We start from the raw sequence: 57,671 nt of genomic DNA on the forward strand, positions 1-57,671 counted from the left end.
GCGGGTGGGCATGAACGCGGGCGGAGAGTGCGGCATCCCACACTGAGCGATCGTTAGGGGCGTCAGGGTGGCCGATACACTCCCGGTCAGTAACCTCCCGGGAGGAGCCACCAAGGTGCGCAAGGTACTCATCGCCAACCGCGGCGAGATCGCCGTCCGCGTCATCCGCGCCTGCCGCGACGCCGGCCTGGGCAGCGTCGCCGTCTACGCGGACTCGGACCGGGACGCCCTGCACGCCACTCTGGCCGACGAGGCGTACGCCCTCGGCGGTGACACCGCGGCCGACAGCTACCTGCGGATCGACAAGCTGATCGACGTCGCCGCCAAGGCCGGCGCCGACGCCGTGCACCCCGGCTACGGCTTCCTCTCGGAGAACGCCGACTTCGCCCAGGCGGTCATCGACGCCGGGCTGACCTGGATCGGCCCCACCCCGCAGGCGATCCGCGACCTCGGTGACAAGGTCACCGCCCGGCACATCGCCCAGCGCGCCGGCGCGCCCCTGGTCCCCGGCACGCCGGACCCGGTCGGCAACGCCGACGAGGTGATGGCCTTCGCCGTCGACCACGGCCTGCCGGTCGCCATCAAGGCGGCCTTCGGCGGCGGCGGGCGCGGCCTCAAGGTGGCCCGCACGATGGAGGAGATCCCGCACCTGTTCGAGTCGGCCACCCGGGAGGCGGTCGCCGCGTTCGGCCGGGGTGAGTGCTTCGTCGAGCGGTACCTGGACAAGCCCCGCCACGTCGAGGCCCAGGTCCTCGCCGACCAGCACGGCAACGTGATCGTGGTCGGCACCCGGGACTGCTCCCTCCAGCGCCGGCACCAGAAGCTGGTCGAGGAGGCCCCGGCGCCGTTCCTCACCGAGGCCCAGCGGACGCAGATCCACGAGTCCGCCAAGGCGATCTGCCGTGAGGCCGGCTACCACGGCGCCGGCACGGTCGAGTACCTGGTCGGCGCCGACGGCACGATCTCCTTCCTGGAGGTCAACACCCGGCTCCAGGTCGAGCACCCGGTGACCGAGGAGACCGCCGGCATCGACCTGGTCCGCGAGCAGTTCCGCATCGCCGACGGCGAGAAGCTGCGCTTCACGGAGGACCCGACGCCGCGCGGGCACTCCATCGAGTTCCGGATCAACGGCGAGGACCCGGGCCGCAACTTCCTGCCCGCCCCGGGCACGATCACCGCGCTGCGCCTGCCCACCGGCCCGGGCGTCCGGGTGGACACCGGCATCTCCGCCGGTGACGTGATCGGCGGCAACTTCGACTCGCTGCTCGCCAAGGTCATCATCACCGGCGAGACGCGCGCCGAGGCGATCGAGCGGGCCCGCCGCGCGCTGGACGAGATGGTGGTCGAGGGCATGGCCACCGCGCTGCCGTTCCACCGCCTGGTGGTCCGGGACGAGGCCTTCACCGCCGAGCCGTTCACCGTGCACACCCGGTGGATCGAGACCGAGTTCGACAACACCGTCCCGGCCTTCACCGCGCCGGCCGGCGCCGTCGAGGGCCCGGCCGAACGCGAGACCGTCGTGGTCGAGGTGGGCGGCAAGCGGCTGGAGGTCAGCCTCCCGGCCGGCTTCGGCGGGGGTACGACCACCGCGTCGCCCGCCGCGAAGAAGCCGGCCCGCCGGGGCGGTGGCGCCAAGGCCGGTGCCACGGTCAGCGGGGACGCGCTCACCTCGCCGATGCAGGGCACGATCGTGAAGATCGCGGTCGCCGACGGTGACACCGTGGCCGAGGGCGACCTGGTGGTGGTGCTGGAGGCGATGAAGATGGAGCAGCCGCTGCACGCCCACAAGGCGGGCACGATCAGCGGCCTCTCCGCCGAGGTCGGCGCGGTCATCACGGCCGGCGCGGCGATCTGCACCATCGCCTGAGGCGCCTCAGCGGAGGGTTTCGGCGGCCACCGCGCGGACGGCGGCCGTGAGCGCCGTCAGGGCGGCCGACTTCAGCCGCCAGTGCTGCCAGTACAGCGGGACGTCGACCGTGCGTCCGGGGGCGATGTCGACGCAGCGCCCGGACGCCAGGTCGGCGTCGGCGATCTGCTCGGGTACCAGCGCCCAGCCGAGGCCCAGCCGGATCGCCTCGCTGAACGCCGGCACCGACGGCAGGTAGTGCGCCGGCGGCTCCAGCTCGCGGCCGGTCACCGAGCGCAGGAACCGGTGCTGCAACCGGTCCTTGCGGTCGAACACCATCACCGACGCCTCCGCCAGCGCCCCCGGGGTCGCGCCGTCGGGGAACCACCGCCCGGCGAACGCCGGCGACGCCAGCGCCCGGTAGCGCATGGCGCCCAGCCGCTGCACCCGGCACCCCTGCACCGGCTCCCGCTGGGCGGTCACCGCCGCCGTCACCGATCCGTCGCGGAGCAGCTCGGCGGTGTGCTCCTGGTCGTCCTGCCGGATGTCGAAGGAGAGGTCGAGCGGCTCCGGCACCCGGGCCAGCGCGGCGGGGAACCAGGTGCCCAGGGAGTCGGCGTTCACCACCACCGCGACGCGCGTACGGCCCCGGCCGCCGACCAGCGGCCCCCGCGCCTCGGCCAGTGCCTCCTGCTCCAGGAGGGCGAGCTGGCCGGCGAGGCGCAGCAGCGGCTCCCCCGCCTCCGTGGGCCGGCACGGGCGGTGCCGTCGCACCAGAACCTGGCCGACCGTCTCCTCCAGGGCCTTGATCCGCTGGCTCACCGCGGACGGCGTCACATGCAGCAGCCGGGCGGCCGCGTCGAAGCTGCCCTCCGCGACCACGGCGGCGAGCGTCCGGAGCTGGACGGCGTCGAGCATAAGAGAATCTTACGGAACGTCAGATTCTTTAGCTGGACCGCATGAAGCCGGGGCACCTACGGTCGTGGGGTGGTCGCCTCCGCCCTCGCCGGGTTCTCCCTCTCCGTCGCCCTGATCGTCGCCATCGGCGCGCAGAACGCGTTCGTCCTGCGCCAGGGGCTGCGCCGGGAGCACGTCGTACCGGTCGTGCTCACCTGCGCGGTCTCCGACGCCCTGCTGATCGGCGCCGGCATCGCCGGAGTGGGCGCCCTGGTGGCGGACCGGCCCGGCCTGCTCACCGCCGTCCGGTGGGGCGGCGCCGCGTTCCTGCTGTGCTACGCGGTGCTCGCCGCCCGGCGGGCGCTACGGCCGGACGCGCTGCGGCCCGCGGACCGTCCCCCGTCGCGACTGCGGACCACCCTGCTGGCGTGCCTCGCCTTCACCTACCTCAACCCGCACGTCTACCTGGACACCGTGCTGCTGCTCGGCGGCGTCGCCCAGCAGCACCCGCACCGGTGGGTGTTCGGGGCGGGAGCCGCCACGGCCAGCCTGGCCTGGTTCACGGCGCTCGGGGCGGGCGCGTACCGGCTCGGGCCGCTGCTCGCGCGTACCGCGGTGTGGCGGGTCCTCGACGGCGTGATCGCCGTGGTGATGGCCGGGCTGGCGGCGGCGCTGGTCCTGGCCTGAGCGGGGTGCCGACCTCGGCCCCGCCGGGATGTCGGCACCCGCCCCGCGCGGTGCTTTCCGCCACCACCGGCGGCGCGACCTCCGGCGGGCGGTCATGATGGCCGGGTGCGGTTCCTTCACGGCGCGGTCCCCGCGCACGACCTGACCTACAACGACGTCTTCATGGCGCCGGCCCGCTCCGAGGTCGCGTCCCGCCTCGACGTCGACCTCGCGACCAGCGACGGGACGGGCACGACGATCCCGCTGGTGGTGTCGAACATGACCGCGGTGTCCGGCCGGCGCATGGCGGAGACGGTCGCCCGGCGCGGCGCCATCGCGGTGATCCCGCAGGACATCCCGATCGAGGTGGTCGCGAACGTCGTCGCCTGGGTCAAGCAGCGGCACCTGGTGCACGACACCGCGATCACGCTCGGCCCGACCGACACCGTCGGTGACGCGATCCACCTGCTGCCGAAGCGATCGCACGGCGCGGTGATCGTGGTCGACGAGGCGGGCCGGCCGGTCGGTGTGGTGACCGAGGCGGACACGGTGGGCGTGGACCGGTTCGCGCAGTTGCGGCACGTGATGTCGACCGAGCTGCACACCGTGCCGGCGGACGCGGACCCGCGTACCGGCTTCGACCGGCTCTCGGCGGGCCGCCGCCGGCTCGCTCCCGTGGTGGACGCGGAGGGACGGCTCATCGGGGTGCTGACCCGGCAGGGCGCGCTGCGCGCGACGCTGTACAAGCCGGCCGTCGACGACCGTGGCCGGCTCCGGATCGCCGCGGCGGTCGGCATCAACGGCGACGTCGCCGGCAAGGCCGCCGCACTGCTGGAGGCCGGGGTCGACACGCTCGTCGTTGACACCGCGCACGGCCACCAGGAGCGGATGATCTCCGCGCTGCGGAAGGTGCGCAAGGTCGACCCGGCCGTCCCGGTCGCGGCCGGCAACGTGGTCACCGCCGACGGCGTACGCGACCTCGTCGAGGCGGGCGCCGACATCGTCAAGGTCGGCGTCGGCCCGGGCGCGATGTGCACCACCCGGATGATGACCGGGGTGGGCCGGCCCCAGTTCTCGGCGGTGCTGGACTGCGCCGCGGCGGCACGCGAGCTGGGCCGGCACGTGTGGGCCGACGGTGGGGTCCGGCATCCGCGCGACGTGGCGCTGGCGCTGGCGGCGGGCGCGTCGAACGTGATGATCGGGTCGTGGTTCGCCGGCACGTACGAGTCGCCCGGCGACCTCTACGTCGAGGCGGACGGCCGGCGCTACAAGGAGAGCTTCGGCATGGCATCGGCCCGCGCGGTCAGCGCCCGGACGGCGGAGGACTCCGCGTACGACCGCGCGCGGAAGGCGATCTTCGAGGAGGGCATCTCCTCGGCACGGATGTACCTCGACCCGAACCGGCCCGGCGTCGAGGACCTGATCGACGAGATCATCTCCGGGGTACGCAGCGCCTTCACGTACGCCGGGGCGCACAACCTCGCGGAGTTCCACGAGCGGGCGCTGGTCGGCGTGCAGAGCGCGGCCGGCTACACCGAGGGGATGCCGCTGCCGACGAGCTGGTGACCGGCTGAGCCGCCCGACGTCGGTGATCGGCTGGACCGCCCGACGTCGGTGATCGGCTCAGCCGCCCGACGTCGTCGCCGGCGTCGGTTGGCGGGACGGCGGGGACGGCTCGGGGTGGTCCCGGGGCAGCCGGGCGCAGGCGAGCAGGCCGACCAGGAGGAAGCCGGCGGCGGAGAAGGCCGCGTACCGGGTGGCGTCGGAGAAGGCGGCCTTCGCCTCCTCCGCGATCGGCGCGGTACGCGGATCGGCGGCGAGGCCGCCGATCGCCGCGCCGGCGCTCTCCCGGACGGCGGCCACGATCTGCTCGCGCTGGGCCGGGTCGACACCGGGCTGGTCGGCGAGCCGGTCGCCGAGGATCCCGCCCAGGCCGGCGAAGAGCACGGTGCCCAGCACCGCGATGCCGAGCGCCGACCCCACCTGCCGCGCGGTGCTCTGCACGCCCGAGCCCTGGCCGCTCTGCCGGACCGGCACCTCCCGCAGCGACACCCCGGTGAGCTGGGCGGTGGCCAGGCCGACCCCGACGCCGTAGAGGAACAGGAAGCCCAGCGGCGCCCACCAGGACGTGTCCGGGGCGACGACCGTACCGAGGCCGGCGATGCCGGCGAGTTCGGCGGCGACGCCGACCTGCACGACGCGGGCGGCGCCCCACCGCTGGACGAGTGGTGCGCCGAGACCGCTGGCCAGAAAGCTGCCGACGGCGAGGGGCAGCAGGGCGAGGCCGGTGTCGAACGCGCTGTAGCCGAGGACGTTCTGGTACCACAGCGGAAGGGCGAAGAGCAGGCCGAACTCGCCCAGGCTGACGATCGCGGCGGCGACGACGGCGTTGCGGAACGAGCCGATCCGGAACAGCGACAGGTCGAGCAGGGCGGCCCGGCCGGACCGGCTGCGGCGGACCTGGTGGGCGACGAAGACGGCGAGGGTGACCAGGCCGACCAGCCCGGCCACCGGCACCGGCGAGATCGCGGCGGTCCAGTCCAGTCCGAACAGGCTGAACGGCTTCTCCCGCTCCCACCACCCGTAGGTGCGCCCCTCGATGAGCGCGAAGACGACGCCGGTCATGCCGACGACCGAGAGCAGGGCGCCGAGCCAGTCGAGCCCCCGCTCCGCGCGCTCGTCCCGGGACTCGCGTACCAGTGCGAGCGTGGCGGCCACGACCAGCGCGCCGACCGGCACGTTGATGCCGAACGCCCATCGCCAGGACAGCTCCGTGGTGAGCCAGCCGCCGAGGAGTGGGCCCAGGGCGGCGGCGCCGCCGATGGTGGACCCCCAGATCGCGAACGCGATCCCCTTCTCCCGCCCGGTGAACGTGGCGTTCAACAGGGACAGCGAGGTCGGCAGGATCATGGCGCCGCCGAGCCCCTGGAGCACCCGCGCGCCGATCAGCGCCTCGCCGGACCCGGCCACCGCGGCGAGCACGCTGGCCGCGACGAAGACCACCACGCCGGCGACGAACGCCCGCCGCCGGCCGGCGCGGTCGGCGAATCGGCCGGCGACCAGCAGCAGGGCGGCGAAGACCAGGGTGTACGCCTCCTGGACCCACTGCGCGTCGGTGGCGGTGATGCCGAGGTCCCGGATGATCGCGGGTACGGCGACGTTGACGATGGTGGCGTCGACGATGATCGTCGCGACTCCGAGGCTGATCGCGAGGAGCCCCCACCAGCGCGCGCGTCCCTGCACCGGCATGCCCGCCTCCGATCGCTAGATTGTCTAGCTACATGAGATGCTAGCTTTCACCGATGGAACGCCCTCCGTCAACCACCGGCGGCTCGCGCCGCGGGCCGTACAGCGAGGCGCCGTCGACGAGCGCCACCGCCCGGGCGTTGCGCGAGGTGATCCGGGCCGCCGGCGACACCCGCGGTGCCCTGGCCCGCCGTCTCGGCATCGGGGCGACGGACGCCGCCGCCATCGACCACCTGGTCTCCAGCCCGGACGTCCTCGGCCCGGCGGAACTGGGCAACCGGCTCGGGATCCGCTCGGCCTCGGCCACCACCCTGGTGGACCGGCTCGTGCGGGCCGGCCACGTCGAGCGCGCACCGCACCCGCAGGACCGGCGCCGGCTGGCGCTCCAGGTCACCGACCAGGCGTACGACGAGGTGCTGGAGGCACTACGCCCGATGCTGGCCGGGATCGAACAGGCGGTCGCCCGGCTCACGCCGGAGCAGGCGGCGGCGACCACCGCGTTCCTGCGGGAGGTGGCGGCGGTGATGCGGGAGTACGTCGTTACCGCCCCGGGCGACCCGGGTGGGCGGTCGACGGCGGGCTGAGTCAGCGGGGCCCGAAGAGGCGGTGGATGACGGCTCGCGCCGCCGCCTGCGGATCGTCGCCCACGTCGGCGGGCAGGGCGCCGGCGTTCCAGAGCGTGGCGAAGCCGTGGACGATCGACCAGGCAGCCAACGCGTCGCCCCGGGCGTCGCCGGACGTACCGTGCCCGGGCGGAAGGTCGGCGACCGCCGCGTGCAGAGCGCCTCCCGACCGTTCGCGCGCGGCCACCACCTCCGGCGCCTCACGGCGGTAGAGGTCGGGGCGGAACATCACCTCGAAGTGGGCCCGGTGGCGGACGGCGAAGTCCACATAGGCCACCCCGGCCTCCAGCAGGCCGCCGTCGGCGCCGTGCAGCGCCTCGGCGAGCAGGTCGAAGCCCTCCACCGCGAGCGCCGTGAGCAGGCCGGCCTTGTCGCCGAAGTGGTGCGCGGGCGCCGCGTGCGACACGCCCGCCCGGCGGGCGAGGTCCCGAAGGCTCAGTGCCGCCGGCCCGGACTCCTCGATCACCTCGGCCGCGGCGGCGAGCAGGGCCCGGCGCAGATCGCCGTGGTGGTAGCTCCGGGTGCCAGTCATGCGCCGATCCTATCTTTCCATTGACAAGATGGCGCCACCGGGGCAATCTTGACGTCGACAAGATAGGTCGAGGAGGTCTCGTTGATTCCGCTGATCGCCCTGGTCGCCGGAGCCGCCGTGGCCCGACTGGCCGGTTTGGCCGGCGTGGCCGCGCTCGACGGGTGGCAGCCGGCCCTGCGGGTGGGGCTGGCCCTCATGTTCGTCCTGACCGGCGCGGCCCACTTCGGCCCGCGACGCCGGGCCGACCTCGTGGCGATGGTGCCGCCCCGACTCCCGCATCCCGGGCTCCTGGCCACCCTGACCGGGGTGCTCGAACTGCTCGGAGCCGTGGCACTGCTCGTCCCGGCCACCGCCCGGTGGGCCGCCGCCGGTCTGGTGGTGCTGATGCTCGCCATGTTCCCGGCCAACGTGTCGGCGGCCCGGCGCGGCCTCACTCTGGCGGGCCGGCCGGTGACGCCGATCGGCGCCCGTTCGGCTCTCCAGGTGCTGTTCGTCGCCACCGCCGCGGCAATTTCGTTTGGCCCCTGACTGTCAGGCCGCTAATCTGGCGCTCATGGAGCTGATCCGCCTCGACGACGTCCCACTCGGGCGGCTGCTGGTGGTGGCCGGGCACCTGACGAGCCAGCGATGGAACCGCTGGCTCGCCGAGGAGCACGGCCTCACCCAGGCCGGCATGGTCACCCTGCTGACCCTGGCCGAGCACGGCGAGCTGCCGCACCGCGCGGTGGCCGAGCGGTGCTTCGTCAAGCCGGCCACCCTGACCGGCATCGTCGACACCCTGGAACGCGACGGCCTGGTCGAGCGGCAGCGGCACGCCACGGACCGGCGCAGCGTCAAGCTGACGCTCACCTCCGCCGGCCGGGCCCGCGCCGACGCGCTCCGGGCGATGATGCGCTCCGACCGTCCGCTCACCCCGGTCGACGCCGACCCGGAGAAGGCGGCGGTGGTCCGGGAGTTCCTGCTGGCGGTCATCGGCAGCGCGGACGCCGCCGTGCCGGAGGGCGGCCCGACGTGCTGATCCGGTTGCTGCGCACGCACCTGCGCCCATACCGCCGGCCGTTGGCCGCGGTGGTGGCCCTCCAGTTCGTCGGCACGATGGCCTCGCTCTACCTGCCGAGCCTCAACGCCGACATCATCGACCTCGGCGTGGCCCGGGGCGACACCGGATACATCGTGCGGACCGGCGGCTGGATGCTCGTGGTCAGCCTGGTGCAGATCGTCTGCGCCGTCGCCGCCGTCTACCTCGGTGCCCGCACCGCGGCGGCCTTCGGCCGGGACGTGCGCGCGGCGGTCTTCGCGCACGTGAACCGCTTCTCCGCCCGCGAGGTCGCCCGGTTCGGGGCCCCGTCGCTGATCACCCGCAACACCAACGACGTGCAGCAGGTGCAGGTGCTCGTGCTGATGAGCGCCATCGCGCTGGTGGCCGCACCGATCATGAGCGTCGGTGGCGTGGTGATGGCGCTGCGCGAGGACGTCGGGCTCTCCTGGCTGATGCTCGTCAGCGTGCCGGTGCTGGCCGCCGGCCTGGGCCTGGTTATCCGGCGGATGGTGCCCGGGTTCCGTCTCATGCAGACGCGCATCGACACGGTGAACCGGGTGCTGCGCGAGCAGATCACCGGCATCCGCGTCGTCCGGGCGTTCGTCCGGGAGCCGTACGAGACGGCACGTTTCGCCGCCGCCAACGCCGACCTGACCGCGACGGCCCTGCGGACCGGCCGACTGGGCGCCCTGATCTTTCCCGTCGTGATGCTGGTGCTCAACGTCTCCAGCGTCGCGGTGCTGTGGTTCGGCGCGCGGCGGGTGGGCGCCGGTGCGATCGAGGTCGGCGCGCTCACGGCCTTCCTGCAGTACCTGATGCAGATCCTGATGGCGGTCATGATGGCCACCTTCATGCTGATGATGGTGCCGCGGGCGACGGTCTGCGCCGAGCGCGTCGTCGAGGTGCTGGACACCGACTCCTCCGTGGTTCCCCCGGCGCAACCGGTCACCGACCTGCCGCCGCGGGCCGAGCTGGAGCTGCGGGACGTGCGCTTCCAGTACCCGGGCGCGGCCGAGCCGGTGCTGCGGAACGTCTCGTTCCGGGTGGCGCCGGGCACGACCACGGCGGTCGTTGGCGGCACCGGCGCCGGCAAGACCACCCTGCTCTCCCTGATCCCGCGGCTGGTCGACGTGACCTCCGGCGCCGTGCTGGTGGACGGCGTGGACGTCCGGGACCTGGCGCCCGACGAGCTGTGGCGGCGGATCGGCCTGGTGCCGCAGCGCCCCTACCTGTTCAGCGGCACGGTGGCGAGCAACCTCCGCCTCGGCAACCCGGACGCGACCGACGCCGAGCTGTGGGCGGCGCTGGAGGTGGCGCAGGCGCGCGACTTCGTCGAGGCGATGCCCGAGGGGCTGGACGCGCCGATCGCGCAGGGCGGCACCAACGTCTCCGGCGGCCAGCGGCAGCGGCTGGCGATCGCCCGGGCCCTGGTACGCCGGCCGGAGATCTACCTGTTCGACGACTCGTTCTCGGCGCTGGACCTGGGCACCGACGCGCGGCTACGGGCGGCGTTGCGGCCGGTCACCACCGACGCGGCGGTGGTGACCGTGGCACAGCGGGTCTCCACGATCGTCGATGCCGACCAGATCGTCGTCCTGGAGGGCGGGGCGGTGGTCGGGGTCGGGCGGCACGCGGAGCTGCTGGACGACTGCCCCACGTACGCCGAGATCGTCGCGTCCCAGCAGACCACGGGGGTGGCAGCGTGAGCGGCGAGCGGAACACGGGGCGCGGCGTCGAGAGTCCTCGTGGCGGCGGCCCGGCTGCGGTCGTACCGCAGGGACGGCCGGCCCCCGACGGGCCGGTGCCCCGGCGACTGCCGGCCGGCGGCCAGCGCGGCGGTCCGCCGTGGATGGGGGCCGGGATGCCCGCCGAGCGGTCGATGACCTTCGGGCCGTCGGCCCGGCGGCTGCTCGGACGGTTGCGCCCGCACCGCCCCCAGCTGGTCGGGGTGGTCGGGCTCGCGGTGCTCGGCGTCGGGCTCAGCGCGGTCGGGCCGAAGGTGCTCGGGCACGCCACCGACCTGATCTTCGCCGGGGTGCTGGGCCGGCAGCTGCCGCCCGGTACGACGACCGAGCAGGCCGCCGCGGCGGCCCGGGCGGCGGGCGACGACAGCTTCGCCGACGTGATCACCCGGATGGGCGTGGTGCCCGGCGCGGGGATCGACACGTCCGCGCTGGCCCGGGTGCTGCTGCTGGCCCTCGGCCTCTACGTCGCGGCGGCCGCACTGACCTGGTGGCAGGGGTGGCTGCTCACCGGTGTGGTGCAGCGGACCGTCCACCGGCTACGCGAGGACGTGGAGGCGAAGCTCAACCGGCTGCCGCTGCCGTACTTCGACCGGCAGCCGCGCGGGGAGCTGCTCAGCCGGGTCACCAACGACATCGACAACATCTCCATCAGCCTCCAGCAGACGCTGAGCCAGCTGCTCACCTCGCTGCTCACCGTCGTCGGCGTCCTCGCCATGATGTTCTGGATCTCGCCGCTGCTGGCCCTGGTCGCGCTGGTCGCGGTGCCGCTGTCGGTCGTGGTCACCCAGCGGATCGCGAAGCGCTCGCAGGGTCAGTTCATCGCCCAGTGGACACACACCGGCGAGCTGAACGGGCAGGTCGAGGAGGCGTTCACCGGCCACGAGCTGGTCAAGGTCTTCGGCCGGCAGCGCGAGGTGCAGGCGGCCTTCGCCGCGAAGAACGAGGAGCTGTTCCGGGCCAGCTTCGGCGCCCAGTTCATCTCCGGGATCATCATGCCGGCGATGATGTTCATCGGGAACCTCAGCTACGTGGCGATCGCCGTGGTCGGCGGTCTCCGGGTGGCCTCGGGGACGATGACCCTGGGCGACGTGCAGGCGTTCATCCAGTACTCCCGCCAGTTCACCCAGCCGCTCACCCAGGTCGCGTCGATGGCGAACCTGCTCCAGTCCGGGGTGGCCTCCGCCGAGCGGGTGTTCGCGGTGCTCGACGCCGAGGAGCAGACCCCGGACCCGGCCGTGCCGGCCCGGGTGGCCGACCCGCGCGGGCGCGTCGAGTTCCAGCACGTCTCCTTCCGGTACGCCCCGGAGAAGCCGCTGATCGAGGACCTGTCGCTGGTCGCCGAGCCCGGCCAGACCGTGGCCATCGTCGGGCCCACCGGTGCCGGCAAGACCACCCTGGTCAACCTGATCATGCGCTTCTACGAGCTGGACGCCGGCCGGATCACCCTCGACGGGGTGGACGTCACCCGGCTGACCCGCGACGACCTGCGCGGTCGGGTCGGCATGGTGCTCCAGGACACGTGGCTCTTCGGCGGCACGATCCGCGACAACATCGCGTACGGGCGACCGGGCGCCACCGAGGAGGAGATCCTGGCGGCGGCGCGGGCGACGTTCGTCGACCGCTTCGTCCGCAGCCTCCCGGACGGCTACGACACCGTCATCGACGAGGAGGGGAGCAACGCCAGCGCCGGGGAGAAGCAGCTCATCACCATCGCCCGCGCGTTCCTCGCCGAGCCGTCCCTGCTGATCCTCGACGAGGCGACCAGCTCGGTGGACACGAGGACCGAGGTGCTGCTCCAGCGGGCGATGGCGGCGTTGCGGTCGGACCGCACGAGCTTCGTCATCGCGCACCGGCTGTCCACGATCCGCGACGCCGACCTGATCCTGATGATGGAGGACGGCCGGATCGTCGAGCAGGGCACCCACGACGAGTTGCTCGCCGCCGGCGGGGCGTACGCGCGCCTCTACCGGGCCCAGTTCAGCCAGGCGACGGCGGGCGAGCCCGAGCCGGCGGTGGCGCAGTGAACGCCGGTCCGGTCCCCGCGCGGTGTGCGCGGGGACCGGCGGGTCGCTCAGCCGGCCGGCAGGAGGTCCGCCGAGCGGGCGGCGACCGCCCGTCCGACCAGCCCGAGCGCCTCGGCGGCCGGCATCGGATCCAGGGTCCGACCGCCCCGCAGGCGCAGCGAGACCCGTCCGTCGGCCGCCTCGCGGGGGCCGATCACCGCCACGTACGGGACGCGGGCGCGGGCGGCGTCCCGGATCCGGGCGCCCAGCGAGCCAGCCCGCTCCACCTCGACGCGCAGCCCGGCAGCGAGCGCGTCGGCGGCGAGGCGGCCGGCCGCCGCGTCCTGCCCGTCGTCGATCGGCAGCACGACCAGCTGCACCGGGGCGTACCAGGGCGGGAACGCGCCCTGGTGCACCTCGACCAGGTACGCGAACAGCCGCTCCATGCTCCCGACCAGGCTGCGGTGCACCATCACCGGCCGCCGCCGGGCCCCACCCGAGTCGGTGTACGACAGGTCGAAGCGCTCCGGCTTGTCGAAGTCGAGCTGGACGGTGGAGATGGTCGACTCCCGGCCGGCCGCGTCGACGATCTGGACGTCGATCTTCGGGCCGTAGAAGGCCGCCTCCCCCGGGCCCTCCGCGTACTCCACCCCGTCGAGCGCGGCGCGCAGCAGGTCCTCGGCCCGCGCCCACCGGGCGTCGTCACCGACGTACCTCTCCCCCGGCCCGCGCAGCGACAGCCGGAACCCCGCCGGTCGGACACCGAGCGCGGCGTGCGCCTCGCGGATCAACCGCAGGATCTCCGCCACCTCCTCGCCGACCCGCTCCAGCGCGCAGAAGTTGTGCGCATCGTTCAGGGAGATGGCGCGTACCCGGGCCAGCCCGCCGAGCACGCCGGAGCGCTCGGCCCGGTACATGTCTCCCAGCTCGGCGATCCGCAGCGGCAGGTCCCGCCAGGAGCGACCCCGCGCCCGGTACACCAGCGCGTGGTGCGGGCAGAGCGCCGGCCGCAACACGAACTCGTCGTCGGCGGACAGCCGCATCGGCGGGAACATGTCGTCCGCGAAGTAGCCCAGATGCCCGGAGAGTTCGAAGAGTTCCCGCTTGCCCAGCGGCGGGGTGACCACGTGCCGGTAGCCGGCCCGGCGTTCGAGGTCGCGGACGTACTCCTCGACGGCGTGCCGGGCGGCGGCACCGGCCGGCAGCCAGAGCGGCAGGCCGGCGCCGGCCAGCGGGTCGGAGACGAAGAGGCCCAGCTCACGGCCGAGCCTGCGGTGGTCGATCATGTCGCGCTCCTGGTTCGGGTACGACCCGGAGGCGACCGGCGCCCGGAACAGCACGAGGCCCCGGGGCGGATCGCCCCGGGGCCTCGTGGACAGACGTGTCAGTGCGGCGCGCCGGGGTGTCCCGGCGTCGTGGTGAGGACCGCACGATTCATGCGGCAAGGGTACGCGGACCAGCCGGCGGCGAGCATGTGCATTTCCGGCCGGGCTGCGGACGGCGGTGGCGCGGGCAGGGGCCGTGGCGCGGGCGCGGACACCGGCCGCCGTGCGGGCGCGGACCCCGGCTGTCGTGGGGTGCGGACGCCGGCCCGTCTGGCGGGCACGGGCGGCGGTGAGACGGGGGCGGGCCGCCGGCACGGGACCTGCCGGCGGCCCGCAGCGGCCTGCTCGTCGAGAACGGGGGACCCGACGGGGCCGCGCGCCGACAACGGTACGCCGACGGACGCCGATCCCGCGAGCGCCCTGCGTCTCCGGATTTCCCGCGCAGGCCGTCACCACCGCATCCACCGGGTCGTTGAACCCCTATGGGCCTGTCGTGTCGGCGATCACGACCGAGGAGGCCCCTCCCGGGTGACGCCGGACGTTGCGTCAGGCTCACCGACATCCGATCGGCCCGTCCGGCGAGGTGACAGCCGTGCCCGAACTGAGTGAGGTCGCGTCGCCGACGCTGGCGTACGTCGCGCTGCTCGGCCTGCTGATCGCCGACGCCTTCATCCCGGTGATCCCGACCCAGGCCGTTATGATCACTTCCGGCGCACTGACCGTCTACGGCGACCTCAGCCTGCCCGTCACCATCGCGGTCGGAGCGGCCGGCGTGTTCGCCGGCGACCTGGCCTGCTACCTGATCGGCCGGGGTACGCCGACCTCCCGGATCGCCGCCACGCTGCGGGCCAGCCGCGCGGCGCGCCGGTCGCGCGAGCCCGGTGCGGCCCGCCGCGTCGCCGGACGGGTCGCCCGAGGGCTCAGCCGGCCCGGACCAATGGTGATCATGGTATGCCGGTTCGTGCCGGGCGGCCGGATGGCGGCGTGCTTCGCGGCGGGCCGCCGTCGCTACCCCTACCGCCTTTTCGTGCTCTACGAGTCGCTGGCCGCCCTGGGCTGGGCGTCGTACGGGGCGCTGGTCGGCCACCTGGGCGGCGCCGCCCTGACCGGCTCGGCCTGGCGCCTGGCGATCATCGCCGGGGCGGCAGCGCTGGGGTTCGCGGCGGCGGGCTGGGCGATGACCCTCCTGACCAGCCGCACCACCCGCCCCGCCGACGTCCCCACCGACTGAGCGCGCCTCCGCCGGTCGGGTATAAGCTGGGCTTATATTTGCAGGGTGTGAGAGGTCAGGTTACATCCGGAGGTGGAGGCGTGGTTTCTCGATCTGTGCAGGGCAGACCCGCTGAGCGCAGACCTCGTCAGCGAGGCCATCGATCTCCTGGCCGAGCACGGCCCGGCGCTGGGACGCCCTCTGGTGGATCGCTTGAAAGGCAGCGCGTTCCACAACATGAAGGAGCTGCGGCCCGGCTCGCAGGGGTCGACGGAAGTCCGGTTGATCTTCGCGTTCGACCCACTCCGGGAGGCCGTGTTCCTGGTCGCTGGTGACAAGTCCGGCCAGTGGCAGAGGTGGTACGAGGTCGCTATCGCGTTGGCTGACATGCGGTTCGAGGAGCATCTGATGGCACTTAAGGAGTCATGGCAATGACCGAGCCGACGAACTGGCGGGACGTCAAGGGGAAGGCTCGGCAGGTCGACCCGACCTGGGACACGCCTGAGCGCGTCGAACGGCGTGGGCGACTCCGAGAGCAGATGCTGGCCTCGGTCAGCGGGGCGCAGTTGGCGGAGATTCGCAAGCAACTGGGAATGACCCAGAGCCAACTGGCCGAGGCGGCGGGTCTCTCGCAGGCCCGGATCAGCCAGATCGAGAACGGGGAGCACACGAGTCTGGAGAGCCTGCGGGCGTACGTCACCGGGCTGGGCGGGCACTTGGAGGTCGTCGCCCGGATCGGCAACATCCACCTCAACGTGGCGTGAGCGAGTTCGCCGGGGCACCTAAGGGCTGACCCCGGGATCGATGTCGGTGGGTCGCCCGGATCCGTTTCGGGCGGTTCCGGCCGCAGGCTGGGGCATGCCCGCAAGCCGGAACAGTGGACTGCTCGCGCTCGGTGGGATCGCCCTCGCGGCGCTGCTCGCCGTGGTCGGCCACCTCGGCGTGGACGGCCTCGACCCCTGGTCGCTGACGGTCAGCGACTACGCCGTCTCCGATCGGGGCGGCGCCATCGACCACGCCATGATCGTCCTCGCCGTGGCCACGGCCGTCCTGCTCCCCGCCCTCCGGCGGCTACGGCGGGCCCGGGCGGCGGAGATGCTGCTGGCGGCCTGGATCGGCGGTCTCCTGCTGGCCGCGGTCGTGCCGACGAACGAGCCGGGCCTGCCGATGGACACCGCCGCGTACGTGCACCGGTACGCGTCGGTCGCGGCGTTCCTGGCGCTGCCGGTCGGCGGTTGGCTCCTTGCCGACCGGCTGCCCGCCGGCACCGCCCGCTGGGTACGCCGGTTCGCCGTCGCCAGTCTCCTGCTCGCCGCCGCGATGGTCTGGTCGGCCTACCCCGGCGACCGGGCGCTGCTCGGCCTCGTGGAACGCCTGCTGATCCTCGCCGAGGTCGCCCTCCTGACCACCGTCGCCGCCACGCTGACGACGGTCACTCCAGCTCGTGGAGCATCAGCTGGCGGGCCGCTTCGGTGATGGAGCCGGAGAGGCTCGGGTAGATCGTGATGGTCTGCGCCAGCTCGTTGACCGTCAGGTTGTTCTCCACGGCCATCGTGATCGGCAGGATCAGCTCGCTCGCCTTCGGGGCCACCACCACGCCGCCGATCACCTGGCCGCTCGCGGGACGGCAGAAGAGCTTGACGAAGCCGTCGGAGACCTCGTCCATCTTCGCCCGGGCGTTACCGGCGAGCGGCAGCATCACCTGGCGGGCGGGGACCTTGCCGGCGTCGACCTCGTCCTGTGAGACGCCGACGGTGGCCAGCTCCGGGTCGGTGAAGACGTTCGCCGCGACGGTCCGCAGGCGCAGCGGCCGGACCGCCTCGCCAAGCGCGTGCCACATCGCGATGCGGCCCTGCATGGCGGCGACGCTGGCCAGCGGCAGCACCCCGGTGCAGTCGCCGGCGGCGTAGATGCCCGGCACGTTCGTGCGGGAGACCCGGTCGACCGTGACGTACCCGCCACGGGCCAGCTCGACGCCGTACTCGGCCAGGCCCAGGTTCGCCGTGTTGGGGATGGAGCCGACCGCGATCAGCGCGTGCGAGCCGTACACCTTGCGGCCGTCGGAGAGCTCGACCTCGACGCCGTCGTCGGTACGGCGGACCGCGTCCGCGCGCGAGTTGTTGAGGATGCTCATGCCCCGGCTGCGGAACACCCGCTCGATGGCCATCGCCGCGTCGGCGTCCTCGTGCGGCATCACCCGGTCGCGGCTGGAGACGAGGGTGACCTCGACGCCCATCGCCAGGTACGCGCTGGCGAACTCCGCACCGGTGACGCCGGAGCCGACCACGATCAGGTGCCGGGGCAGCTCGGTGAGGTCGTACACCTGCCGCCAGGTCAGGATGCGCTCGCCGTCCGGCACGGCGGTGGGGAGCTGGCGGGGCGTCGCGCCGGTGGCGACCAGCACGGTGGAGGCGTCGATCGAATACTCCGCGCCGCCGTCACCCGGCGTGACCACCACCCGGTGGGTGTGACCGAGCGTGTCCTCACCGAGCCGGGCGCTGCCGGCGACGAAGGTCACGCCGGCCTTCACGAGCTTGGCGTGGATGTCGGCGGACTGCGCGAGGGCGAGCCGCTTGACCCGCCCGTTGACGGCCGGCGCGTCGACGGTGACCGCCTCCAGCCCGTCGGAGTGCACCCCGAACTCCTCGGTGTCCCGGTACCCGGTCACCACCTGCGAGCTGGCGATGAAGGTCTTCGACGGGACGCAGTCGGACAGCACGCACGCGCCGCCGGCGCCCTCGGCCTCCACCACGGTGACGTCGGCGTCCAGCTGGGCGGCGACCAGGGCCGCCTCGTAGCCCGCCGGCCCCCCGCCGATGATCACGATCCGGCTCACAGCGCTCGCCCCTCGTCCATGCTCACAGTGACTTTCTTCTCCCGAACGCGTCCGACACGCACCGTCGTATTCTCCCCCACCGGCCGGCCCGGCTATCGTCATCGCCGTGCGTCATTACGCCGCCTACGGCTCAAACCTCGACCCTGCCCGGATGCGCGCCTACTGTCCGCATTCGCCCATGGTGGGCACCGGCTGGCTCGAGGGCTGGCGGCTCACCTTCGCGGGCGAGGGCGTGATCGGCTGGGAGGGGGCGGTCAGCACGGTCGTCGAGTCCCCCGGCGACCGGGTGTTCGTGGCGCTCTACGACATCCACCCGTACGACGCGGCGCAGCTCGACGAGATCGAGGGCGTCACCGCCGGCACGTACCGGAAGCTGCACGTGCGGGTCTCGACCCTGGACGGCGACGTCACGGCGTGGATCTACGTCTTCGACGGGTACGAGGGCGGCCTCCCGACCTCGTGGTACCTGTCGGAGATCGCGAACGCCGCCGAGAAGGCGGGCGCGCCGGACGACTACGTCACGGACCTGCGCACCCGCCCCACGGGCACCGCCTCGGCCTAGAGCAGGCGGGCGCGGAGCGCGTCGGCGTTGCGGCGGGTGTCGCACGGCCTCCAGTCTGCTCCCGGCCGCGTCGCCGTCGTCAGCCGGGCCCGGCGGAGGTCGTCAATCACACACCGGCGGCCGGTACGACCAGCTCGTACATGTCGGTCCAGCGCATCTCACGGAGCCCCACCGACTCGTAGAGGGTGACCGGCACGGTCGGGTTGGTCAGATCGACACCGAGGCCGGCCCACTCCCGGCCCTTCGCCGCGTAGACCGAGAAGGCCCGCCAGAGCAGCGCCGCACCCACGCCACGCCGCCGGTACGCGGGCAGCACCGACAGGCTCCGCACCCACCCCTCGTTCTGCTCCAACGCCTGGTCGGAGGATTGCAGCGCCCCGGCCGGCACCCCGTCGACCTCGGCGATGAACCACTCGTCCCAGGTGGTGCCGTACAGGCGGAGCTGCTCCCGCCACCGGTCGAAGCCGACCGGCTCGTAGTCCGGCGTGTCGCGGAAGGCGATGTCGAAGATCCGGTAGAACTCCCGTAGGTCCGTCTCGTCGTCGCCGCGCAGCGGGCGGACGGTGACCCCGGGCGGGGGCGGCGGCTCGGCGGGCAGGTCGGCCAGGCTGCGGCGCATCCCCACGTACCGCTTGGCGAGGGTGAAACCGGCCTCGGCGACCTCCGCGGCCCACCGGATCTCCGGAGCGAAGACGGACACGCGGGCGGTCAGCGCCGGCACGCCGCGCTCGGCGGCCCGCTCGCCCACCCGGTCGAGCATCCGGGCCAGCAGCGGGGCGCGCAGGTCGTCCCCGCGCTCCGGGTCGACGTAGACCTCCACGAACTCCCGGCCCACGCCGGTGGGGTTGTCCACCGTGGCCCAGGCGACGAGTCTCCCCTCCGGATCGCTGACCACCCAGGAGTCCCGGGCCGGATCGGTGAAGGGGGCGGTGAGGGCGGCCTTGACGTCCTCGGCGTCGAAGTCCGGGTAACCGACGGCGAAGACGTCGGCGGCGTGGACGACGGCGAGGATCGCGGGGACGTCGTCGAGGGTGGGTCGGCGGGCGGTCCAGCCGGCGGGGAGGGTCACGGCGCCGATCCTGGCAAACCGCCGGCCGGAGCGCCGCCGATTTTCGTCGCCCTGGTCATTGGCGGCGCCGGTGGGCGCGGAAGGCGGCCAGGAGATCGACCAGTTCGGCGCCGTCGGCCGGGCCGAGCGCCGCGAACGCCGGCGCGGTCAGCCGGTCGGTCACCGCCTCCGCCCACAGCCGCCGCCGGACCAGCGGGCCCACCGTGGGGTACGGCGGCGGCCAGCCGCACGCCACGGCGCCGGCCTCGCCCTCCGGCCCGGCGAGCACCGCCTCCAGCGGCGTCATGCCGGCGGCGCGTACGGCGAGCAGGTGCGCCCCGGCGAAGTGCTCCCGCAGCAGGCGCAGGCTCACCGCCACCTGACCCCCCGCGGTGCGCACCGGCACCGGCATCGCCCGCCACGCGGCGAACAGCGGCATGCCGGTGGCGTCCGCGGCGTCGACGGCCCGGCCGAGCAGCACGGCGAGCCGTGCGGCACCGGGCACGGAGTCGAGGTTCTCGTCACCCCACCGGCAGCACTCGCCCAGCGTCACGGTGGCCACCCGCATCGGCCGGACGGTGCGCAGGGTCGCGTCCCAGCCGTCGGCGACCGCCTCCGGTGCGATGAACCCGAGGGCGGCGGCCACCGTCTCCGCGCGCACGTCACCGAGCGAGCCGGCCCGTCCCGCGATGTAGAACGCCCACCCCGAGATGCCGAGCAGCCGGGCCTGGCGCAGGGTGACCGGACAGCGGGTGAAGGCGTCCCCGAGCTCCAGCACCGCCGGCTTGCACCCGGCCGCCACCTGCTCCGGCGTCACGCTCCCGCTCCCCGCACCACCCGTCCGTCCACAGGGGTCAGTCTGCCGTGCCGCCGCGGGTGCGGGCATCCTCCTCTTCGGCGTCGAGCGCCTCCACCGCCGCCTCGACCTCGCCGGTGCGGCGGCGGGCGGCGGTGAGCGTCCGCTCGGCCGCCCGCCGGGCCAGCGTGGCGCGGCTCAGGTCCTGCTCGACGACGGCCCGCCGCCGCTCCAGCTCGGCCAGTTCCGCTTCGATCGCGTCGAGGGCGGCGGCGCCGTCGTGCTCGGCCTCCGTCGCGCCGGTCAGCTCCGCCTCGGCCCGTTCCTGGTCGGTACGCGCCTTCGCCAGCTCCTTCTCCAGCGCGCGACGACGGCGGGCCCGCTCGGCCCGGGCGGCCCGTTCCGCCTGCTCGGCCCGGATCGCCGACCGGTCCGCCCCGCGAGGTCGCGGCGGCGGCTCGGCGATCTCCTCCTCGCCGCCCCCGGTGACCAGGCGCAGCTGCGGCCGGGGCACCTCACCGAACCCGGCGTACGTGGCGGCCCGCAGCAGGCGTCCGGAGCGCACCTGCTCGGCGACCTCGGTGTCGGAGAGCGCGGCGTTGAGGGTCGCCTCCACCTCGGCCAGCGGCAGCTTCCCGGCCGACGGGGCGCCCTCGACACCGGCCGCCAGCTTGCGCACCTCGCCGAGCAGCGCACCGACGACGGCCCGGCGCTGGGTCGACAGCTCGCGGAGCTTCGCCCCCCGCAGCTCGCGCTGAGCGGCCCGCAGCGACTCGGCGAGCTGACCCAGGTCGGCGACCAGCTCCGGCCGTTCCAACGCGAGCAGGTTGACCAGCCAGGCGGCCACCGTGGGGCGGCGAAGCCGGGCGATCTCCCGGGCGGTCCGGGCGTCGCCGGCGCGGCGGGCCTCGGCGACCGCCGCGTCCCGCGCGGCGACGAACCGGTCGGGGGGCGTGCGGTAGAGCTGGCGCACCAGCTCCCGGGGTGGATCGGGCATCGCCGCTCAGGCGTCGACCCGGGTGCCCGGTTCGAGCCGCCGGTAGTCCACGTCGGAGAGTCGGGTGAAGTTGTTGTTCAGCACGGTCAACCCGTTGTCGTTGAGCAGCCCGTCGTGCAGCGCGTACGCCCGCCGCGGCGCCACCGCCCGGAGGAAGTCCAGCGATTCGGAGAACTTGGTCCACGGGGCGTGGATCGGCAGGAAGAGCGTGTCCACCTCGACGTCGTCGGGGACGACGAGGGAGTCACCGGGGTGGTAGACCCGCTCGTCGATCAGGTACGCCAGGTTCTCCACCACCGGGATGTCGGGGTGGATCACGGCGTGCTGCCCGCCGTACGTGCGGACCGCGACGCCGGCCGCGGTGAACCGGGCACCCGCCTCGACCGGCGTGAGCACGTCGGCGATGCCGTCCAGTGTGGCGGCGAGCGAGGCCGGGCCGTACAGGGCGAACGGGCGGCGGTCGTGCTGCTCGGTCAGGGCCGCCACGTCGACGTGGTCGGGGTGCTCGTGGGTGATCAGTACGGCGTCCGCCCCGTCCAGCGCGGCCCGCTCGCTGAAGACCCCCGGGTCGACGACCAGGACTCCGCCGTCGTGCTCGACGCGTACACAGGAGTGGCCGTACTTGGTCAGCCGCATTCGTGACTCCTCGATTATCGAATCGTGACGTCCTCAGCGCAGTCTGCCGGAACGGACGCGGCACCGCGTCCCGTCTGACCGATCGCCCCGGTCACGGGGCCACAGACTGGCACGGGCCGGCCCGGAGGCCGGTCACCGAGGATCGGAGCGGGGATGGGCGGAATCGGACCACGCCGGCGGGGTGTGGTGCTCGCGGCGGCGCTGGTGGCGGTGCTCGCCGCCGGTGGATGCGGTGGTGGGAGCGGCGGGAACGACAGCACGGCGGCGGAGCAGCCGGCCACCGGCGTGGAGGGCGGCGCGGACCGGGGCGGGCCGGCGGCCGCCGACGCGCAGGCCGGGGCCGGGCGGCCGGGGAAGGCGGAGGGCGGCGCACCGGCGGACCTGCGGGTCGACCAGCGCGCCATCATCTACACCGGTTCGATGCGCGTACAGGTGCAGGACGTGGACCGGGCCGCCCGGGACGCGATCGCGCTGACCACGACGGCCGGTGGTTTCGTCGGCGGCGACCAGCGGCGCAGCGCCGACGGGGACGCCACCGCCGAGCTGACGCTGCGGGTGCCGGCCGCGAAGTTCACCACCGTGGTGGACGAGATCGCCAAGCTGGGCACGCGGCAACGGCAGGAGATCAGCACCGAGGACGTGACCGAGGAGACGGTCGACCTGGACGCCCGGATCGCCACCCAGCGAGCCCGGGTGGAGAACGGCCGGCGACTGCTCGCCCGGGCCACCTCGATCACGGACCTGGTGTCGCTGGAGAACGAGCTGGCCCGCCGCGAGGCCGACCTGGCCTCGCTCGAGGCGAAGAAGCGCCGGCTCGCCGATCTCACCGCGCTCTCCACGATCACGGTGTCGCTGGTCGGGCCGGAGGCCCGCCCGGTCGAGGAGGAGGAGCGGGTGGGCTTCCTGGTCGGGCTCGACGCCGGGTGGAAGGTCTTCCTGGCCTCGCTGACCGTGCTGCTGACCGTCCTCGGGGCGCTGCTTCCGTGGCTGGTGACGCTGGGCGTACCGGTGGGGCTGCTCGTGTGGCTGCTGCGCCGACGCCGGCCGCGGCCGGCCCTGGTCGCCGCGCCGCCGGCACCGGCGCCCGCGGCCCCGGCCGCCGCGACCGCGACACCGGCGGCCGGGAGCCCGGCCGGGGTCAGCTCGCCGCCGCCAGTGCCCGGAGCGCGGTCTGCACCATGACCCGGACACCGGCCGGGATGGCCCGCTCGTCCACGTCGAAGGATGCGCGGTGCAGGTCGACGTTCGGACCGGAGCGGCCGACGCCGAGGCGGGCGAGGGCACCGGGGACGTACTCCAGGTACCAGGAGAAGTCCTCGCCGCCCATGCTCTGCGGGGTCTCGGCGATGCCCTCCGGCCCGAGCGCGGCGGCGGTGGCGGCGGTGAGGATCTGGATGGCCCGCGAGTCGTTGCTGACCGGTGGCCGGCCGCGCAGGTACTCCAGGTCCACCGTCGCCCCGGTCGGCGCGATCACGTCCCGCACGACCTGAGCGACGACCTTCGGGGCCAGTTCCCACGTGTCCCGGTCCATCACGCGCAGCGTGCCGGCCGCGCAGGCCTCCGACGGGATGACGTTGTACCGGGTGCCGGCCGAGGCGTGGCCGAACACCAGCAGCAGTCCGCTGTTGGCCGGCACCCGGCGGGCGACCAGGGCGGGGACCTCGGTGATGAGCCGGCCCAGCGCGTCCACCAGGTCGACGGTGAGGTGCGGCCGGGCGGTGTGCCCGCCCGGACCGGTGAGGCGGACGGTCACGTTGTCGGCGGCCGCGGTGATCGGCCCGACCCGCAGGCCGACCTTGCCCACCGGCAGGTTCGGGTCGCAGTGCAGCGCGAAGATCTGCGCCACGTCGTCGAGGCCACCGGCCTCGATGACCTCGAGCGAGCCGCAGGGCAGGATCTCCTCGGCCGGCTGGAAGATCAGCCGCACCCGGCCGGGCAGCGCGCCGTGGTCGGCGAGCTGGGCGAGGAGCATGCCCACACCGAGCAGGATCGTGGTGTGCACGTCGTGGCCGCAGGCGTGGCAGACCCCGTCGACCGTGGACCGGTACGGCACGTCCTTGGGGTCGGTCAGCGGAAGCGCGTCGATGTCGGCGCGGAGCGCGATCACCGGACCGTCCGGGCGGCCGTCGATGTCGCAGATGACGCCGTTGCCCTTGGGCAGCAGCCGCGGACGCAGCCCGGCGAGGGACAGCTCGCGGGCGATCAGGGCGGCGGTCTCGAACTCCTCGCCGGAGAGTTCCGGGTGCGAGTGGATGTGACGGCGGGTCGCGATCAGACCGGGTACCCGGAGGGCGAGCAGGTGGTCCAGCTCGAAGGGCAGGGGCAGGGCCCCGGTCGGCGCCTCCGTCCAGGACGACGCCAGCTGGCTGCCGGTCGGCAGCGTCAACGCACTCGTCACGTCGAATTCTCGATCACTAGAAATGGATGGATCTTCGGGAACAGCAGACAGCCTAGACCTCCGGCGGTGACGCTGCGCAACCTCGTTCCGGTAGCGGTCGGAGCGCGCTGCGTCACGAACGCCCTGCTCGGGGCGCTCGTATATCAGCGGGACAGCAGGTAGATCGCGGTCGAACGCCGTCATCTGCCCCACACCTCCTACAACGCGTAACCGATTCGCGGGTCACGAAATCGTCATCGGCCCCGAGCCGTCTTTCCGAATTGTGGCATTAGTCGGATCTGTTAACTGACACTCCGACAATTACCCGACCACGCTCGGCGACGAGGCCCCGCAGACGTTCACACGGTCGGGCCGTAACCGACCGCACACGGTGTGCGTCCCCGATCACCCGGCCGGGTTACCCGGAAAAAGTCTCCGGCACACGCCGCGACCGGTGGGCCGCGCCGCCCCGGGGCGGGAGCGGGCGCCGGCGTCGTCGCGCGGGCCCCTCTCCGCGTCTGCGCCGCCGATCGGCGGCGGGGAACTGGCGACAACTGTACGCCGTCGATCACACCCCCGCCGACCTGCGCAAACGCCCGTACGACAAGTCGAGGCGCCACCCGGACCAGTCTCCGGGTGGCGCCTCGACGGAATCTCGACGAGCGCGCGAGGCGCGCCGTCAGAAGCGGTCGGACGGCCGGTACAGCCCCCACACCTCGCGCAGCGTGCCGCAGACCTCCCCCACCGTGGCGCGCGTTCGCAGCGCCTCCTTCATCGGGTAGAGCACGTTGTCACCGCCCTCGGCGGCGGCACGCAGCTCGGCCAGGGCCCGCTCGACGGCGGCGTTGTCCCGCTCCGCACGGAGCTTCGCCAGCCGCTCCGCCTGGGCCGCCTCGATCGCCGGGTCGACGCGGAGCGGCTCGTACGGCTCCTCCTCGTCGATCGCGAACCGGTTGAGGCCCACCACGACCCGCTCGCCGGAATCGATCTCCTGCGCGATCCGGTACGCGGACTGCTCGATCTCGCGCTTCTGGAAGCCGGCCTCGATGGCGTCGACCGCCGACCCGTGCTCGAAGACCCGCTGCATCAGCGCGTCGGCCGCGGCCTCGATCTCGGCGGTCATCGCCTCCACCACGTACGACCCGGCGAACGGGTCGACGGTGGCGGTCAGATCCGTCTCGTACGCGAGCACCTGCTGGGTCCGCAGCGCGAGCCGGGCGGCCTTCTCGGTCGGCAGCGCGATCGCCTCGTCGAAGCTGTTGGTGTGCAGCGACTGGGTGCCGCCGAGCACCGCGCCGAGCCCCTGCACGGCCACCCGGACCAGGTTGACCTCCGGCTGCTGGGCGGTGAGCTGCACCCCCGCGGTCTGGGTGTGGAACCGCAGCATCATCGACTTCGGGTCCTTCGCGCCGAACTCGTCCCGCATGAGCCGGGCCCAGATCCGCCGGGCGGCGCGGAACTTCGCCACCTCCTCCAGCAGCGTCGTGCGGGCGACGAAGAAGAACGACAGCCGGGGGGCGAAGTCGTCGACGGCGAGCCCGGCGGCCACCGCGGCGCGCACGTACTCGACGCCGTTGGCCAGAGTGAACGCGATCTCCTGCACGGGCGACGCGCCGGCCTCGGCCATGTGGTAGCCGGAGATGGAGATGGTGTTCCACTTCGGCACCTCCTTGCGGCAGTACGCGAAGGTGTCCGCGACCAGGCGCAGGGAGGGCTTCGGCGGGAAGATGTACGTGCCCCGGGCGATGTACTCCTTGAGGATGTCGTTCTGGATCGTGCCGTTCAGCGCCGAGCCGGGCACGCCGTTCTCCTCGGCGACCAGCTGGTAGAGCAGGAGCAGTACCGAGCCGGGGGCGTTGATCGTCATCGAGGTGGAGACCTTGTCCAGCGGGATGCCGTCGAAGAGCAGCCGCATGTCCTCGATGGAGTCGATGGCGACACCGACCTTGCCGACCTCACCGTGCGCGATCGGGTCGTCCGAGTCGTACCCCATCTGCGTCGGCAGGTCGAAGGCGACGGACAGGCCCATCGTGCCGGCCCGCAGCAGCTGGTGGTAGCGCGCGTTGGACTCGGTGGCGGTGCCGAAGCCCGCGTACTGGCGCATCGTCCAGGGACGCGACGTGTACATGGTGGGGTAGACCCCGCGGGTGTACGGATACTCGCCGGGGCCGCCCAGCCGGGAGTCCAGGTCCTCGGGGAGGTCCGCCGCCGTGTAGACGCCCTTGATCGGGAAACCCGACTCGCTTGACCGCCGTTCGCTCATCACCGGATGGTAGGACGAGCTGGCCGGAAGCCGGGTGAGGGATTCCGCACACTCCGTCCGGGACTGTCGCCGAGAGGTGAACGATCGGGCACGTACCGTCGAGTTCACCAAACGTCCGCCGCGTCGGCTTTCGCATCGGGCCCCCGACCCAGCAAGATAGGGGGGTTGTGTCCCAGCCCCCTCGATATCCCCGGTGGCTCTTCAGTGACTCAGATCCCGACGTGGAGCGGCGGACCAGTCAGTCCCCCGAGCGGCCGCGCGACATCCGGCACCACCATCGGCGGGCGCTATTCGTTGCGCTCGACGGTGGGCAACGGCGGCATGGGAACGGTCTGGCGTGCGACAGACACGCTGCTGCGCCGGGACGTCGCCGTCAAGGAGGTCGTCCTGCCCCCGGGGCTGGCCCCCAGCGACCGTGACGCCATGTACGAGCGCACCCTGCGGGAGGCGCGCGCCGCCGCCGCGATCCAGCACCCGGCCGTGGTCCAGGTGTACGACGTGGTCACCGAGGGCGGCCGGCCGTGGATCGTGATGGAGCTGCTCGACGCGCGCAGCCTCGCGGACATGGTGATCGAGGACGGGCCGGTCGCCCAGCGGGTCGTCGCGAAGATCGGCATCGCGCTGCTCGGCGCGCTGGAGGTGGCGCACGCGATCGGCGTGCTGCACCGCGACGTCAAGCCGGCCAACGTGCTGATCTGCTCCGACGGCCGCTGCGTGCTGACCGACTTCGGCGTGGCCCGGATGCCCACCGACGTGCAGCTCACCACGCCCGGCATGGTGCTCGGCTCACCGCACTTCATCTCGCCCGAGCGGGCCATGGGCCAGGATTTCGGGCCGCCCAGCGACCTGTTCTCCCTCGGTGTGACGCTCTACACGGCGGTCGAGGGGCGGCCGCCGTTCGACAAGGGCGACCCGATCGAGACGATGCACGCCGTCGTCGAGGACCCGCCCGCCCCGCCGCAGCGCAGCGGGCCGCTGGTCCCCGTGCTGATGGGCCTGCTGGAGAAGGACCCGGCCCGCCGGTTGGACGTGCACTCCGCCCGGGCCATGCTGCGCGAGCTGCTCGCCGGCCCGCTGACCAGCACCGCCGCCGCGGTCAACTCGGTGACCGACCCGTACTCGGTGGTGCCGGTCCAGCAGCGGCCATTGCCGCCCGCGCCGGCCGTCCAGCCGGAGCAGCCGAAGCCGAGCGGCCAGATCGGCGGGCGGGCGATGCTCGCGCCGGGCGAGTCGCTCACCGACCGGCTGGCGGCGCTGCGCCGGGGCGGGCACCCGGCGGCGTCCGCCGGCAATGCCGCCGCGATGGACGACACCAGCGCGGACGCGCTCGCCGGGCCGCTGCACACGCCGACCGGCGCGATGCCCGCCCCCAGCCGGACCTACGGCGCTGACACCACCCAGCGGGTCGGCGGCTCCGGCGGCCCGCCCGACGCCACCCAGCACATCGCCGCCGGCGGCTACGGCGGCCCGCCCGACGCCACCCAGCACATCGCCGCCGGCGGCTACGGCGGCCCGCCCGACGCCACCCAGCACATCGCCGCCGGCGGCTACGGCGGCCCGGCTCACGCCACCCAGCAGCTCGGCGGCGCCCAGTGGTCGGTACCCGGCACCGGCCAGGCGTGGGCGCCGCCGCCCGCCCCGGCCGGCGGTGGCTTCCTCGGCCGGGCGAGCGGCACCGGTGACCAGCTCGTCAGCCGGGTCAAGGGCTGGCCGCGCAAGATCCAGCTGGCCGCCGCCGGTGGGCTCGCCGTGGTGCTCCTGCTCGGCGTCATCGCCCTGTCCGGCGGCGACGACCCGCCGCCGGGCACTCCGCAGGCGGCACCTACCTCGGCGGCCCCGGCGGCCGGCGTGCCTGAGATGAAGGAGCACTCCGCCAAGGGCGTCCGGGTCATGGTGCCGCAGGGCTGGCAGCGCAAGAGCGCCGGTGACTGGGTGGACTACGTGGATCCGGAGGACGACGGTCGCAAGGTGCGGATCCTGGTGGAGAAGTTCTCCACCACCTCGGTCCGCTGGGCGGAGGTCGCGGAGGAGGGGCTGCGTACCCGCTCGAAGTCCTGCACCAAGCCGTACGCCCAGATCGCCATGAACGAGGTCGACTGGGCCGGCCGGCCGGCGGCGGAATTCGAGTACACCTGCGGCGAGGGCGACGCCAAGCGGCACGGCAAGTGGCGCGGCGTGGTGCACGACGGCAAGGCGTACTCGTTCTACCTCACCTCGACGGACGCGAAGTTCGAGGAGAGCCGGCCGATCTTCGAGGCGATGGCGAACTCGTTCCAGCTCACCGACGCCGGGTGAGCCGAGGGCGAGCCCACGTGATGATCCGTCGGCGTGCTATCAAGAGGCATGCCGGCGGACACCACTGACATCGACGACATTCGCGAGCAAGCCCGGCGCTGGCTCGACGACGACCCGGACCCGGCCAGCCGCGCGGAGCTGCAGGCGGTGCTGGACCGGCTGCCGGCCAGCGCCGCGGAGCTGACCGACCGCTTCGCCGGCCCGCTGACCTTCGGCACCGCGGGCCTGCGCGGCCCGCTGCGCGCCGGCCCCAACGGGATGAACCTCGCCGTGGTCACCCAGGCCGCCGCCGGGCTGGTCGCCTGGCTCGCGGCCCAGGGCGGGTCCGGCCCGCTGGTGATCGGGTACGACGCCCGGCACGGCTCCCGCGCCTTCGCCGAACGGACCGCCCAGGTCGCCACCGGCGCGGGCCGGCCGGCGCTGCTGCTCCCCCGGCCGCTGCCCACGCCGGTCCTCGCGTACGCGGTGCGCCGGCTCGGCGGGGTCGCCGGGGTGATGGTGACGGCCAGCCACAACCCGCCGCAGGACAACGGCTACAAGGTCTACCTCGGGGCGGAACTGGGCGGTGAGCTCGGCGCCGGGGCGCAGATCGTGCCACCGGCGGACGCCGGCATCGAGGCGGCCATCCGGGCGGTCGGCCCGCTGGCCGAGGTCCCGCTGGGCCCGCCGGGACAGGTGCTCGGCGACGACCTGGTGACGTCGTACGTCGAGCGGGCCGCCGAGGTCGTGGCACCGGACGGGCCCCGGGACCTGGCGGTGGCGTACACGCCGCTGCACGGGGTCGGTGCGGCGGTGCTCACGGCGGCGTTCGCGCGGGCCGGTTTCGCCGTGCCCGGCGTGGTGCCCGACCAGGCCGAGCCGGACCCGGCGTTCCCCACCGTCTCGTTCCCGAACCCGGAGGAGCCCGGTGCGGTCGACCGGCTAACCGCCCTGGCCGAGTCGACCGGTGCCGACATCGCCATCGCCAACGACCCGGACGCGGACCGCTGCGCGGTGGTGGTCCGGGAGACCGACCCGGCGGCGAGCGCCCGCGGCGAGGTGGCCGGCCCGGCGACGGGCGGCGGCGCGCCGGGCTGGCGGATGCTGCGCGGTGACGAGGTGGGCGTGCTCCTCGCCGACCACCTGATGCGGCGTGGCGTCACCGGCCTCTACGGCACCACCATCGTGTCGTCGTCGCTGCTGCGCGCGATGTGCACCGCCCGGAGCCTGCCGTACGACGAGACGCTGACCGGGTTCAAGTGGATCGTGCGCGCCGGTGGCGGGTCCGCGCCGCTGGTCTTCGGCTACGAGGAGGCGCTCGGCTACTGCGTGGCGCCGGACATGGTGCGCGACAAGGACGGCATCACCGCCGCGCTGACCGTGGCGGAGCTGGCCGCCGGCCTGAAGGCGCAGGGCCGGACGCTCAGCGACCGGCTGGACGAGCTGGCCGCCGAGTTCGGGGTGCACCACACCGACCAGCTGTCGGTACGCATCGACGACCTGCGGGTGATCGCCGACGCGATGGCCCGGATCCGGGCCGCCACCCCGGACACCCTGCTCGGCCAGCCGGTCACCGAGTCCCGGGACCTGCTGCCCGAGGCGGACGTCGTGATCCTGCGCAGTGCCGCCGCCCGCGTGGTGATCCGCCCCTCCGGGACGGAGCCGAAGCTCAAGGCGTACCTGGAGGTGGTGGAGCCGGTCGCGGACGGCGACGTCGCCGCGGCCCGGACCCGCGCGGCGGCCGCCGTCGCGACGCTGCGCACCGAGGTGGCCGCCGCGCTGAGGGTGTGAGGAAGGACCCCTTCTTTACGCCTGCCCGGTAGAGGAAGGGGCCCTTGTTAACAGACACGTCAGCGGCGGGGGCCGAGGGCGGCGTCGACGGCGTGGCCGAGGGCGGTGACGACCAGCGCCACGGACGGGCGGACCACCGAGTCCTCGAGACTCACGTCGCCGGAGAACCCGGCGCCGCTGGCGATCTCCGTCAACCGGCGGCGGGCGTCGGCGGCGGTCCCGCCGTCGACCCCGAGCGCCGGCTCCATCCGGAGCACCGCCACCAGCGTGGCCAACGCGGCGGTCCGCTCGTCGGGGGCCGCGGAACCGGTCAGCGCCTCCGCGAGCCGGCGACGGGTGTCCGCCTCGACACTCGGGTCGACCACCGGGTAGCGGTGCACGTGGATGAAGCCCAGCTCGGTCTCGTCGACGTCGCGGACGACGCCCTGGCGGCACAGGTCACCGAGGATCCGGTCGCGCAGGCCGTGCCTCAGCCGTTGCACCCAGGACGAGGGGGAATGCGGGGTGTCCGCGGCGATCTTGGCGAGCACCTGGTCGGCGACCGGCTCGCCGGTCGGCGTCGGGTCGACCACCGCGAGGTTCCCGTCGGCGTACGCGATCCGCCCGGCCAGGGCCAGCTCGATGAGCACGGCGGCGGCCATGCCCAGGTCGAGGCTGATCCGTGGCATGGTCGCCTTGCCGGTCTCGTCGTCGTACGCGAGGAGGAGCAACTCCTCGGCGAGCGCAACACCAGTCATGGCCAGGAACGCTAGCGCCTGTCCGCACCCCCGCGCGCCCGGACGCGCCCGACGCCGCAGTGCTCAGAAGCGGGGCATGCCGCCGAACTGGCGGTCGCCCGCGTCGCCGAGGCCGGGGACGATGAACTTCCGGTCGTTGAGGCCCTCGTCGATCGACGCCGTCACCAGGCGCAGCGGGAGACCCGACTGCTCCAGGCGCTCGATGCCGGCCGGCGCCGCGAGCACGCACAGCACGGTGATGTCGGTGCAGCCACGGTCGGCGAGCAGCCGGCAGCAGTGCTCCAGCGAGCCGCCGGTGGCGAGCATCGGGTCGAGCACCAGCACCGGCAGGCCGGACAGGTCCCGCGGCAGCGACTCCATGTACGCGCGTGGCTCGAAGGTCTCCTCGTCCCGGGCCAGGCCGACGAAGCCCATCGACGACTCGGGCAGCAGGCCGAGCGCCGCGTCGGCCATGCCGAGACCCGCCCGCAGCACCGGCACCAGCAGCGGCGGGTTGGCCAGCCGGGTGCCCTCGGTGGCGGTGACCGGGGTCTGCACCGGGTACCGCTCGACGGGGAAGGAGCGCGCGGCCTCGTACACCAGCATGGTGGTGAGTTCGTGCAGCGCGGCCCGGAACGACGACGAGTCGGTCCGGGAGTCGCGCATCGCGGTCAGCCGCGACTGGGCGAGCGGGTGGTCAATGACGAGTACGTCCACGGTCGCTCAACCTACCCGCCCGCCGCGACGCACACCGCCGGTGTGGCCGGACCGGCGACCCCGCTCACGCTCCCGGCGCGCGGGGCCCGATCGAGCGGGCGGCACCGCGACGCGCGGGGCACCCGCGAGCGCCCGCCGGCACGGCGGTGACCAAGATCACGCGGTGGTGACGTGCGTAGACTTCGGGTCATGACGGCGACAGCGACGTCGGCCCGGTCGGACCTCTCCGAGCTGGGACGATCCGAGACCGCTCTGCGGACCTTCCTGCACGGCCTGCCCGGCGTGGACCAGGTCGGCGCGGAGCAGCGGGCGGCACAGCTCGGCACCCGCTCCATCAAGACCACGGCCAAGGCCCAGGCGATCGACCTGGCGATCCGGATGGTCGACCTGACCACGCTCGAAGGGGCCGACACCCCCGGCAAGGTGCGGGCGCTGGCCGCGAAGGCCCTGCGCCCCGACCCGGCCGACCCGTCCTGCCCGCACGTCGGCGCGGTCTGCGTCTACCCCTCGATGGTCCCGCACGTGGCCGAGGTGCTCCGGGGGTCGGGGGTGCACCTGGCCAGCGTCGCGACCGCCTTCCCGTCCGGTCAGGCGCCCCTGGAGGTCAAGCTCGCCGACACCCGGGCGGCCGTCGAGGCCGGCGCGGACGAGATCGACATGGTGATCAACCGGGGCGCGTTCCTGGCCGGCCGCTACAAGGAGGTCTACGACGAGATCGTGGCCACCAAGGAGGCCTGCGGGGACGCCCACCTCAAGGTGATCCTGGAGACCGGTGAGCTGGCCACGTACGACAACGTGCGCCGCGCCTCCTGGCTGGCGATGCTGGCCGGCGGCGACTTCGTCAAGACCTCCACCGGCAAGGTTCCGGTGGCGGCCACCCCGCCGGTGACGCTGGTGATGCTGGAGGCGGTCCGCGACTTCCGCGCCGCCACCGGCCGGCAGGTCGGCGTCAAGCCCGCCGGCGGCATCCGGACCAGCAAGGACGCCATCAAGTACCTGGTGATGGTCAACGAGACGGTCGGCCCGGACTGGCTGGACCCCGACTGGTTCCGCTTCGGCGCCTCCACCCTCCTCAACGACCTGCTGATGCAGCGCACCAAGCTGAAGACCGGCGTGTACTCCGGTCCCGACTACTTCACCCTGGACTGAGCGCGATGTTCGAATACGCACCCGCCCCCGAGTCGCGCTCGGTGGTGGACATCAAGCCCTCGTACGGGCTCTTCATCGACGGCGAGTTCGTCGACCCCACCGACGGCGGCACGTTCAAGTCGGTCAACCCGGCCTCCGAGGAGGTCCTCGCCGAGGTCGCCGAGGGCGGCGCCGGCGACGTCGACCGCGCGGTCCGCGCGGCCCGGGCGGCGTACGAGAAGGTCTGGGGCCCGATGCCGGGCCGGGACCGGGCCAAGTACCTGTTCCGCATCGCCCGGATCATCCAGGAGCGCTCGCGCGAGCTGGCCGTCCTGGAGTCGCTGGACAACGGCAAGCCGATCAAGGAATCCCGCGACGTCGACGTCCCGCTGGTCGCCGCGCACTTCTTCTACTACGCCGGCTGGGCCGACAAGCTGCCGTACGCCGGCTTCGGCCCGGACCCGAAGCCGCTCGGCGTGGCCGCGCAGGTCATCCCGTGGAACTTCCCGCTGCTCATGCTCGCGTGGAAGATCGCCCCGGCGCTCGCGGCCGGCAACACGGTGGTGCTCAAGCCCGCCGAGACCACCCCGCTCACCGCGCTGCTCTTCGCCGAGATCTGCCAGCAGGCCGACCTGCCGGCCGGCGTGGTCAACATCGTCACCGGGGCCGGCGACACCGGCCGGGCGCTGGTCGAGCACCCCGGCGTGGACAAGGTGGCCTTCACCGGCTCCACCGAGGTGGGCAAGGCCATCGCCCGCGCGGTGGCCGGCACCCGCAAGAAGGTCACCCTGGAGCTGGGTGGCAAGGCCGCCAACATCGTCTTCGACGACGCCCCGGTCGACCAGGCCGTCGAGGGGATCGTCAACGGCATCTTCTTCAACCAGGGCCACGTCTGCTGCGCCGGCTCCCGGCTGCTGATCCAGGAGTCCGTCGCCGACCGGGTGCTGGAGTCGCTGAAGCGCCGGATGGCCCAGCTGCGGGTCGGCGACCCGCTGGACAAGAACACCGACATTGGTGCGATCAACTCGGCCGCGCAGCTCGCCCGCATCAAGGAGCTCTCCGACGCCGGCTCGGCCGAGGGCGCCGAGCGCTGGTCACCGCCGTGCGAGCTGCCCGACCGCGGCTTCTGGTTCGCGCCCACAATCTTCACCGGGGTCACCCAGGCCCACCGGATCGCCCGGGAGGAGATCTTCGGCCCGGTGCTGTCCGTGCTGACCTTCCGCACCCCGGCCGAGGCCGTCGAGAAGGCCAACAACACGCCGTACGGGCTGTCGGCCGGGATCTGGACCGACAAGGGCTCCCGGATCCTGTGGATGGCCGACCGGCTCCGCGCCGGCGTGGTCTGGGCCAACACGTTCAACAAGTTCGACCCCACCTCGCCGTTCGGCGGCTACAAGGAGTCGGGCTACGGTCGCGAGGGCGGCCGGCACGGGCTGGAGGGCTACCTCAATGTCTGAGCGGGTCGCGGTACGCAAGACGTACAAGCTCTTCATCGGCGGGAAGTTCCCGCGCAGCGAGTCGGGACGGTCGTACATCGTGCAGGACGCCAACGTCGCCCTCTCCTCCCGCAAGGACGCGCGGGACGCGGTGGTCGCCGCCCGCGCCGCCGTGAAGGGGTGGGCCGGGGCGACCGCGTACAACCGGGGCCAGATCCTCTACCGGGTCGCCGAGATGCTGGAGGGTCGCCGCGAGCAGTTCGCCGCCCTCGGCGTGCCGGGCGACGAGGTGGACGCCGCGATCGACCGCTGGGTCTGGTACGCCGGCTGGTCCGACAAGCTCCCACAGGTGTACGGGGGCGCGAACCCGGTCGCCGGCCCGTACTTCAACCTGTCAGCGCCCGAGCCGACCGGCGTGGTCGCCGTGGTGGCCCCGGAGTCCCCGGCGCTGCTCGGCCTGGTCAGCGTGATCGCCCCGGCGATCGTCACCGGCAACACGGTGGTGGCGGCGGCCTCGCCGTCGGCGCCGCTCGCGGCGGTGACCCTGGCCGAGGTGCTGGCCACCTCCGACCTGCCCGGCGGCGTGGTGAACATCCTCACCGGTCGCCTCGCCGAGACGGTGCCGACGCTGGCGAGCCACATGGACGTCAACGCCATCGACCTGACCGGGGTGGCCGACGCCGACCTGGCCGCCGACCTGGAGGTCAAGGCTGCGGAGAACCTCAAGCGGGTGCTCCGGCCGGCCCCGGCCGACCACGACTGGTCCGCCGACCCGGGCATCACCCGGATGACCACCCTCCTGGAGACGAAGACGGTCTGGCACCCCAAGGGAGTTTGATCCGTCCCGTCGAGGGCTGCTCTACTACACGGGGTAGGATTGTGGCGTGACTCGGCTTGGTGATCTCGAACGTGCGGTGATGGACGTGCTGTGGGACTCGGTCCCCGCCACGTCGAACGGTGTCACCGTGCGCGAGGTGGCCGACGCCCTGGCCGGGCGCGAGCTGGCGTACACGACCGTGATGACGGTGCTCGACCGGCTCGCGGGCAAGGGCATGGTGCAGCGCGAGCGCGAGGGGCGGGCCTGGCGGTACCGGGCCGCCGCGAGCCGCGAGGCGCACATCGCCCAGCTCATGCTCGACGCCCTCGACCTGGGCGGCAGCCGGGACGCCGCGCTGGTGCGCTTCGCCCGCTCGGTCACCGGCACCGAGGCCGACGTGCTGCGCGCGGCGCTCGGCGCCGAGGCCGGCGGGAGCGACACCGCCACCCCGGCGGCCGACGCCGGGCCGCTCACCCAGCGGGTCGAGAACCCCACGACCGAACCGGCCCGGCGGGTGCGCCTGGCCGACGAGGCGGCGGACCGGTAGGGCGGCGGCCATGGCCTACGCGGTGCACTTCGGCGTCTCGGTGCTGGCCTGCTGGCTCACCGCGCTGGTGCTGGCCGGCTCCAGGTGGACGTGGCGCAGCCCACGGGTCGCGATCCTCTGCTGGCAGGCGGTCGGGCTGGCCGTCGGCCTGTCCGCGATGGGCCTGCCGATCGCGCTGGGTCTGGCGGCGTACGACCGGCCGACCGGCAGCGCCCTGTGGGCGCTCGCCACGGACCTCGGCCACGGCACCCTGCCGGTCGGGGTTGGCGCGATCCATCTGGGGCTGGTCGGTGTCGGCTTCGGCATCGGGGCGGTGCTGCTGACCACGACCGTACGCAGCCTGCACGCCGCCGTCCGCGCCCAGCGCCGGCACCGTGACCTGCTCACGCTGGTGGCCCGCCGGGACCCGACCGTGCCCGGGGCGCTGGTGCTCGACCACCCCAGCGCGGCGGCGTACTGCCTGCCCGGGGTGAAGCCCCGCGTGGTGGTGAGCGCCGGCACGCTCGACCTGCTGGACCGGGCCGAGCTGGCGGCCGTACTCACCCATGAGCGGGCGCACGCCCAGGAGCGGCACGACCTCGTGCTGCTGCCGTTCACGGCGCTCTGCCGGGCGCTGCCCTGGGTCCGGTGGGTGCACGACGCGCACGAGCGGGTCGCGCTGCTGGTCGAGATGCGCGCCGACGACAAGGCGCGTGAGCTGCACGCCGAGGCGCCCCTGGCGGGTGCGCTGCGCCGCTTCGCCGCCGCCGGCACCCGGATCACGCCGGCCGGCACGCTCGGCATGGGCGACCGGGACCTGGACGTCCGTGTGCAGCGCCTGCTCGAGTCGGGCCCGCCGCCGCGGTTGATCGGGGCCGCCGCGCTCGGCGTGGCGACGACCCTGGCCGCCATACCCATCTCCCTCTTCCTGAGCTGAGCCGGGCGCGTTCGGCGTCCTGGGCCGGCCAACCGGACCCATGACTACTACGCAATGTCGTAGATTTTCCTACGACATTGCGTAGTAGCCGCTATAGGTAGCGAGGCTACGTGTAGGCTTTCTACGACGACAGCAGATCATCCGGAGGGCCGACCATGGACACGCTGCTCCTCGCCCGCCTCCAGTTCGCCACGACGACGTCCATCCACTTCCTCTTCGTGGTGGTGACGCTCGGGCTGGTCACGCTGCTGGTCGGCCTCCAGACCGCCTGGGTGCTCACCGACAAGCCGGCCTACGAGCGGCTGACCCGCTTCTGGGGTCAGCTCTACGTGATCAACTACGTGCTCGGCATCGCCACCGGCATCGTGATGGAGTTCCAGTTCGGACTGAACTGGAGCGGCCTGTCACGCTACGTCGGCAACGTCTTCGGCGCGCCCCTCGCCATCGAGACCCTGGTCGCCTTCTTCCTGGAGTCGACCTTCCTCGGCATGTGGATCTTCGGCTGGCACCGGCTCCGCCGGGGTGTCCACCTGGCACTGCTCTACGGAGTGGCGATCACCGCGTACGCGTCCGCGTTCTGGATCATGGTCGCCAACTCCTGGCTCCAGAACCCGGTCGGGTACGAGGTCCGGGACGGCATCGCGCACCTCACCGACTTCACCGCCCTGCTCACCAACCCGAGCCTCGGCATGGCGCTCGGGCACGTGATCGCGGCGGCCCTGCTCGTCGGCGGGATGCTGATGGCCGCGGTGAGCGCCGGGCACCTCCTGCGGCGTACGCCGGACTTCGCGCTCCACCGCACCGCCCTGCGGATCGGCCTGGTCACCGCCGCGCTGTCCATCACCATGGTGCAGGGCTTCGGGTTCGCCCAGTTCGGGCCGGTCGGCGAGGTGCAGCCCACCAAGTTCGGCGGCGGCCCGGGCGCGGACGCGCTGGTGGCCGAGTGGACCGCACGGTTCGGTCTCGGCGACTACACCCCGCCGGTACTGGCCAGCGTCGGGCTCGGCTTCATGATCCTCATCGGCTTCAGCCTCGGCACGCTCTGGCTGCTGCTGCCGCTGCTCTGGCGGGACTGGATCATCCGGCTCCGCTTCCCGCTCTGGCTGCTGCTGTTCGCCCTGCCACTGCCCTTCGTCGCGGCGATCCTCGGCTGGATCGCCCGCGAGGTCGGCCGGCAGCCCTGGGTGGCGTACGGGCTGCTCCCCACCGACCAGGCCGTCTCCGGTGTCGGCCCCGGGGTGATGCTCGCCTCCCTCATCGGCTTCACCCTGCTGCTCGGCACGCTCGCCGTCACCAACTGGGTGCTGATGGCCCGGCACGCCGCCCGCGGCGCCGCCGATCCCGCCCTCGGCCGCCGGCCGGAGCACCCGCCGGCCGACCCCCGCCCCGAACCCGCCTTCGCCTGAGGAGACGACCGTGGAACTCGCCTGGTACGCGCTGCTCGGCGCCTTCTTCGCCACCTACCTCGTGCTCGGCGGCTACGACTACGGGGTCGGGCTGCTGCTCGCCCGGCGCACCGACCCGGCACGCCGGCGCGCCGCCCTCAACGCCGTCGGCCCGTTCTTCCTCGGCAACGAGGTCTGGCTGGTCGCGGCCGTGGGCCTCCTGTTCGGCGCGTTCCCGCTGCTGGAGGGGGAACTGCTCGCCGGCCTCTACCCCGCCGTGGTCGGGGCGCTGGCCGGGGTGATCCTGGTGACCGTCGGGGTGCAGCTGCGCAGCCGTCCGGCGGGCGACCGCGCCCGCGCCACGTGGGACCGGGTGGTGGTCGTCGGCAGCCTGCTCGCCGCGCTCGGCTGGGGCGCCGTGCTCGCCGGGATGCTCCAGGGCGTACCCCTGCACGCCGACGGCCACGTCGCCGGGGTCTCCCACCTCTTCACCCCGTTCGTGGCCGCCGCCGGGCTCGCGGTGGTCGCCCTGGTCGCGGCGCACGGCGCGACCTTCCTCGCCCTCCGTCTGCCGGCCGCCGACGCCGAGCCCACGGCCCGGACCGCGCGCCGGCTGGTCCCGGTGGCCCTCGCCGCGGTCGGCACGGCCGCCGTCCTCGGCCTGCTCTCCGACCGGGTACGCGCCGCCGTGCAGCGCCCGGCCGTCGGCGTGCTGCTGCTGGGGCTGCTGGTCGCGGCGCTACTGGCGGCACGGGTGGCGCTCGCCCGGCGGCGGCCCGGCCTGGCGTTCGCCGCCACCGCCATCGCCCTCGCGGTGCCGGTGGCGCTGGTCGGCGCGACCCTCTGGCCGTACGCGCTGGTCTCCACGGTCGACGCCGGCGCGTCCCTGACCGTGGCCGACGCGGCGGCGAGCGGTCCCACTCTGCGCCTGCTGGGTTGGCTGACGGTGCCGCTCCTGCCGGCCCTACTAGGCTTTCAGGCGATGTGCTGGTGGGTGTTCCGGGGACGGACCGACGGCAGGGCACCGGTGTACTGGTGAACCGCCGTCCCTTCGACCCGCGTCTGCTGCGCCGGGTCCCCGCGGCCCGGCGCGACCTCGCCGTGCTCGCGTTGCTCGGCGTGCTCGCCGCGGGTCTGGTGGTGGCGCAGGCGACCGCGCTCGCGGCGCTGCTCGCCACCGCCTTCGAGGGACGGCTGGACCGGCCCGCGCTGGCCGGGTTCGTCGCGGCGGTCGCCGCCCGGTCTCTGCTGGTCTGGGCGCAGGGCACGGTGTCGGCGCGGGCCGCCGCGACGGTCAAGGCGGCGCTGCGGGTCGACCTGCTCGACGCGGTCGGGCGGCACGGCCCGTCCTGGGTCGCCGGGCAGCGGGCCGGGCAGCTCGCCACCCTCGCCGGCCGGGGGCTGGACGCCCTGGACGCCTACTTCACCGGGTACCTGCCCCAGCTCGTCCTGAGCGTGACGGTGCCGGTGGCGGTGCTCGCCCGGATCTTCCTCGCCGACTGGAGTTCCGCCCTCATCATCGCGGTCACGCTGCCGCTCATCCCGATCTTCGGCGCCCTGCTCGGCTGGCAGGCGCAGGCGGCGACCGAGCGGCAGTGGCGGCGGCTCTCCCTGCTCGGCGGCCACTTCCTGGACATGGTGGCCGGGCTGCCCACGCTGCGGGCCTTCGGGCGGGCGCGGGCGCAGACCGAGGTGGTCCGCCGGATGGCCGACGGGCACCGGACGGCGACCATGAAGACCCTGCGCATCGCGTTCCTCTCCGCACTGGTCCTGGAACTGGTCGCCACCCTCTCGGTGGCACTGGTCGCGGTGCCGGTCGGCATCCGGCTGCTCGGTGGCGGGCTCACCATCCAGACCGCGCTGCTGGTACTGCTGCTCACCCCCGAGGCGTACCTGCCGCTGCGCGCCGCCGGCAGCCGCTTCCACGCCAGCATGGAGGGCCTCACCGCGCTGGACGAGGCGCTCACGCTCACCGAGGGCGCGCCGGCCGTCGGGCCCGGGGCGGGCGCGGCCGTGCCGGACGGGCGCGGCGAGATCCGGTTCGAGGGGGTGACCGTCGCGTACGACCGCACCGTCGCCCTGCGCGACGTCACGCTGACCATCCGCCCGGGCGAGCGGATCGCCGTCGTCGGGCCGAGCGGCGCCGGCAAGAGCACCCTGCTGGGCCTCCTGCTCGGCTTCGTGACGCCGACCGCCGGCCGGGTCACCGTGGGCGGGGTGGACCTGGCCGGCGCCGACCTGGACGCCTGGCGCCGGCAACTCGCCTGGGTGCCGCAGCGGGCCCATCTCTTCGCCGCCTCACTGGCCGACAACGTCCGCCTCGGCTCCCCCGACGTTCCGGACGCCGCGCTGGCCGACGCGGTCCGCGACGCCGCGCTGGACGACGTCGTCGCCGCGCTGCCCGACGGGCTGGCCACCATGCTCGGCGAGCGCGGGCACGGCCTCTCCAGCGGCCAGCGGCAGCGGGTGGCACTGGCCCGCGCGTTCCTGCGGGACGCGCCCGTGGTGCTGCTCGACGAGCCCACCGCACGACTCGACTCGGCCAGCGAGGCGGCCGTCCTCGACGCCACCCGCGCCCTGGTCGCCGGGCGGACGGCGCTGCTGGTCGCCCACCGCCCGGCTCTGCTCGCCGACGCCGACCGCATCCTGCGGGTCGCCGACGGGCAGGTCACCGAGCTCACCCCGGCGCCCGCCGGGAAGGCGACACCGTGAGCGCGCCGGAGCGCACCGTGCTGCGCCTGGCCCGCCCGTACCTGAACCGGCTGCTCGGCGCGGGCCTGCTGGCCGCCGCCACCGAGTTCGCCGCCCTGGCCCTGATGGCCACGGCGACCTGGCTGCTGATGTCCGCCGCCGAACGGCCACCGCTGGACCGCCTGACCGTCGCGATCGTCGCCGTCCGGGCGCTGGCGATCGGGCGCGGCGTGCTCCGCTACACCGAACGCCTGGCCGGGCACGACGCGGTGCTGCGGCTGGTCACCGACGTCCGCGCCCGGGTGTTCGCCGCCCTGGCCGCCCGCCGGGACAGCGCCGGGCAGCGCTCCGGCGACGCGCTGAGCCGACTGGTCTCCGATGTCGAGGCCGTGCAGGACCTGCTGCTGCGGGTCCTCGTACCGGCCGCCGCCGCGGGCCTGGTGGGCGTGGTCGCCGTCGGCGCGGCGGCCCTCGTCTCCCCGGCCGCCGCCGGGGCGCTCGCGGTCGGCCTGCTGCTCGCCGGTGTCGCGTTGCCGGCCCTGGCCACCGCGCTCACCCGGCACGCCGCCGCCGAACTGGCGCCACTGCGCGGCGCCCTGGCCGCCGACGCGGTCGACCTGACCCACGGCGCCGCCGACCTCGCCGCCTTCGGCGCCACCGGGCAGGCCCTCGGGGTGGCCGCGGACCGCGCCCGGCGGCTGGCCCGGCTCGAGCGGCGGCTGGCCGCGACCGGGTTCGCCGTCGACGCGGCGGGCGTGCTGGTGGCCGGGCTGACCGCCGGGGCGGTCGTGCTGGTCGCCCTGGCGGCCGGCGTGGACGGCGTACTGGTCGGCGTGCTGGCCGTCGGCACCCTCGCCGCCGTCGAGATCGCGCTTGCCCTGGTCGGCGCGGCGCGCCAGTGGACCGGCCTGCGGGCCGGCCTGACCCGCGTCGCCGCCCTGCTCGACGAGAGCGACGAGGCGGCCTCGCCGGCGCCGACGGAGACCGCACCGACCCCGGCCCCAGTCGCCCCCGACGTCCGGTTCGAGGACGTGACCGTCCGGTACCGCGCCGAGGCCGCGCCCGCCCTGCACGACTTCCACCTGCACCTGCCGCCCGGGCGGCGGATCGCCGTCGTCGGGCCCAGCGGCGCGGGCAAGAGCACGCTCGCCGCCGTCCTGACCGGCTCGGTGCGGCCCACCTCGGGTCGGGTCGTCCTGGACGGGCGAGACCTGTCGGCGTACCCGGCGCTGCCCCGGCTCGTCGGGGGGCTGCTCGCCGAGGCGTACGTCTTCCACGCCACCGTTCGGGAGAACCTGCTGCTCGGGCGGCCCGGCGCGAGCGAGGACGACCTGGTCGCGGCCACCGCCGCGGCCGGCCTCCTGGACTGGGTACGCGCACAGCCGGACGGTTGGGACACCGTGGTGGGTGAGGAGGGCGGCCAGCTCTCCGGCGGTCAGCGGCAGCGCGTGGCCCTGGCGCGGGCGCTGCTCGCCGCGCCTCCGGTGCTGGTGCTCGACGAGCCGACCGAGGGGCTCGACCCGACGGCGGCGGACGCGGTGCTCGACTCCGTCCTGGCCGCCACCCCACCGGGGCACTCCGTGCTGATGATCAGTCACCGCCTGCGCGGGCTGGACGGGTTCGACGAGATCCTGGTGCTCGACTCCGGCCGGGTGACCCGGCGGGGCCGACACGCCGACCTGGTCACGACGCCGGGCTGGTACCGGGACCAGTGGCTCCTCCAGGAGGCCGCCGAGCGGGGCTACCTCGCTCTCGGTCCCCTCCCCTGACCGTCCCCGGTCCCGTCGGATCGGGGTCGGCCCAGGGATGTCCCGGACGGCACGGGGCGGTCGGTCGTGGCAGGGTGGTGGCATGCGGGGCGGCGACGACGTGCTTGTGGAGGAGCGGCTGCGGGCGCTGGAGGAGCGGCTGCGCGGGCCGAGCAGGCTGAAGGCCGACCTGCTGACCGAGGCGCGGCACGGCCTGCTGGACGCCGTCGAGGCGTACCGGGAGGGCGGGCTGCCGGCGGCGGAGGCCCGGCGCCGGGCGGTGGCCGAGTTCGGCTCGCCGGCGCAGCTCGCCCCGGCGTACCAGGCCGAGCTGGCGGTCGGCGCGCTGCGCGGGCTGGCCTGGCGGGTGCTCGCGGTGGCCGCCGCCGGCATCGCGGCCGGTGACCTCACCTGGCGCGGTGCGAGCTGGAGCGACGGCCCCCGGCCCCCGGCGGGCTACGTGCTGCTGTCGGCCTCGATGGATTGGCTCTGGTTGGCCGCCGCGGTGCTCGGTGGGCTGGGCGTCCTGGTGGCCGGGGCCCGCCGGCGCAGTCCGGTCGTCGACCGGCTGGTCGGGGCCGGCCTGACCGGACTGCTCGCCCTGGGCGCGCTCGCCGGCGCGGCCCTGTTCGGCTGGTCGGTCGGGCTCTGGGACGGCGCGCTCACCTGGCCGCCGATGATCATCGGCGCGGTGCTGGTGGGCGCCGGGTTCCTCTGGCTGGGCCGCGCCGCCCGGGGCTGGGTGCACGCGGCCCGCTGACCCGGCGCCGGAAGACTGACGGCACTACCCGGCGCGCCATCCGGTACCGGCGCCAGCGGCCGACGGCCCGCCGTGGTGGCCGCCCCTCCGGACGGTGCGGGAGGGGCGCCGGTCAGGCGGGCGTGGTGGTGGGCGGCGTGTCCGCGTCGAGGAACCGACCGACGGTGGAGCTGAACTCCCGCCACCCGGACCGCTCGCCGGCCAGCGCCCCGCGACCCGCGTCGGTCAACTGGTACGTCCGCCGCTCCCGACCGTTGACGGTGCTCCAGGTGCTCGCGACGTGGCCGGCCCGTTCGAGGCGGCGCAGCGCGGGATAGATGGTGCCGGTCGGCAGATCGAGGTGGCCGTCGCTGCGGCTGCGGAGCGCCTCGATGATGGCGTAGCCGTGCAGTGGTCCCTGTTCGAGCACCGCGAGCAGCAGTGCGTCGAGGTGTCCGTGCAGCGCCTGGGCCTTCATACGTAGCAACGCTACTTGTCGTTCGGTCGGACCGCCACCGGGGTGCGGACACCGGGACTCCCGGGTCGCCCACTAGGGTATGTGCGCGTAGTCACTCGCCGGAGCAGCCCGGCGCGTGGGCAGCCCGAAGCACACGGAGGTCAGCGTGGCCCGCCAGTCGTCTCCCCGGCCCGACGCCGACGAGCCCGATCTCGACGGTCCGGCCGAGTCCGGCACCGCAACCGAGTCCGCCGAGGCCGCCCGAGCGCTCTGGGAGGAGCTGCGGATCGACCCGGTCGAGATCGCCCTGCCCGCCGGCACCGGCTACACCCTTCGGGCGTACCGGCCGGCGCGGGAGCTGACCCCGACCGACGTCGAGGAGCGCGACCAGGACGACCCGTTCCTCGCCCGCCGCCAGGTGGTGACCGAGGAGGACGAGGACGACGAGAGCGTCGTCATCCTCGACGAGGAGGTTGCCCAGGAGTTCGCCGAGAGCGACGAGGAGGAGGCCCGGGAAACCCGCCGCGGCGCGAAGGGCGAGACCGAGGACGAGGACGAGGCCGAGGCGGCCGAGGACGAGGCGGGCGACGAGGAGGTGCCGGTCTTCCTCAGCCACAAGGGCCGGCTGCTGCTCTTCAAGACGCCGGAGTCGCTGGTCAGTTTCGTCCGGTCCGGCGCGCCCAACGACCTGTCTCAACTGGACAGCTGGAATGAACTGTCCGAACGGGTGGAACCGGCCGACATCGCCCCGCTCGACGAGGACATCTACGAGCTGGACCTGGTCGTGGAGAACCTGCGCGGCGGGCACGACGCGTGGGATCCCACGCTCCTCATCGAAGCCGGCGAGATCGCCCGTGACATCTCGTACGCGCTGCGCCTACCGGCCGTACTGGACATGCTCTCCGCGGGGTCCAGCCTCGACGATCTGGACGAGGCGCTGCGGGCCTCTGTCAACGGGGGGATCGGCGGATTCCTCGGCCGGCGCCGGTTGAAGAAAATCGGGGCACAAACCGCAAGTTTGGGTTGGCGCACCATTGTCGGCAAGATCTCTGCTGTCGTGGACTGGCGCGACTGACCCGTACCAGGGAGCATCAGTCTCTGGCAGAGAAGACCTTGTGTCCCGGGAGGAGGACGACGCCGTGGCGCTCGTGCGCGTGTACTGCGGTCTGGCCTCGGCGGATCCGGCCGACCGACCGGCTTCAGCCGGTTCGACGCTGACGTCCGCTGTGGTCGACGACGCAGGCCGTCTGCTGCATGTCTGCGAGATCAGCGACGACCCCGCTGGCTACGCCCAGCTGGTCACGCTGCTCGTGGAGCGGTCGGGCGGGCCGAGCGGTGCGGCGATCGCCGCCGACAGCGACGACCACACGGTCACGTCGCTGCTCAGCGCGGCGGGTCGGCCCCTCGCGATCGCCGACGACGACTCGGTGGACGACTTCGCCGAGCGGTTCGCCGACGACGACTCCCTGGAGGAGATGCAGTCACCCCCGGCGGAGCGGCGGGCCGTCGGCCTGGCCCGCGCCCTCCAGGCCGGTGCGCTCTCCGCCGTCACGCTGCCCGCTCCCCGGGACCTGGCCGGCTACAAGCAGGTGCTCGCCGCGCACGCCGCGCTGGCCAACGGCCGGCACTCCGCCGCGGTGGCCCTGCGGGAGGTGCTGCGCGAGCTGTACCCGGCCGCGCTGCGCGCGTACCCCGACCCGGCCGAGCCGGTCGCACTCGCGGTCCTGGACGCCATCCCCGAGCCCGGGCTGCTGAGCGGCGTGGGCCGTGGCCGGGACGACACGGCCGACCGCGTCACGGCGGACCTCGCCGCCGACGGTGTCGCCGACACCGACCATATCGAGGCGGCGGTGACCGCCCTGCGGGTCGCCATCTCCGAGTCGCCCCGTCGGGCGACGGTCAACCGGGCCCTCACCGCCGCGGTGTCCGAGACGGTCCGGCAGGCCGTCGCCTCCGTGCGGGCCTGTGACGCCGGGTGCGACGCGCTGATCGGCGCGCTCAACGACCGGGTGAGCGCTCCGGCGCCCGGCCGTCGCAGCGCCGCCCGCCGTGGCGAGTCGGTCGGCGACCTGACCGCCGCCACCAGCGGCGCCACCCTGCGCACGGTGCGCCCGGCCGAGCCCGCCCGCCCGGCGCCCGGTGCCCGCCGGGCCCGTCCGGAGCCGGTCTCCGGCGCGACCCCGCCCCCGGCTCCCCGCCCGCTCGGTCCGCCTCCCGTCGCGCCGCCGCCGGTGGCTCCGCCGCCGGTGGCCCCGGCCCCGGTCGCCCCCGCCGCGTTCGCTGGCCCGCCCGTCTCCGGACCTCCGGCCCGCCCGGAGGCGACGCCCAGCCGCATCGACGGCCCGACGAACCGGCCGATCTCGGCGCCGCCGCCCCCGCCGCCCGGCATCACGCCGATCGCCCCGGCGCAGCGTGGCTCGGTTCCGCCCGCCGAGGCCGGCGAACCGTTCCGGCCGACGCTCACCACGGCGGCGATCCAGAGCGCCCGCGCCGAGCGGCAGCGCACGGTGATCCCGCCTCGGCCCAAGACCACAACCGAGCCCCCCGCTCCGGCCGGCGGCTTCAGCGCCACCGACCTCAGCGTGCCGGTGCCCACCCCGCGTCCCGGCCAGGAACCGGCCGCCCCGGGCTCCCGGGCCAACTGGCCACTGGTCAACAACCCGCAGGAGGCGGACGGCAGCTCGGCGCGGAACCCGGTCGCCGACTCGTACGGCGGGCGCGGCGTCGACGCCCCGACCGACCCGGGCAAGGAACGTCGTGTCACGCCGCCCTGGCTCGCCGACGACCTTCCCCAGGAGCCGCCGATGCTGCGCCTGGTCGAGCCGCCGCCGCTGGCCGACCGGGCCCTGCGCAACGGGCTGGGCCCGGCGACCGACCCGGGCCTGGAGACGCCGCCGCTGCGGCTCGTCGACCGCGAGGAGCCCCGCAACGGTCGCCCCGCACCGCGTACGGAGCGGCCGGCGGCCGAGCACCGGCCGGCGCCCCCGGTGGAGCACCGGCCCCCGCCGGTCTCCGACGACGGCGACGGCGACCTGCTGATCTTCGCCCAGACGAAGTCGGCGTGGTTCGTGGGCCACGACGAGTCCACCGAGTTCAACTGGTCCTCACTGGACGACAGCGGCTGGCAGGCGGCGGAGCAGGCCGCCAAGCCCGCGGTCGGCGCCGAGACGTCGGCGGGTCTGCCGAAGAGGGTGCCGCAGGCGAACCTCGTCCCCGGCTCGCCGTTGCGCGACGAGCGTCCACTGCGGATCGTGCGGGACGCCGCCAGCCTCGCCGAGAACACCACCGGCTACTTCCGCGGTTGGCGTCGCGGGCAGGAGATCGGCGGCTTCGCGGTGGGCGGGCGCCCGGGGCGGGAGTCCGCCGGCGGCTGGGACTTCAGCCGCGACACCGGCGACCGCGACGACGACCGGGAGTACGAGTACCGGTCCGCCGGCTACCGGTCCTGAGCGGACGCGTACCGGCCTGACGACGGACGAGGCCCCCGGGCTCTGCCCGGGGGCCTCTTCGTGCGCCCAGGAGCCTCACACGGGGCGCGAGTGTCCTCTCCCACCGTCCGCCGGGGACGTGGCCGTCCACGGGGGACGGCTGGGTTCTCCGCCGTGCGGTCAGCTACCCGAGGCCGGTCGGACGCGCCGCCGTACGCGGACAGCACGACGCGCCCGGTGGCGGCCGAGGCCATCACCGGGCGCGAACGGGCGAACGTCAGGCCCGGGCGACGGCCCGCGAGCGACGCATGGTGAGCACGTACTCGACCAGCGAGATCAGCACGTGCTTGGTCGACTCCCGGTTCCGGGCGTCGCACGCCACCACCGGCACGTCGCTGGAGATGGCCAGCGCGTCCCGGACGTCCTGCGGGTCGTGGTACTGCATGCCGTCGAAGCAGTTGATCGCGATCAGGTACGGCAGCCGCCGGTGCTCGAAGAAGTCGATCGCCGCGAAGCAGTCGGCGAGCCGGCGGGTGTCGACCAGCACGACCGCGCCGATGGCACCACGGACCAGTTCGTCCCACATGAACCAGAACCGGGTCTGACCAGGCGTACCGAACAGGTACAGGATCAGGTCCCGATCGATCGTGATACGGCCGAAGTCCATGGCCACCGTGGTCGTCGTCTTCCCCGGCACCTGCCGGTTGTCGTCGACGCCCACGCTCGCGGAGGTCATGATCGCCTCGGTCGTCAGCGGCGTGATCTCCGAGACCGAGCCAACCAGCGTCGTCTTCCCGACGCCGAATCCACCGGCGATAACGATCTTCGCCGACGTCACGCGCCCGCTCGGGGTCGGCGGGCGCGACATGTCAGAGCCTGCGAAGTCCACTCAGCACCCTCTCCAGCAGTTCAGTGCCCACCGCGTCGTCCGAGTCGTCCAGGATGGTCGGCTCGTGGACCGCGACCAGGCCGTCCGTCGCCATGTCGGCGATGAGCACCCGGGCCACACCGAGCGGTAGCTGCATCCGCGCCGCGATTTCGGCTAGCGACTGCACGCGTCCGTCACACAGCGCGGCGATGTACTGGTGCTCGCGGCCCTGGCCGCCGTTGCCGTTGGCAGCGGCCCGGCCGCGCACCGTCGTCTCGACGAGCGCTTCCATCGCGATGTCGAGTCGGGGGCGGGTACGACCACGGGTCACGGCGTATGGACGGACCAACGCGCCGGTCGGTTCGTCACGATCGGCCATGTCGCCGCTCACCTCCTTCGTACCCCGGACCGGCTGGCGCCGGTCGAACCCCTCGTTGTCGTTGCCCCGCCGACCGCACGGTCAGCGGAACGTCAGCCCAGCATGCCCGCGGCCGCACGCGGCTGCGGGGTCAACGCGTCGCCCACCCGGTCGACCAGCAGGGCCATCTCGTAACCCACCTGCCCGACGTCGCAGCTGCGGGCGGCGAGCACGGCGAACGACGAGCCGTCCGAGATGGACATCAGGAACAGGAAGCCGTTGTCCATCTCGACCACCGTCTGAAGCACGGCACCGCCCTCGAAGCAGCGGGCCGCACCCTGGGTGAGGCTGACCAGGCCGGACGCGATGGCGGCCAGCTGGTCGGCCCGGTCACGCGGAAGGTCCCGCGAGGCCGCGAGGAGCAGGCCGTCCGCCGACACGGCGACCGCGTGCGCGACTCCGGGCACCCGGTCGGCGAAGTTGGCGAGCAGCCAACCGAGATCCTGCGTAGTTGTCATCGTTCTTGCTCCTTCTGCCCGCTCCCGGCCACCGGGCCAGAGCCAGACTGCGAGGACTGCCCACCCGGAGTCTCCTCCGGGGTGGTCGGGTTGCCGTCGGAGGGGTTGCGACGCCCACGCTGGACACCGCGGTGGTAGGCCGACAGCAGGCCACGGACCGATTCGGGAGTACGCCGCTGCACCGACGTCGCGGGCTTCTCCACCGCACCGGGTACGAGCTGCGCCATCGGCGTGCGCTTCGGGAGCCCGGTGGAGGTGGTCGCCTCCACCGGCACCTCGCTGGCCGCCGAGGCCGCCCGCCAACCGTCGTCCGCGGCGGTCTGCCAGCCGCCGCTGGACGGCGTGCGCCGCTGGGCGAGCCCCTCGGCGGGAGTGCCGTTCCCGTTCGCCGTCGAGCCGTTCTGGCGCGGAGCGCCGCCGGACGTCGGGGTCTCTGCCATCGGTGCGTTACCTGTCGTTGCGGGTCGTGTCTGCTGCGCCGGTGCCTCGACCCGGGCGAACTGCTGGGTCGTGGCGCCGCCGTTCGTCCCGGCCGCCTTGGCGGCCCCGGCGGCTTTGGCGGCCTCCTCCGGCCCCGGCCGGCGGGTACGGAACCAGGCCGACTCCAGCTCCCGGAAGATCGGCAGCTCCATCGTCTCGTCCGCGTACCGCTGCCGGTTCTGGGCCGGCTGCGGCGTGGTCGGCCGCGCCACGGCGGGCGGCGTGGCCGGAGCCGGCCGGGCGACCGGCGCCGATGGCGTGGCGGCCTGCGGCGGCACCGGAGCCGACTGCTGCGGCGCCGGGTTCGCCATCGGCTCGGTGGCCGGGCGCGCCACCCGGGGCAGCTCGGTGGTCATGTCCAGCGCCGCGGCGAGCCGCTCCGGCACCGCCGGGGTGGTGGGCGCCGCACCCGGCACCGGCGGCCAGGCCGGCGGTGCTGACGGGGCCGGGGCCGGCGTCGACGAGACCGGACGCTGGGGCAGCGGCATGGGGTACGGCTGACCGGACGCCGGGGCCGCCGAGATCGGCTGCCCGGAGACCGGCGACGCCGATACCGGAGAGGCGGAGATCGGCATGCCCGAGGTCGGCGGGCTGGAGACCGGCGGCCCGGAGTACGGGACCGGCGGAGCCGACACCGGCGGAACCGGCGGCGCCGAGTACGGGCGGGTCTCCGGGCTGCTGGGCAGCTGCCGCGGGATCGCCGGCTGCTGTCCGGTGGTGGCCGGGTCCGCCTGGGTACGGCGCTGCGGCAGCGGGTCGATCGGCTGGCCGTTGGAGGTGCGCGGGGCGAACGCGTCACCGCTGTTGGCCCCGTTGACGACGGGGGTGGCGCCGGTGAGGTCCGACCAGGCCGGCATCCCCCGGGCCGCGGGCGCGCCGGCGCCGTTGCGGTGCGCCGGGTCGAACGGGCGGCCACCGAGCGTCACCTGGTTGCCGGACTCGCCGGGGCGCGGGCCCGGGACCGGGACCGGCGCGGCCGGGCCGTTGCCGAGCGCGGGCAGGGCCCCGAAGGCCGGAGCCGGGCCGGTGGCGGCCGGCGGCAGCGCGGGGGACGGCTGCATCCGGCCCGCCAGCGCCCGGGGCACCAGCACCGCGGTCGGCAGGGTCACGTCCGCGACGGTTCCCCGCTCGGCACCCGGCCGCAGCTCGACCCTGACGCCGTGCCGGGACGCCAGCCGGGCGACCACGACAAGACCCATCATCCGGGAGACGGCCACGTCCACCTGCGGCGGCGTGGCGAGCTTGTCGTTCAGCTCGCGGAGCTGGTCCGGGCTGATGCCGATGCCGCGGTCCTCGACGTAGAGCGACGCGCGGTCGCCGACCCGGCGAGCCTCGACGACGACCTGCGAGTCCGGCGGCGAGAACGCCGTGGCGTTGTCGAACAGCTCGGCGACGAGGTGCACCAGGTCGTTGACGGCGTGCGCCGCGACCTCGATGTCCCGGTCGATGATCCCGAACTCGATCCGCGTGTAGTGCTCGACCTCGGACTGGGCGGCCCGGAGCACGTCGATCAGGGCGGCCGGCTCCCGCTGCACACGGGTGGAGTCCGCACCGGCGAGCACCAGCAGGTTCTCGTCGTTGCGGCGCATCCGGGTGGCCAGGTGGTCGAGCTGGAACAGCTCGGCCAGCCGGTCCGGGTCCTCCTCGCCGCGCTCCAGCCGGTCGAGGTGGCCGATCAGCCGGTCGACCAGGATCTGCGACCGGCGGGCCAGGTTGACGAACATGGTCGCGACGGACGCCCGCAGGGCGGCCTGCTCGGCGGCGGTGCGGACGGCTTCGAGGTGGACCGCGTTGAACGCCTCGGTCACCTGGCCGAACTCGTCCTTGCTGCGCACCGGCAGCGGCTCGGCGATCTGGTTGGCCAGCTGCACCGGGGTGAGCTGTCCGGTCACCTGCGGGTCACGCAGCCGGGCGACGGCCTGGGGCAGCCCGTACTGGGCGATGGAGAGGGCGCCCTGGCGCAGGTCGCGCAGCGACCGGGCCATCGAGCGGGCGACGAGGTACGCGAAGAGGATGGCCAGCAGCAGCATGACGAGCAGCAGGCCGGTCTCCAGGAACACCTGGCGCTGCACGTCCGACCGGATGTCGTCGGCGAGCCGGACCGCGTCCGCGTCGACCTTCGCCTCGACCTTCCGGACCAACCCGGTGTGCGCCGTCATCGCGTTGTTCCACTGGTCCGGCGTGAAGCCGGCGGCACCCAGGTCGCGAGCGTCGGACAGACCACGCAGCGTGCTGTTGTAGCCCTCCGCCTCGCGGAAGTCCGGACCGGCCACGGTCTGGGTGAAGAACTCCCGGTCGGGCTGCTCCGCGATGGTGTTGAAGGTCTCCAGCCACTGCAACTGGCCCGTGTAGGTCGAGATGTAGGTGTTACGCAGGGCCGACGTGAGCTGCCCCTGGATGATGGCGACGTGGACCACGTCCCGTTGCTGGGCCAGGTACTCCTTGTTCCTGGCCAGGGCGGTCGCGGTCCGCATCTCGTCGCTCAGCTCGATGTCCCCGGCCAGCTGGGTGGCCGAGTCCCGCAGGTTGAGCATGTCGGTGAGCAGCGCGTCGTACTGCTGCTGGGCCTGGGAGAGGCTGAGCCGGCCGTTGAGGACCTGGCTCCGCGTGCCGGGCAGGTCGATGAGCGTCCGGTCGATGAAGCGGAGCTCGTTCTGGAGGTCCCTCGGCAGGTCGTCCACCTCGGCCCGCTGCCGGGAGTACGCCCCCTTGGCCTCGTCGACCCGGGTGGCGGCATTCTCGTACGCCTTCCGCCGGGCCTCGACCTGCTGGCTACCCTTCGCACCCGCCAGCCGGATCGCGCTGGTCCGCTCGTCCTGCAGCCGGTTGACCAGCTCGCCCGAGTGACCGACCAGGGCGGTGAGGTCACCCGCCCGGTTGGCGTTGTTGAGCGTCTGCAGGTGGTCGACCAGACCACTGGTACCCACGACGACCGTGGCGATGGTCGGCACGATCATGATGAGACCGAGCTTGGACCAGATCGGCATGTCGCGGAGCCGACCGGCCGGCCGGCGCAGACGCGACAGGAAAGAGCCTGCCGTCTTTGGCCGTTTGCTCACGTCACCGCCCTCGCGATTGCAGCGTCCGCGTTACCCTCGGGCAACGCCCAGCGGCCGACCCGGCGGGTCGGACCATCCGAGATTCCATCACGCCGCCTCGGAAACTGAAAGCCCAGGTTGGCCGTCGCGGAGGGTGTGATGAGATGTTCTTGGGTTCTAATCGCAGTCCGTCTGGCCGGAGTTACTGAAAGTAATGGAACACCCCTACCGAGTTGTCCTGCTTGCCGGCCCTTCGGGCTCCGGAAAGTCGTACATAGCCCGACGAACCGGGCTGCCGGTCCTCTGTCTGGACGATTTCTACAAGGACGGCGATGACCCTACGTTGCCGCGACAGGACGGCCAGATCGACTGGGAATCGCCCGCTTCCTGGGACGCCGGAGCGGCCGTTGAGGCGATCGTCCGCCTGGCCCGGGAGGGTCGGGCGGACGTACCGGTTTATGCCATCGGGGAGGATCGCAAGGTGGCCACACGGCCATTCGATCTAGCCGGTTCGCCACTTTTCGTCGCCGAAGGGATTTTCGCCGCCGAGATCGTCGCGGAGTGCCGCCGCCGCGGGGTGCTCGCCGGCGCGTACGCCCTCCGCCGGCCGCGGGGCGCGACCTTCGTCCGCCGGCTGGCCCGCGACCTCGCCGAGCAGCGCAAGGCGCCCAAGGTCCTGGTCCGGCGTGGGGTGGCCCTGCTGCGCGCCGAGCCGACGGTGCTGCGCCGGCAGACCGGCCTCGGTGCGGAGGCCGCCCGCGCGGGCGAGGTGCTGCGCCAGGTGGCCGGCCTGCTCGCCGGCCACCCTCACCGCTCCTGAGCCGCCGGGCGCGCACCCGGTCGGGAAGCGGTCAGCCGATCAACTTCGCGTACGCCGGCTTGATCACCTCGTCGATGATCCGCAGGCGCTGGTCGAACGGGATGAAGGCGCTCTTCATCGCGTTGATCGTGAACCACTGGAGCTCGCGCCAGCCGTAGCCGAAGGCGTCGACCAGCAGCGACATCTCGCGCGACATGGAGGTGCCGCTCATCAGCCGGTTGTCCGTGTTGACGGTGACCCGGAAGCGCAGGTCCCGCAGGAGCCCGATCGGGTGGTCGACGATCGACGCGGCGGCGCCGGTCTGGACGTTCGACGACGGGCACAGCTCCAGCGGGATCCGCTTGTCCCGCACGTACGCGGCGAGCCGGCCGAGCACCGGCTCCGGGCCGGGCGTGATGTCGTCCACGATCCGTACGCCGTGGCCGAGCCGGTCGGCACCGCACCACTGGATGGCCTGCCAGATCGACGGCAGGCCGAACGCCTCGCCGGCGTGGATGGTGAAGTGGAAGTTCTCCCGCTGGAGGTACTCGAACGCGTCCAGGTGCCGGGTGGGCGGGAAACCCGCCTCGGCGCCCGCGATGTCGAAGCCCACCACACCGGTGTCCCGGTGCCGTACGGCCAGCTCGGCGATCTCCTGCGACCGCGCGGCGTGCCGCATGGCGGTGAGCAGGGTGCCGACCCGGATCGGCGTGCCCGCCTCGGCGGCGAGGGCGCTCCCCTCCTCGAAGCCGGCGACGACGGCCTCCACCACCTCGTCCAGCGTGAGATTCCGCTCCAGGTGCTGCTCAGGGGCGAAGCGGACCTCCGCGTAGACTACGCCGTCGGCGGCCAGGTCGAGCGCGCACTCCCGGGCCACCCGCCGCAGCGACGAGGCGGTCTGCATGACCGCGACGGTGTGCGCGAACGTCTCCAGGTACCGCTCCAGCGAACCGGAGTCGGCCGCATCGACGAACCAGCGCCCGAGCGCCTCCGGGTCCGTGGTGGGCAGCTCGTGCCCCACCTCGGCGGCCAGCTCGACGATCGTCGCCGGCCGCAGGCCACCGTCGAGGTGGTCGTGCAGCAGCGCCTTCGGGACCTTGACGATGTCCTCGTACCGGATACTCGCGACCATGCTCAGACCCTAGTGGGCGCCGGTCGCCACGCGTGCCGGACCACCGCGTCGCGTCGGCCGGATCACGGCGGCCGGCTTCGGTAGTTGACGCGTCAACGAGAGCGATAGGATCGACGGCATGGGTGACCGGACGGGCGTCTGAGATGGACCCCCGCATCGTCGCGCGCCTGCGCTGCCCCGTCTGCGGAGAGCCGCTGGCCGAGGTCACCGCCGGCACGGCCCACGCGCTGCGCTGCCCGCGCCGGCACAGCTTCGACGTGGCCCGCCAGGGATACGTGAACCTGCTCGCCGGCCGCGCCCCGCACGCCGGGGACACCGCCGAGATGGTGGCGGCCCGGGCCGACTTCCTCGCCGCCGGCCATTACGACCTCATCTCAGCCGCCCTGACCGACGCCGCCACCGAGGCCGTCGCCCGCCACCGTGCCGCCCACCCGGACGCCCTTTGCTCTGTTTCAACCCACGCACCAGAAACCGCGCCGGACCGTTGCGTGGAGGTGAGCAGAGCAAAGGGGCCGGACGAGGCATCCGGGCCGGCGCGACCGCCCGAGCCGGGAGAAGTGCCCTCGACGGTGCCCGACCCCGGCGCGTACCCCCTGGTGGTCGACGCCGGTGGCGGGACCGGCCGGCACCTCGCGGCGGTGCTGGCGGCGCTGCCGGACGCCGTCGGCCTCGCGCTGGATGTGTCGAAGCCGGCGCTGCGCCGCGCCGCGCGCGCCCACGAACGGGCGGCGGCGGCCCTGGCCGACACCTGGCAACGGCTGCCGCTGGCCGACGCGTCCACCGCAGTGCTGCTGAACGTGTTCGCGCCGCGCAACGGCGCCGAGTTCCACCGGGTCCTCGACCCGGCCGGCGCACTTCTGGTGGTCACCCCGGCCGTCGACCACCTCGCCGAGCTGGTCGACACGCTCGACCTGCTCCGCGTGGACCCGGCGAAGGCGGAACGGGTCGCCGACAGCCTCGGCGGGCACTTCGTCGAGGAGTCCGGCACCGCGCACCGGGCCCGGTTGACGCTGACCCGCACCGAGGTGGCCACGCTGGTCGGCATGGGCCCGAGCGCCTGGCACACCGACCCGGCCGGGCTCGCCGCCCGCATCACCGCCCTGCCCGAGCCGGTCCCGGTGACCGTGTCCGTGCGGCTCGGGGTGTACCGGCCGCGCTGAGCCGGCTCAGGTGGAGAGGTCCACCTCTTCCCAGCCCGGGGGCTCGTCGTGGTACGGCCCCCGCAGGATCACCGCCCACTCCAGCGCCCACCGACGCTGCCCGATCGCGTTCGCGTCGACCAACCCGGGCGGCACGCGACCGGCCCGCTCCACCTCCAGGTACGCCCAGTCCAGGCAGTAGTGGAGGTCGAGCAGGGCCGCCGCGTCCGCGGGATGCTGCGGCGCGGCGAGGACCCGGGACCGCCAGCGCCCGAACGTCTCCCCGGCGGCGATGTTCGGCATCCGCTCCACCAGCCGCTCGTCCACCGGCAGCGTGGGGTCGAGCTGCTTGGTCAGGCCGAGCACCCAGGCCAGCGCGAACAGCGCGTCGTGGTGCAGCACGAACGAGCGGTGGTCACCCTTGCCCCCGGTGACGAACTGCCACTCCGGCGGCGTGACCGTCTCCATCAGGTGCGAGGTGAGCAGCCAGCTCATCGCCGCCTGCGGCGGCATGCCGAAGCAGCGGGCCAGGATGAGGTGCAGCACCGCGATCCGCGCCTCGATCTCGGCGGTCGGGCGCAGCTCGATCTCGTCCCCGGGCTCCCACACGAGGGGGAACTGCACCGGCGGCAGCGGCAGGCCCAGCCGGGCCAGCTCGTCCAGGCTCGCCTCACGTACCGCGCGGGGATCGGGGGCAGGTACGGCCACGACGGATCATCCTCGTCTGTTCGTGCCGGCTCGGCGCCGGGTCGTCCCCCCTGGCCAGGGAGGATAGCCCCACCGTCCCGAGCATCGGAACGGCGGGGGCGATCAGCCGATCCGCTCGATCACCAGCGGCGTCGCGCCGGGCGCGGCGGGCGCGATCCGCACCGCCCGGGCGGCCTCGTCGCGCGCCGCCGGGATCCGGCCGGCGTCCTCGGCGCGCAGCTCGTAGAGGGGCTCACCGGCCCGGACCGGGTCGCCCGGGCGCTTGCGCAGCACCACACCCGCGGGCACCGACACCGGGTCCTCCTTGCGGGCGCGCCCCGCGCCGAGCCGCCACGCGGCCACCCCCATCGCGTACGCGTCGACCTCCGCGAGGAAGCCGTCGGCGTCGGCGCGCACCACCTCGACCTCGGGCGCGGTGGGCATCGGGGCGTCCGGGTCACCGCCCTGCGCCCGGATCATCGACCGCCAGACGTCCATCGCCCGGCCGTCGCGCAACGCGGCCTCGGGATCGGCGTCCGGCAGGCCGGCCGCGTCCAGCATCTCCCGGGCCAGGGCCAGGGTCAGCTCGACCACGTCGGCCGGGCCACCGCCGGCCAGCACCTCGACCGACTCGGTCACCTCGACCGCGTTGCCGATGGCCAGCCCCAGCGGGGCGGACATGTCGGTGAGCAGGGCGACTGTACGCACGCCGTGCGCACCGCCCAGCTCGACCATCGTGCGGGCCAGCTCGCGGGCCTGGTCGACGGACTTCATGAACGCGCCCGAGCCGACCTTGACGTCCAGGACCAGGGCACCGGTCCCCTCGGCGATCTTCTTGCTCATGATCGAGCTGGCGATCAGCGGGATCGCCTCGACGGTGCCGGTCACGTCGCGCAGCGCGTACAGCTTGCGGTCCGCCGGCGCGAGGCCCGGCCCGGCCGCGCAGATCACCGCGCCGACCTCGCGGAGCTGGGCGATGAACTCCGCGTTGCTCAGCGCCGCCCGCCAGCCCGGGACCGACTCCAGCTTGTCGAGCGTGCCGCCGGTGTGGCCGAGGCCGCGTCCGGACAGCTGCGGCACGGCGGCGCCGCAGGCCGCCACGAGCGGGGTGAGCGGCAGGGTGATCTTGTCGCCGACGCCGCCGGTCGAGTGCTTGTCGACGGTCGGCCGGTCGACCGCGGACAGGTCCAGCCGCTCGCCGCTGGCGATCATCGC

Annotated in this window: 49 protein-coding genes and 2 pseudogenes (1 of these 51 running past the window's edge); 30 read left to right on the forward strand and 21 right to left on the reverse strand. The window is 74.0% G+C overall.

The window, feature by feature from the left end:
- The first annotated feature begins 115 nt into the window (after positions 1-115).
- Positions 116-1,867, forward strand: coding sequence for an ATP-binding protein (locus HCJ94_RS12210; protein WP_168001116.1), 1,752 nt, complete (start codon positions 116-118; stop codon positions 1,865-1,867).
- Positions 1,868-1,873: 6 nt separating this feature from the next.
- Here HCJ94_RS12210 and HCJ94_RS12215 read toward each other — a convergent pair whose 3' ends face one another.
- Positions 1,874-2,764, reverse strand: coding sequence for a LysR family transcriptional regulator ArgP (locus HCJ94_RS12215; protein ID WP_168001117.1), 891 nt, complete (start codon positions 2,762-2,764; stop codon positions 1,874-1,876).
- Positions 2,765-2,833: 69 nt separating this feature from the next.
- Between HCJ94_RS12215 and HCJ94_RS12220 the strand changes: the two genes are divergently transcribed.
- A complete protein-coding gene (locus HCJ94_RS12220) occupies positions 2,834-3,430 on the forward strand; it encodes a LysE/ArgO family amino acid transporter (protein WP_168001118.1) in 597 nt (198 codons plus the stop codon).
- A gap of 105 nt (positions 3,431-3,535) precedes the next feature.
- The gene (locus HCJ94_RS12225) at positions 3,536-4,975 is read left to right on the forward strand and encodes a GuaB1 family IMP dehydrogenase-related protein (RefSeq protein WP_168001119.1); all 1,440 of its coding nucleotides are present in this window, start codon (positions 3,536-3,538) and stop codon (positions 4,973-4,975) included.
- A gap of 57 nt (positions 4,976-5,032) precedes the next feature.
- Here the strand turns inward: HCJ94_RS12225 and HCJ94_RS12230 are convergent, their stop codons facing one another.
- Positions 5,033-6,658: a DHA2 family efflux MFS transporter permease subunit gene (locus tag HCJ94_RS12230; protein WP_168001120.1), complete on the reverse strand. Its 1,626-nt coding sequence runs from the start codon at positions 6,656-6,658 to the stop codon at positions 5,033-5,035.
- Between the two features lie 53 nt (positions 6,659-6,711).
- Between HCJ94_RS12230 and HCJ94_RS12235 the strand changes: the two genes are divergently transcribed.
- Positions 6,712-7,239 carry a MarR family winged helix-turn-helix transcriptional regulator gene (locus tag HCJ94_RS12235; RefSeq protein ID WP_168001121.1) on the forward strand — a complete coding sequence of 176 codons (528 nt, stop codon included), beginning with the start codon at positions 6,712-6,714 and terminating at the stop codon, positions 7,237-7,239.
- Position 7,240: 1 nt separating this feature from the next.
- Here the strand turns inward: HCJ94_RS12235 and HCJ94_RS12240 are convergent, their stop codons facing one another.
- The gene (locus HCJ94_RS12240; RefSeq protein ID WP_168001122.1) at positions 7,241-7,810 is read right to left on the reverse strand and encodes a TetR/AcrR family transcriptional regulator; all 570 of its coding nucleotides are present in this window, start codon (positions 7,808-7,810) and stop codon (positions 7,241-7,243) included.
- An 81-nt stretch (positions 7,811-7,891) separates the two neighbouring features.
- On the opposite strand from HCJ94_RS12240, the gene HCJ94_RS12245 reads away from it, so the two are divergent.
- The 4 genes and pseudogenes from HCJ94_RS12245 to HCJ94_RS12260 form a co-directional block, all read left to right on the forward strand.
- Positions 7,892-8,338, forward strand: a complete 447-nt coding sequence (locus HCJ94_RS12245; RefSeq protein WP_168001123.1) for a DoxX family protein — start codon at positions 7,892-7,894, stop codon at positions 8,336-8,338.
- A 25-nt stretch (positions 8,339-8,363) separates the two neighbouring features.
- Positions 8,364-8,828 carry a MarR family winged helix-turn-helix transcriptional regulator gene (locus tag HCJ94_RS12250; RefSeq protein ID WP_168001124.1) on the forward strand — a complete coding sequence of 155 codons (465 nt, stop codon included), beginning with the start codon at positions 8,364-8,366 and terminating at the stop codon, positions 8,826-8,828.
- Positions 8,822-10,555, forward strand: coding sequence for an ABC transporter ATP-binding protein (locus tag HCJ94_RS12255; protein ID WP_168001125.1), 1,734 nt, complete (start codon positions 8,822-8,824; stop codon positions 10,553-10,555). The genes HCJ94_RS12250 and HCJ94_RS12255 overlap by 7 nt, the downstream gene beginning before the upstream one ends.
- A 155-nt stretch (positions 10,556-10,710) precedes the next feature.
- Positions 10,711-12,691, forward strand: a pseudogene (locus HCJ94_RS12260) (ABC transporter ATP-binding protein); the annotation flags it as partial.
- Here the strand turns inward: HCJ94_RS12260 and thrS are convergent.
- Positions 12,666-13,934 carry a threonine--tRNA ligase gene (gene thrS / locus HCJ94_RS12265; protein ID WP_309227241.1) on the reverse strand — a complete coding sequence of 423 codons (1,269 nt, stop codon included), beginning with the start codon at positions 13,932-13,934 and terminating at the stop codon, positions 12,666-12,668. The pseudogene HCJ94_RS12260 and the gene thrS overlap by 26 nt on opposite strands.
- Before the next feature lie 580 nt (positions 13,935-14,514).
- Between thrS and HCJ94_RS12270 the strand changes: the two genes are divergently transcribed.
- The 4 genes from HCJ94_RS12270 to HCJ94_RS12285 all read left to right on the forward strand — a co-directional run bounded on the left by HCJ94_RS12270 (position 14,515) and on the right by HCJ94_RS12285 (position 16,608).
- Positions 14,515-15,153: a DedA family protein gene (locus HCJ94_RS12270; RefSeq protein ID WP_168001127.1), complete on the forward strand. Its 639-nt coding sequence runs from the start codon at positions 14,515-14,517 to the stop codon at positions 15,151-15,153.
- Between the two features lie 72 nt (positions 15,154-15,225).
- Positions 15,226-15,567, forward strand: coding sequence for a type II toxin-antitoxin system RelE/ParE family toxin (locus HCJ94_RS12275; RefSeq protein ID WP_168001128.1), 342 nt, complete (start codon positions 15,226-15,228; stop codon positions 15,565-15,567).
- Positions 15,564-15,896, forward strand: a complete 333-nt coding sequence (locus HCJ94_RS12280; RefSeq protein WP_168001129.1) for a helix-turn-helix domain-containing protein — start codon at positions 15,564-15,566, stop codon at positions 15,894-15,896. Before HCJ94_RS12275 ends, HCJ94_RS12280 begins: the two co-directional genes overlap by 4 nt.
- Before the next feature lie 94 nt (positions 15,897-15,990).
- Entirely contained in the window at positions 15,991-16,608 is a 618-nt protein-coding gene (locus HCJ94_RS12285; protein ID WP_168001130.1) for a DUF998 domain-containing protein, read from the forward strand.
- Here the strand turns inward: HCJ94_RS12285 and HCJ94_RS12290 are convergent.
- A complete protein-coding gene (locus tag HCJ94_RS12290; protein ID WP_168001131.1) occupies positions 16,565-17,968 on the reverse strand; it encodes an NAD(P)H-quinone dehydrogenase in 1,404 nt (467 codons plus the stop codon). The two genes, HCJ94_RS12285 and HCJ94_RS12290, sit on opposite strands and share 44 nt — an antisense overlap.
- A 106-nt stretch (positions 17,969-18,074) precedes the next feature.
- On the opposite strand from HCJ94_RS12290, the gene HCJ94_RS12295 reads away from it, so the two are divergent.
- Complete coding sequence (locus tag HCJ94_RS12295) at positions 18,075-18,530, forward strand: gamma-glutamylcyclotransferase (RefSeq protein ID WP_168001132.1); 456 nt, start codon at positions 18,075-18,077, stop codon at positions 18,528-18,530.
- Positions 18,531-18,636: 106 nt separating this feature from the next.
- On the opposite strand, the gene HCJ94_RS31165 is transcribed toward HCJ94_RS12295, so the two are convergent.
- Genes HCJ94_RS31165 through HCJ94_RS12315 form a run of 4 tightly spaced genes read right to left on the reverse strand, consistent with a single transcriptional unit; the run spans position 18,637 to position 22,007 of the window.
- Positions 18,637-19,599: a GNAT family N-acetyltransferase gene (locus HCJ94_RS31165; RefSeq protein ID WP_168001133.1), complete on the reverse strand. Its 963-nt coding sequence runs from the start codon at positions 19,597-19,599 to the stop codon at positions 18,637-18,639.
- A gap of 55 nt (positions 19,600-19,654) precedes the next feature.
- Complete coding sequence (locus tag HCJ94_RS12305) at positions 19,655-20,395, reverse strand: SCO6745 family protein (protein ID WP_168001134.1); 741 nt, start codon at positions 20,393-20,395, stop codon at positions 19,655-19,657.
- A gap of 37 nt (positions 20,396-20,432) precedes the next feature.
- Positions 20,433-21,371, reverse strand: a complete 939-nt coding sequence (locus tag HCJ94_RS12310) for a hypothetical protein (protein WP_168001135.1) — start codon at positions 21,369-21,371, stop codon at positions 20,433-20,435.
- A 6-nt stretch (positions 21,372-21,377) separates the two neighbouring features.
- A complete protein-coding gene (locus tag HCJ94_RS12315; RefSeq protein ID WP_168001136.1) occupies positions 21,378-22,007 on the reverse strand; it encodes an MBL fold metallo-hydrolase in 630 nt (209 codons plus the stop codon).
- A 153-nt stretch (positions 22,008-22,160) separates the two neighbouring features.
- Here HCJ94_RS12315 and HCJ94_RS12320 point away from each other — a divergent pair, with 153 nt between their 5' ends.
- The gene (locus HCJ94_RS12320) at positions 22,161-23,189 is read left to right on the forward strand and encodes a DUF4349 domain-containing protein (RefSeq protein ID WP_168001137.1); all 1,029 of its coding nucleotides are present in this window, start codon (positions 22,161-22,163) and stop codon (positions 23,187-23,189) included.
- Here HCJ94_RS12320 and HCJ94_RS12325 read toward each other — a convergent pair.
- Together HCJ94_RS12325 and HCJ94_RS12330 are read right to left on the reverse strand one after the other, a co-directional pair.
- Entirely contained in the window at positions 23,146-24,405 is a 1,260-nt protein-coding gene (locus tag HCJ94_RS12325; protein ID WP_168001138.1) for an amidohydrolase, read from the reverse strand. The two genes, HCJ94_RS12320 and HCJ94_RS12325, sit on opposite strands and share 44 nt — an antisense overlap.
- 658 nt (positions 24,406-25,063) lie before the next feature.
- Complete coding sequence (locus HCJ94_RS12330) at positions 25,064-26,647, reverse strand: acyl-CoA mutase large subunit family protein (RefSeq protein ID WP_168001139.1); 1,584 nt, start codon at positions 26,645-26,647, stop codon at positions 25,064-25,066.
- Between the two features lie 204 nt (positions 26,648-26,851).
- Between HCJ94_RS12330 and HCJ94_RS12335 the strand changes: the two genes are divergently transcribed.
- Together HCJ94_RS12335 and HCJ94_RS12340 are read left to right on the forward strand one after the other, a co-directional pair.
- A complete protein-coding gene (locus HCJ94_RS12335; protein ID WP_168001140.1) occupies positions 26,852-28,942 on the forward strand; it encodes a serine/threonine-protein kinase in 2,091 nt (696 codons plus the stop codon).
- A gap of 48 nt (positions 28,943-28,990) precedes the next feature.
- The gene (locus tag HCJ94_RS12340; RefSeq protein ID WP_168001141.1) at positions 28,991-30,712 is read left to right on the forward strand and encodes a phospho-sugar mutase; all 1,722 of its coding nucleotides are present in this window, start codon (positions 28,991-28,993) and stop codon (positions 30,710-30,712) included.
- Between the two features lie 59 nt (positions 30,713-30,771).
- Here HCJ94_RS12340 and HCJ94_RS12345 read toward each other — a convergent pair whose 3' ends face one another.
- Together HCJ94_RS12345 and upp are read right to left on the reverse strand one after the other, a co-directional pair.
- Positions 30,772-31,449 (reverse strand): GOLPH3/VPS74 family protein, encoded by a 678-nt coding sequence (locus tag HCJ94_RS12345; RefSeq protein WP_168001142.1) that lies wholly within the window; start codon positions 31,447-31,449, stop codon positions 30,772-30,774.
- A 63-nt stretch (positions 31,450-31,512) separates the two neighbouring features.
- Positions 31,513-32,145, reverse strand: a complete 633-nt coding sequence (gene upp / locus HCJ94_RS12350) for a uracil phosphoribosyltransferase (RefSeq protein WP_168001143.1) — start codon at positions 32,143-32,145, stop codon at positions 31,513-31,515.
- 189 nt (positions 32,146-32,334) lie between these two features.
- Between upp and deoC the strand changes: the two genes are divergently transcribed.
- The 10 genes and pseudogenes from deoC to HCJ94_RS12400 all read left to right on the forward strand — a co-directional run bounded on the left by deoC (position 32,335) and on the right by HCJ94_RS12400 (position 43,573).
- Complete coding sequence (deoC, locus tag HCJ94_RS12355; protein WP_168001144.1) at positions 32,335-33,294, forward strand: deoxyribose-phosphate aldolase; 960 nt, start codon at positions 32,335-32,337, stop codon at positions 33,292-33,294.
- Positions 33,295-33,299: 5 nt separating this feature from the next.
- On the forward strand, positions 33,300-34,730 hold the full coding sequence (locus HCJ94_RS12360; protein WP_168001145.1) for an aldehyde dehydrogenase family protein: 1,431 nt from the start codon (positions 33,300-33,302) through the stop codon (positions 34,728-34,730).
- Entirely contained in the window at positions 34,723-35,547 is an 825-nt protein-coding gene (locus HCJ94_RS12365) for an aldehyde dehydrogenase family protein (RefSeq protein WP_168001146.1), read from the forward strand. Before HCJ94_RS12360 ends, HCJ94_RS12365 begins: the two co-directional genes overlap by 8 nt.
- 46 nt (positions 35,548-35,593) lie before the next feature.
- Positions 35,594-36,073, forward strand: a complete 480-nt coding sequence (locus HCJ94_RS12370; protein WP_168001147.1) for a BlaI/MecI/CopY family transcriptional regulator — start codon at positions 35,594-35,596, stop codon at positions 36,071-36,073.
- A 10-nt stretch (positions 36,074-36,083) separates the two neighbouring features.
- Positions 36,084-36,989: a M56 family metallopeptidase gene (locus HCJ94_RS12375; RefSeq protein ID WP_168001148.1), complete on the forward strand. Its 906-nt coding sequence runs from the start codon at positions 36,084-36,086 to the stop codon at positions 36,987-36,989.
- Between the two features lie 155 nt (positions 36,990-37,144).
- On the forward strand, positions 37,145-38,395 hold the full coding sequence (locus HCJ94_RS12380) for a cytochrome ubiquinol oxidase subunit I (protein WP_168001149.1): 1,251 nt from the start codon (positions 37,145-37,147) through the stop codon (positions 38,393-38,395).
- Positions 38,396-38,405: 10 nt separating this feature from the next.
- The gene (locus HCJ94_RS12385) at positions 38,406-39,413 is read left to right on the forward strand and encodes a cytochrome d ubiquinol oxidase subunit II (protein ID WP_168001150.1); all 1,008 of its coding nucleotides are present in this window, start codon (positions 38,406-38,408) and stop codon (positions 39,411-39,413) included.
- Complete coding sequence (cydD, locus tag HCJ94_RS12390) at positions 39,410-41,086, forward strand: thiol reductant ABC exporter subunit CydD (protein WP_168001151.1); 1,677 nt, start codon at positions 39,410-39,412, stop codon at positions 41,084-41,086. Before HCJ94_RS12385 ends, cydD begins: the two co-directional genes overlap by 4 nt.
- Positions 41,086-42,834, forward strand: a pseudogene (gene cydC, locus HCJ94_RS12395) (thiol reductant ABC exporter subunit CydC); the annotation flags it as partial. The gene cydD and the pseudogene cydC, both read left to right, overlap by 1 nt.
- An 82-nt stretch (positions 42,835-42,916) precedes the next feature.
- Positions 42,917-43,573 (forward strand): permease prefix domain 1-containing protein, encoded by a 657-nt coding sequence (locus HCJ94_RS12400; RefSeq protein ID WP_168001153.1) that lies wholly within the window; start codon positions 42,917-42,919, stop codon positions 43,571-43,573.
- A 112-nt stretch (positions 43,574-43,685) separates the two neighbouring features.
- On the opposite strand, the gene HCJ94_RS12405 is transcribed toward HCJ94_RS12400, so the two are convergent.
- Positions 43,686-44,030 (reverse strand): PadR family transcriptional regulator, encoded by a 345-nt coding sequence (locus HCJ94_RS12405; protein ID WP_168001154.1) that lies wholly within the window; start codon positions 44,028-44,030, stop codon positions 43,686-43,688.
- A 115-nt stretch (positions 44,031-44,145) separates the two neighbouring features.
- On the opposite strand from HCJ94_RS12405, the gene HCJ94_RS12410 reads away from it, so the two are divergent.
- Positions 44,146-45,084, forward strand: a complete 939-nt coding sequence (locus HCJ94_RS12410; protein WP_168001155.1) for a SatS C-terminal domain-containing protein — start codon at positions 44,146-44,148, stop codon at positions 45,082-45,084.
- Between the two features lie 40 nt (positions 45,085-45,124).
- Entirely contained in the window at positions 45,125-47,458 is a 2,334-nt protein-coding gene (locus HCJ94_RS12415) for a serine/threonine-protein kinase (protein WP_168001156.1), read from the forward strand.
- A 256-nt stretch (positions 47,459-47,714) separates the two neighbouring features.
- Here HCJ94_RS12415 and HCJ94_RS12420 read toward each other — a convergent pair whose 3' ends face one another.
- From HCJ94_RS12420 to HCJ94_RS12435, 4 genes are all read right to left on the reverse strand, one after another.
- A complete protein-coding gene (locus tag HCJ94_RS12420; protein WP_130321597.1) occupies positions 47,715-48,305 on the reverse strand; it encodes a GTP-binding protein in 591 nt (196 codons plus the stop codon).
- A gap of 1 nt (position 48,306) precedes the next feature.
- Positions 48,307-48,684 carry a DUF742 domain-containing protein gene (locus HCJ94_RS12425; RefSeq protein ID WP_130321596.1) on the reverse strand — a complete coding sequence of 126 codons (378 nt, stop codon included), beginning with the start codon at positions 48,682-48,684 and terminating at the stop codon, positions 48,307-48,309.
- A 92-nt stretch (positions 48,685-48,776) separates the two neighbouring features.
- The gene (locus HCJ94_RS12430; protein ID WP_109901346.1) at positions 48,777-49,181 is read right to left on the reverse strand and encodes a roadblock/LC7 domain-containing protein; all 405 of its coding nucleotides are present in this window, start codon (positions 49,179-49,181) and stop codon (positions 48,777-48,779) included.
- On the reverse strand, positions 49,178-52,720 hold the full coding sequence (locus HCJ94_RS12435; RefSeq protein WP_168001157.1) for a sensor histidine kinase: 3,543 nt from the start codon (positions 52,718-52,720) through the stop codon (positions 49,178-49,180). Before HCJ94_RS12435 ends, HCJ94_RS12430 begins: the two co-directional genes overlap by 4 nt.
- Before the next feature lie 460 nt (positions 52,721-53,180).
- On the opposite strand from HCJ94_RS12435, the gene HCJ94_RS30105 reads away from it, so the two are divergent.
- On the forward strand, positions 53,181-53,519 hold the full coding sequence (locus HCJ94_RS30105; protein WP_240944162.1) for a hypothetical protein: 339 nt from the start codon (positions 53,181-53,183) through the stop codon (positions 53,517-53,519).
- 31 nt (positions 53,520-53,550) lie between these two features.
- Here the strand turns inward: HCJ94_RS30105 and HCJ94_RS12445 are convergent, their stop codons facing one another.
- Complete coding sequence (locus HCJ94_RS12445; protein ID WP_168001159.1) at positions 53,551-54,630, reverse strand: adenosine deaminase; 1,080 nt, start codon at positions 54,628-54,630, stop codon at positions 53,551-53,553.
- 143 nt (positions 54,631-54,773) lie between these two features.
- On the opposite strand from HCJ94_RS12445, the gene HCJ94_RS12450 reads away from it, so the two are divergent.
- A complete protein-coding gene (locus HCJ94_RS12450) occupies positions 54,774-55,790 on the forward strand; it encodes a putative RNA methyltransferase (RefSeq protein WP_168001230.1) in 1,017 nt (338 codons plus the stop codon).
- A 6-nt stretch (positions 55,791-55,796) separates the two neighbouring features.
- Here the strand turns inward: HCJ94_RS12450 and HCJ94_RS12455 are convergent, their stop codons facing one another.
- A complete protein-coding gene (locus tag HCJ94_RS12455; protein WP_168001160.1) occupies positions 55,797-56,477 on the reverse strand; it encodes a DUF4272 domain-containing protein in 681 nt (226 codons plus the stop codon).
- 102 nt (positions 56,478-56,579) lie between these two features.
- Positions 56,580-57,671 carry the 3' portion of a thymidine phosphorylase gene (locus HCJ94_RS12460; RefSeq protein ID WP_168001161.1) on the reverse strand. The gene runs 189 nt beyond the window's last position, so 1,092 of the gene's 1,281 nt are visible here — the last part of the coding sequence; its start codon lies off the right edge, out of view; it ends in the stop codon at positions 56,580-56,582.

This window comes from Micromonospora thermarum, assembly GCF_012034245.1.
GTDB classification, from domain to species: Bacteria; Actinomycetota; Actinomycetes; order Mycobacteriales; family Micromonosporaceae; genus Micromonospora; species Micromonospora thermarum.

Coding starts and splice junctions, on each gene's coding strand:
- HCJ94_RS12235 (WP_168001121.1), top strand. CDS start 6,712: ATGGAACGCCCTCCGTCAACCACCGGCGGCTCGCGCCGCGGGCCGTAC.
- HCJ94_RS12315 (WP_168001136.1), bottom strand. CDS start 22,007: ATGCGGCTGACCAAGTACGGCCACTCCTGTGTACGCGTCGAGCACGAC.
- HCJ94_RS12405 (WP_168001154.1), bottom strand. CDS start 44,030: ATGAAGGCCCAGGCGCTGCACGGACACCTCGACGCACTGCTGCTCGCG.
- HCJ94_RS12320 (WP_168001137.1), top strand. CDS start 22,161: ATGGGCGGAATCGGACCACGCCGGCGGGGTGTGGTGCTCGCGGCGGCG.
- HCJ94_RS12285 (WP_168001130.1), top strand. CDS start 15,991: ATGCCCGCAAGCCGGAACAGTGGACTGCTCGCGCTCGGTGGGATCGCC.
- HCJ94_RS12215 (WP_168001117.1), bottom strand. CDS start 2,764: ATGCTCGACGCCGTCCAGCTCCGGACGCTCGCCGCCGTGGTCGCGGAG.
- HCJ94_RS12310 (WP_168001135.1), bottom strand. CDS start 21,371: ATGCCCGATCCACCCCGGGAGCTGGTGCGCCAGCTCTACCGCACGCCC.
- HCJ94_RS12280 (WP_168001129.1), top strand. CDS start 15,564: ATGACCGAGCCGACGAACTGGCGGGACGTCAAGGGGAAGGCTCGGCAG.
- HCJ94_RS12375 (WP_168001148.1), top strand. CDS start 36,084: ATGGCCTACGCGGTGCACTTCGGCGTCTCGGTGCTGGCCTGCTGGCTC.
- HCJ94_RS12240 (WP_168001122.1), bottom strand. CDS start 7,810: ATGACTGGCACCCGGAGCTACCACCACGGCGATCTGCGCCGGGCCCTG.
- HCJ94_RS12400 (WP_168001153.1), top strand. CDS start 42,917: ATGCGGGGCGGCGACGACGTGCTTGTGGAGGAGCGGCTGCGGGCGCTG.
- HCJ94_RS12420 (WP_130321597.1), bottom strand. CDS start 48,305: ATGTCGCGCCCGCCGACCCCGAGCGGGCGCGTGACGTCGGCGAAGATC.
- HCJ94_RS12250 (WP_168001124.1), top strand. CDS start 8,364: ATGGAGCTGATCCGCCTCGACGACGTCCCACTCGGGCGGCTGCTGGTG.
- HCJ94_RS12230 (WP_168001120.1), bottom strand. CDS start 6,658: ATGCCGGTGCAGGGACGCGCGCGCTGGTGGGGGCTCCTCGCGATCAGC.
- HCJ94_RS12345 (WP_168001142.1), bottom strand. CDS start 31,449: ATGACTGGTGTTGCGCTCGCCGAGGAGTTGCTCCTCCTCGCGTACGAC.
- HCJ94_RS12340 (WP_168001141.1), top strand. CDS start 28,991: ATGCCGGCGGACACCACTGACATCGACGACATTCGCGAGCAAGCCCGG.
- HCJ94_RS12430 (WP_109901346.1), bottom strand. CDS start 49,181: ATGACAACTACGCAGGATCTCGGTTGGCTGCTCGCCAACTTCGCCGAC.
- HCJ94_RS12425 (WP_130321596.1), bottom strand. CDS start 48,684: ATGGCCGATCGTGACGAACCGACCGGCGCGTTGGTCCGTCCATACGCC.
- HCJ94_RS12380 (WP_168001149.1), top strand. CDS start 37,145: ATGGACACGCTGCTCCTCGCCCGCCTCCAGTTCGCCACGACGACGTCC.
- HCJ94_RS12330 (WP_168001139.1), bottom strand. CDS start 26,647: ATGAGCGAACGGCGGTCAAGCGAGTCGGGTTTCCCGATCAAGGGCGTC.
- HCJ94_RS12365 (WP_168001146.1), top strand. CDS start 34,723: ATGTCTGAGCGGGTCGCGGTACGCAAGACGTACAAGCTCTTCATCGGC.
- HCJ94_RS12450 (WP_168001230.1), top strand. CDS start 54,774: ATGGACCCCCGCATCGTCGCGCGCCTGCGCTGCCCCGTCTGCGGAGAG.
- deoC (WP_168001144.1), top strand. CDS start 32,335: ATGACGGCGACAGCGACGTCGGCCCGGTCGGACCTCTCCGAGCTGGGA.
- HCJ94_RS12445 (WP_168001159.1), bottom strand. CDS start 54,630: ATGGTCGCGAGTATCCGGTACGAGGACATCGTCAAGGTCCCGAAGGCG.
- HCJ94_RS12360 (WP_168001145.1), top strand. CDS start 33,300: ATGTTCGAATACGCACCCGCCCCCGAGTCGCGCTCGGTGGTGGACATC.